Here is a 57,671-nt window from a genome sequence, read left to right on the forward strand (position 1 = left end):
GGCAAGGCAAAAGTTTAAAAACGCGCCCGTAGCTCAGTTGGATAGAGTACCAGGCTACGAACTTGGTGGTCGGGAGTTCGAATCTCTCCGGGCGCGCCATATATGGCAAGACGAGGTGGAAACACCGCGGATTGCACCGCAAGGCAGTGAATCGCCAAGCGGACCGGACGAAGAGTTGAAGTTCGGTGTGCTTTGATACGGATTGACTAGGCTAGGCGTCACCCGTAGCATTTCAAAGCTTCAGCCCGCGGAAGCGGTTGAGGGTTCGAAATCGGGGTATAGCTCAGCCTGGTAGAGCGCCAGCTTTGGGAGCTGGATGTCGGGGGTTCGAATCCCTCTGCCCCGACCAGCAGATGCTATGCACAATGTGCACAAGCGCCTGTAGCTCAACCGGATAGAGCATCGGCCTTCTAAGCCGACGGTTGCAGGTTCGATTCCTGTCGGGCGCGCCAATTCAAGTTTATGGTGGGCGTAGCTCAGTTGGTTAGAGTACCGGATTGTGATTCCGGTTGTCGTGGGTTCGAATCCCATCGTCCACCCCAGTTTCAGGCTTTTACAATTCAGTTTTACGGGCCGTTAGCTCAGCTGGTAGAGCAGTTGACTCTTAATCAATTGGTCCTAGGTTCGAATCCTAGACGGCCCACCAATTATGAAAGGCACTTGGCGCAAGCCAAGTGCCTTTTTCTTTGCGTTGCTCAATGGGCAGCCGGGCCGTTCGAAGTGCAACGCGTAGGCGTTCTTCGTTGACGCAAGGCGGGCGCTCAGGAGTGCACGCGAGCTCGGTTCCTATCTGGCGCTCCGTCTCGTCCTTCTGTTTCGCGCATGCAGTTTGAGCATGCGCAGCGTCAGTTTCTCCAGCGTCGCGCGGCTGCGATGACTTAACCGGTGGGTGGCGCGTTGCAGAGTCCCGCTTTCGCAGGCGTCGAAAATGGCGGGGTGGATATAGGACTGCCGGCAGACGGCGGGTGTATGCCCCAATTGCCTGGCCACCGCCTCGATGCAGGTTTTCATCTGTGCGCGATGGGCGCGTTGGTTGGATGCTTCGGCGAGTTCGATGCATCCGAGTGCGGTCGTGGCGAGGACCGTGGCGCCCCAGGTACGGAAGTCCTTGGCGCTGAAGTCGGCACCGCTGATCTCGCGCAGGTAGTCGTTGACCATGCCTGAATCGACCGGATGCGCGGCGCCGTTGTCGTCCAGGTACTGGAATACGTGTTGCCCTGGAAGCTCCTGCAGGCGATTGACCAATCGCGCCACGACCGGGTCGTGAATGTCGACTTCGCGCTCGATGCCGCTTTTGCCGCGAAAACGCAGCTTCAGCTGCCGGCGCGAGACCCTGACGTGCCGGTTGCGCAAGGTGCTGAGGCCATAGCTGCCGTTGTCCTTGGCGTAGTCTTCGTTGCCGATGCGCAGCAGGGTGGTGTCCAGCAGGCGCACGATGGCGGCGAGTACCCGTGGTGGTGACAGTTCCCTGCGCTTGAGATCCCTCGTGACCTGGCGGCGGATGCGCGGCAGTGCCCGCCCGAAGGCCTGCATGCGATCGAACTTGCCGGTGTCGCGCAGTTGGCGCCAGCGAGGGTGGTAGCGATATTGCTTGCGTCCTTTGGCATCGCGCCCCGTGGCCTGCACGTGCCCGAGCGGATGGCTGCAGATCCATACCCGGGTATATGCCGGGGGAATCGCCAGGCTGCGGATGCGTTCCAGGATGGCGGGTTGCGTCACCCGGCGGCCACGTTCGTCCCGATAGCTGAAACCTTTGCCGGTGCGTTGCCGGTGGAACCCGGGCTGCTCATCGGTGACGTATACGAGGCCCGCCGACCTCGCTTCCTGTTTCGCAACGGCGACCGGATCGCCAGTGTTTCGCGCACTTCGTGCCATGGCCTGCCTGGACCCGCGACGGTCGAGCCATGGGGCCATGGGAAGCGTGCAAGCGGCGTCATGGAAAGCGCAACGGAATGCATCACGATGGCTTTGATGGCGACCCCGCAAGCATGTGCGCGTCGCTACCCGGCGCCGCGATGCGCTCAGGCGTACTGCATCTTGACGGTCATGCCGCCGTCGACCACGAAGTGCTGGCCCGTGACGAAACCCGACCGGGAAGACAGCAGATAGACGGCTAAAGCACCGATGTCTTCGGGCGTACCGACGCGTCCAACGGGATGCTGCGCATGGTCGCGGCGGCTGAGCTTGGGCGCGGAGCGCAGATCGGGCCTGCGCCACGCATCGGTGGCGATCCAGCCGGGAAGAATCGCGTTGACGCGCACGTCGGGTCCAGAGCTGATGGCGAGGGCATGGGTGAACGCCACAAGCCCGCCTTTGCTGGCAGCGTAGGCTTCGGTGTCCGGTTCCGACTGCAGCGCCCGGGTGGAGGCGATGTTCACGATGGCGCCACCGCGCTTGTGCAGTTCCGGCAGGGCGTGCTTGCTGCACAGGAAGGCGCCAGTGAGGTTGGTGGCGAGGTAGCGGTTCCAGTCCGCGAGCGCGAGTTCGGCAAGTGGCGCGGCATGGGGATTGGCGATGCCCGCGTTGTTCACCAGTCCGTCGATGCGTCCGAAGTGCCTCAGCGCGCTCGCCATCCAGCGGCGGACGCTCGCTTCGCGCGCGACATCCAGCACCGTGAAATGAGCGCGCGGGCCGACCTGCCATTCCTCGATGCACGCCTTGCCTGCTTCGGCATCCAGGTCGCCGATACCTACGCGGCCCCCGGCAGCGAGCACGGCCTGTGCTATGCCGCGACCGATGCCTTGTGCGCCGCCGGTGACAAGGATGGTCTTGTCTTTCAGGGGCAGCGGATCGTGGCTCGTGATGGCAGGTGCCTTGGGCATTGCAAGTCCTTGGTGTGGATCGGTGAGCGCTCGCCGTGATTCATCGCATCAACCGGAAGCAGGGGTGTCGCTGGTTTTCCGCGTCATGCACGGGTTCCGGGCGCGGGTTCATCGGCCAAACGGCCTAAAACCCGGCGCTGCCTTGTGGCGGATGGAGGGGCGGCATCGGGCGCGGTGGGCGCCGTCTTTCAGTATCGGCGTGGCCCCATGATCGCCACGTCGAAAGTGCGTCGGGTTTTTTGCAGGAATCCATGTGCGTCAAGGCATAGAACGAATGGTTTTGTCAAGTTTTCTTGGGGCATGGATATACTCCTTGGTGATGCAGTTCACATTTTGTATGCGCAGGGGGCCCCGCCATGAAATGTCTACGTTTGTTGCTTGTGCTGTGCGTTGCCGCGATGTTGACGGCCTGCGCCACGGGACGCGGTTCAACCGAAGCGCCCAAGATCGATCCCCAGGCGCAAGCCGTCGGAACCTACCGGATCGGCGTGGACGACCAGCTGCAGATCACGGTGTGGCAGAACCCCGACCTCAGCGTCAGCGTGCCGGTTCGTCCGGACGGCAAGATCACCGTGCCGCTGATCGGCGACGTGATGGCCGGCGGCAAGACGCCCGAGGAAGTGTCGGCGGAGATCAAGGACAAGCTCCAGTCCTACGTGCGTGACCCGCAGGTCGCCGTGATCCTGACCGCCTTGCGCAGCCATGAATATCTGTCGCGCGTTCGCGTGACCGGGGCCGTCCGCACGCCCGTTTCGCTGCCTTATCGCCAGGGCATGACCGTGCTCGACGCCGTGCTGGCGGCGGGTGGAACCACCGAGTTCGCCGCGCCGGACCGTACCGAACTGTTCCGCGAGGACAGGAACGGCGTGACCACGCCCTACGCCATCCGTCTGGACAAGGTGCTGCAGCAGGGCGATCTCGCCACCAATTATCCGGTGCAACCGGGAGACGTGGTCACGGTACCAATGCGGGCGTTCTGACGCCGCGCCAGGGGAACAAGGAAAGGGAGGTGCAGCCATGAGTGGAGAACTCAGGCCCATGACGAGCCTCGTGCCGTCATTGTTGAACGAGGCACGCCGCCGCCGCCTCGCGCTTGGCGTCGGTTTCGCGCTGATCGCTTTGATTGCGCTTGCCGTGGGCATGGCATGGCCTCGCAAGTATGTCGCCTCGACGACCATCCTCGCGCAGGAGAGCACGATCATCACCCCGCTCATGGAGGGCGCGGCGGCGCCGACGGGCAACAAGAACCGCGCGAACATGGCGCGCGACGTGATCTTCGGCCACAAGGTGATGACCAGGATCCTGGAAGTCGGCGGATGGACGGCGACGCATCCCTCGCCAGTGGAACAGGACCGCATCATCGAGGGGATCAAGTCGCGCACCCTGGTGCAGATCGCCCGCGACAACCTGATCACCATCACCTACAACGACAACAACGCCCGTCGCGCCTACGAGGTGACGCGTGCGTTTGCCCAGCTCTTCATCAGCGAAAGCCTGGCGTCCAAGCAGCGCGAGAGCAGGGAGGCCTACGAGTTCATCAACAGCCAGGTCGAGGCGTACCGCAAGAAGCTCACCGACGCCGAGGACAAGTTGAAGTCCTATCGCGATGCCAATGCCGATGCACGGCCAGGCAGCGAGGCCGATACCGCCGCACGCATCAGCCAGCTGCGCACGCAGATCGAGTCCTCCCGGATGGATCTGATGGAGCGTCGTTCGCAGGAAGCATCGTTGGCCGCCCAGCTCAACGGCGAGTCCGAGGTGAACACCGTGCAGACCGCCGACGGCGCCCTGCGCGCGCAGCTGGGCGAACTGCAGGCGCAGCTGAGCAGGCTGCTGCTCACCTATACCGATTCGTATCCGGACGTGGTGCGTATCCGGCACCAGATGGACGATCTCAAGCGCCAGCTGAGCGCCGCCGAGCAACACCAGCACGCCGCCCAGATGGCCGGTACGCCGACCGCACTGGAAAACAGCGTGACGTTCAACCCGGCCTACCAGCAGATCAAGACGCAGCTGGCCTCCACGCGCGCATCCACCGCGGCGGCGGCGGCCCGCATGAGCGCGAGCGAGTCCATGCTGCAATCGGAGCTGCAGCGAAGCACGCGCATCGCCAATTCGGAGAACGTCACGGCCGAGCTGACGCGCGACTACAACGTCAATCGCGACGTTTACCAGGATCTCCTGAAGCGCCGCGAGAACGCCCGCGTGTCGATGAACCTCGACGCGGAGCAGCGCGGCCTCAATTTCCTGATCCAGAACCCCGCGGTCATGCCGCTGACCCCGTCCGGCCTGCGGTTCATGCATTTCGGCCTCGCCGGGATCGCGCTGTCCATCGCCATTCCACTGGGCCTGCTGGTCGCCTTGGTGTGGTTCGATCCGCGTGTTCGCTCGACCTGGCAGGTCGAGCATGCCATCGGCGTCCCCGTGCTGGCGACGATTCCGTTCTATCCGACGCCACGGGATCGCCGGCGCGACCATCTGCGCAACATGATCGTGACGCTGATCGTCCTTGGCGTGGCGGTCGTCTATCTGATCGCCGTCTGGATGCGGCTGAAGGGATGACCATGAACATCGAAAACGACAAGATATCCGGCATCAGCGAAGTGCTTGAAGCGGCGGCGCACAGCCTGGAGATGCGCAAGTCGTCGAGCCAGTCCATCGCGCGCATGCACGAGCATGGCGGGGCGCTGGCCCCGGTGCAGCTCGAGCAGCGCCGGATGATCCACCGCGAGGAGTCCGTGCGTCCGCAGGCGGACGCCTTTCGCGAGATCCGCACGCGCCTGCTCGCCATGGCCGGGCAACAGAACTTCGTGACGCTGGTGGTGGCGGTGAGCCCGCGCTCCGGCGGCAGTTTCGTGGCGCGCAACCTCGCGGCGGCCTTTGCCTTCGACGAGGCGAAGACCAGCCTGCTGATCGATTGCAACGTGCGCTATCCGAGCCAGCACAAGGCGATGGGCATCGAGGCAACGCGCGGTGGCCTGACCGACCTGATGGATCATCCGGCGATTGGCGTGGAGTCGATCCTCTACCACACCGGCGTGCCGCACCTGCGGTTGATTCCCGCCGGCAGCGCGCGCGAAAGCGGCAGCGAATACTTCACTTCTTTCCGCATGCGCACGGTGATCGACTCGCTGCGTTCGCGCTATGCGGATCGGTATCTGTTTCTCGACGGCCCCGCGATCAAGGGTGCGCCGGACGCGCGAATCCTCGCCGACCTGGCCGATTTCGTGGTGGTGGTGGCCGGTTACGGCAAGGACACGCCGGGGGCGATCAACCAGGCCCTGACGCATTTCGAGCCGAGCAAGCTGGCAGGAGTGGTGTTCAACCAGGCGCAGTAGGGCGGGTAGGGAAGGCGCGCCGGGCCGCGGGTCCGGCGTCATTGGGGACCAGGGTCAGAGGACAGTACATGCCGGCTTTCAGCAAGCTCGCTCGCGCCACCATGCTCGCGCTCGTTGCGGTGCCCGGCATGTCCTTTGCGGGAACCTTCGGCTATGCCTTGTTCGGCAGCATCGAGCACAGCGACAACATCGCGCTGACCACCAGCAACCCGACCAGCACCAACATCATCACGCCGGGCATGAATTTCGCCTACCAGGAGCTGGGCTCCAGCTTCCAGGCCAATGTGGTCGGTACGCTGGAATACCTCCACTACACCAACAGCCAGTACGACAGCCAGACCCGCACGACGCTCACCGGCCAGGCCAACTGGTCGATCATGCCGCAGCGGCTGGACTTCACCATCGAGGACGACGCTGGCATCCAGCCGGTGGACACGCTGGCCAGCAATGCACCGGACAACCAGCAGCAGACCAACGTGCTGTCGCTGGGGCCGGTGCTGCACTTCAACTTCAACGAAGCCACGCGTGGCCAGGCGGAGGTGAAGTACTTCAACAGCTATGCCTCCAAGGTCGATGATTTCGACTCGTCCCGCGGGCTGGCCGCGTTCCGCGTGATTCGCGACGTGAGCCCGACCACGCAGGTATCGCTGAACGCCGAATCCCAGCGGGTGGATTTCCGCAACAACGCCACGGGCCCGGATTACACCCGCAATTCGCTGTACGGGCATTACGTGCATACGTTGCGCGACTTCGACGTGGACGCGCTGCTTGGCTGGACCTACATCGATTTCAACCACGAGCCGAGCGCGTCCAAGCCCATGGCCCGCATTACGCTGGGCTGGCGGCCCAGCCTGAGCAACAGCTTCAGCATCATGGGCGTCTACGAGTACTCCGACGCCGCGCAGGACATGCTGCTGCAGCCCGGCCAGAAAATCGTCGACAGCATGACCAACGTGCCGGCGAACCCGCTCGACCTGATCAATGATCCCACGCGCGGAATCAACACCGGTTCGATGGTGGTCGACTCGCAGGTCTACCTCGACCAGAGCGTGCAGGCGACCTACAGCTATCACATCGAACGTCTGACGCTGACCATCGCGCCGCTCTATCGCAAGCTGTCCTACCTCAACGATCCGACGTTCAACCAGACGGAACGCAATGGCGCCTTCAGCCTGGACTACAAGTTGCGGCCGACCTTGCTGCTGTCGACGTTCCTCAACGTCGACCATACCGATTACCACAGCATCGATCGCACCGACAAGGACTATCGCTTCGGTGCGGCGCTGAGCCATCAGTTCACCGACAAGTGGAGCTGGCGCGTCTCCTATACGCGGCAGCTGCGCAACAGCACCGTGGCCGGCCAGAGCTACCACGAGAACGAATACATGCTGTCCGTGGTGTACCACCGATGAAAGCGCGCATCGAAGCCGACCTGCCGTTCTATTTCGGCCCGGGAAGGGAGCTGTTCGGCTTCTATCATCCCGCGCCGGCCGCCAGCGGCGCGGCGGTGCTGTTGTGTCCGCCGCTGGGTGCCGAGCAGATCCGCTGCCATCGCCTTTACCGGCAGCTGGCTCATGCCCTGGCGGAGGCTGGTTTTCCGGTGCTTCGCTTCGACTATTACGGCACCGGCGATTCGGCCGGCCATGGTCGCGATGTCGATTGGACGCGTTGCCTCGCGGACGTCGCAACGGCAGCCACGGAACTGCGCGCGCGCAGCGGCGCGCAACGCATCCTGGCGTTTGGCACCCGGTTGGGCGCCAATGCCGCGCTCGACGCGACGGATGCGGCGTTGGCCGGCGTGGTGGCGTGGGATGCCATTGCCGATGGCGCCGCGCTGGTTGGTGAACTCGATCGCATGCAGGACGCGTTGAAGGTCGACCTCAACCGCTTCGACCAGGCGCGCCCGGAGCTGGACGTGCGCCTGGAGTGGCAGGGCTTCGAAACCACGGAACACTTGCGGGCCCAGCTTTCCGTCGTAGGCCTGCCGGCACTCGGTCCGCGCACCGCGTGGCTGGTGTCGAAAGGATCCGACGCGGTGTCGGAGCACGCGGACCGGCAGGGAAGAAGCGTCGAGGCGATCGATGTCGCGCCGCGCTGGGACGACATCGACCGGCTGGAAATGGCGATCCTGTCGCATCCCTTGATCGACGCGGCCAGGCGTCGCCTGCGGGAGATGGCGTGATGCACGAGCAGGCGTTCCGTTTCGGCAGTTCGCGCCACCTGGTCGGCATCGTCGGCTTGCCGCCGGTGATCGACCATGGCGTGGGCGTGGTGCTGCTCAATGCCGGCATGGTGTATCGCATCGGCCCGTTCCGCCTGCACGTCGACCTGGCGCGCCGGCTCAATGCGCTGGGTTACCCCACGCTGCGTTTCGACCAGTCGACCATCGGCGACAGCGGGGCAGGCGGGAAATTGCTTGCGCGGCCCGAGCAGGTGGTGGCCGATGTCGGTGAAGCCATGGATCTGCTGCATCAGCAGACGGGTTGCCGGCGTTTCGTGCTCTTCGGGCTTTGCTCGGGTGCGCAGAACGCGCACTCGGTGGCTCATGCCGATCCGCGCGTGGTCGGGGCGTTGTTCCTTGACGGCTATGGCCATCGCACGCTCGGCCAGCGGCTGCGCCATTACCTGCCACGCCTGATGAAGGCATCGGTGTGGAAGCAGTGGATCACGCGCAAGCGCGCTGCGTCGGGCCCGCGCCCGCCGGAGCCGGCATTCGTCGTCGAGCCCCTGCCGGGCAAGGTCGTCGGCGGCCAGCTTGCGGACATGCTTGCGCGCGGGCTGAAGCTCGACTTCGTCTACAGCGGCGGCGTGTCCCGCTACTTCAACCATGTCCGGCAGTTTCGCGAGTGTTTCGGCCGGCTGGCCGACCACGCCGGTGTCAGCGTCAGCTATTTCCAGGAATCCGATCACACCTACGTACTTCGTGGCGACCGGAAGCGACTGCTCGACCATGTCGCGCAATGGATGGGCCGCCACTTTCCCGTCACGCGACCAGGGTAGTGCTTATGCGCAAGGTACTCGTCACCGGCGGAGCCGGTTACATAGGGAGTCATGTCGTGCAGCAGCTGGTGGCACGCGGCGAGTCGGTGGTGGTGATCGACAACCTCAGCACGGGCTTTCGCGAGGCGGTGCAGGATGCGGAGCTGGTGGTGGGCAATGTCGGCGACATCAGCCTGGTGTCGTCGGTGCTGCGTGTCTGCGGCATCGATGCCGTGATGCACTTCGCCGCCCATACCATCGTGCCCGAATCGGTAAGCGACCCGCTCAAGTATTACGGCAACAACACCTGCAACACGCGCAACCTGCTGGCGGCCTGCGCCGATGCCGGCGTAGACAAGTTCATCTTTTCCTCGACCGCGGCGGTCTACGGGCTGACCGAACGGGGCGTGGCGGATGAAAACACGCCCACGCATCCGGTCAATCCCTACGGCATGTCGAAGCTGATGTCGGAAACCATGCTCGCCGACTACTGCGCGACCGGGCTCATGCGCCACGTGATCCTGCGCTATTTCAACGTGGCCGGTTGCGATCCCAAGGGGCGCATCGGGCATTCCGCGCCCACGGCGACCTTGTTGATCAAGGCGGCCTGCGAGCATGCCGTGGGCAAGCGCGACTCCCTGGCGATCTACGGTACGGACTACGACACGCCCGATGGAACCGGCATCCGCGATTACATCCACGTCGACGACCTGGCGGCAGCGCACCTGCGCGCACTGGATCATCTGCGTTCGGGCGGAACGTCGCTTACGCTCAATTGCGGTTACGGCCACGGCTACAGCGTCCGCGAGGTGCTGGACTCGGTGGCGCGGGTCGGTGGGCAACCACTCAACATCGTCGAATTGCCACGGCGCGAGGGCGACCTGGCCAAGCTCATCGCCTGCAGCGACCGGCTCAAGCAAGTGCTCGACTGGCAGCCGCAATACGACGACCTCGATTTCATCGTACGGACAGCCTTGGTGTGGGAGCGCAAGCTCGTAAGCAAACGCATGCCGCTGTCGTCGGTCGCCTGATGGGCAAGGCGCGGCCAGGTTTCCATCTCGTCCGGCCCGCGCCGGTCGATGGGCGCCTGTGGATGAGCTTGCTGGTGCTGCTTGCGTTGCTGGGCATGGCGTCGACGGTCGTGGCCTTGCCGCATCGTCCGCATGCCGCGTCGGGGTCCGCTTCCAAGCCCCGGCAGCAAGCCGAGCCGTCCGCTCCCGCGGACGCGGCGCCTGGACAGCGCATCGTCGTCCATCGCAACGTGGGCGAGGGCAGCGACGTGCGTGTGTCGGTCGGTATCCCGTTTCCGCCGTCCGCGCTGCGCGATGCCGGCCTGGTGCGCATCCTCGACGACAAGGGTGAAGAGGTGCCGTCGCACGTGCAGGTCACGTTGCGGTGGTATGCCAAGGACCACAGCATCCGCGCCGTACGCGCGCAGTTCCATGCCCGGCTGCAGGGAAGCGAAGCAACGTACTACTTCGCGTTGGGCAAACCCCGTGCCCGCGAGGCCGACGGTTGGCCGTATGCGCAGGAGCGCGTGCCGGATGCGCAAGGCGTCCGCGTTGCCGCGGCGTTGGCCACGCTGGAGCCGTCGTGGCTGTGCGCCTCGCTCATTGCCGGACCGCAGGTGCCGGCGGCGCATGACGAGGCATACGCACGCTATGTGTCGACCCAGTTCGACTGGGCGCGCAAGTTGCCGGTGGACGACCATACGGCCTGGTTGTTCGATCGCCCGTCCACGCTGTTCAAGGCCTACGTGCGCACGGGACGCTTCGACTACCTGCAGGCGGCGGACCAGAGCTATCACTTCTACATGCGTTACGTGAAGCGCGAAGGGTTGCCGTTCAGTCCGTTCTGCGCGGGCGGCTGGACGATGGGCAAGGAACCGTGCGACGTGAAGTACGTCTATATCGAGCCCAGCCTGTTGGCGCTGGCGTTGACGGGCGACGACAGCGAATACGATGCGGCCCTCGTCGACAAGATGGTGACGCTGTGGCAGCACGGCGGCTGGTCGGGCACGCCGGGTCCGTACGTCAGCCCCGGCGAGCGCTTCACCGAGCGCCTGGCCGGTCTCGGCCTGCTGGCCACGGTCAATGCCTACGAGCTGACCGGCGACCTCCGCTACCTGCGCTACACGCGCGAGCGGGTCGACTGGTTGTACGAGCACCAGCGCGCCAATCCGGACAAGCTTGGCGACGACGGTTCGTGGCGCAACAGCTGGAACCTGCACGAGGACGACGCATGGAATCCCGAGCGCGACGTGCGCGGGTCGTCGCCCTGGATGAGCGAGAACATCATCGATGGCCTCTGGCACGCCTGGCTGGTGACGGGCGATCAGCGCATTCCCGCCATGATCACGGCGTTCGGGCGCTACATGGAGCGTTACGGCTGGATCGACGTGGCGGAGATCAAATCCAGCCGCGATTGGCGCAATCCCTGCTCGGGGTCGAACGGGCAGATTGCCTGGTACTGGTCGTCCTCGCAGGCCGGCTTCGCCAGGCTGGCCGACATCGAGGACTCGGACGGCTGGTACAGCGACGCCCACAACGTCGAACTGGTCATGCCGGTGGCTGCGGCCTATTACTTCGAGAAGGACCGGGCGCAGAGCGAGGCGCTGAAACGGCGGCTCGACGCGCTGGCATCCTCCTACAGCACCGAGTGCGCCCAGATCAGCGGCACCACGCGGCGCTTCAACTGGAACAACCGTGGCGCCGGCGTGGCGATGTGGTTTCTGCAGCAGCCGGCCGGCAGCGGCGCGGTGTCGTCGATGGCTGGCCATGCCATGCCGTAAGGCATGCAACGAAGAGGACAACAGGATGGTCGGGGGCAGTTGCACATGAGTCGTCGTCTGGCAGCACTTCGCAGCATGGCGCTGGTGTCGGCGTCCACTTATGTGGAATACGGCCTGGGCCTGCTGATCAGCGTGTGGATCGCGCGCACCCTCGGGCCCGCCGATTTCGGCCGTTATGCGTTCACGGTGTGGCTGTGCGGCTGGCTGATGACCTGCAGCAACCATGCGTTGACCACGTCGTCGACCAAGTTCATCGCCGAAGCGTACGGCGCGGGCGCACCGGAGGTCGCCTCGCATCTCTCGGCACGCCTGATGCGCTATCAGTCGCTGAGCTCGGCCATCGTGATCGCACTGTTTGTCGTGGGCGTGGCGATCATCCAGCCGTCCGAATGGCAGGGCCTGACCGTGCCCATCACGGCGCTGGTGTGCGTCGCGGTGGTGGCCAAGGCGAACTACGGGCTGCTGGTGGCCATTTCCAAGGGACAGGAGCACTTCGAGCCGGTATCGATCGCCACCGTGCTTTCCGGCGCGATCACGCTCGCGCTGGTGGCGGTGGCGTCTTGGTTCCGTCTGGGCCTGCTGGCTTTCATCGCGATCTTCGCCATTTCCTGCCTTACGCTGGGGCTGATCAATCGCATTGCCTGTCGTCGTTACTGCCTGCCGTACGAGCCGGGCGACATTCCGCAGGAAATGGACGGCCGCCTTTCGCGACACCTGCGGCTTACCGCGGTGCTCATCCTCATCATCGGCCTGAAGACGAACACGGTGGAGGTGTTCCTGCTCAACACCTACGCGAACTCGACCGCGGTCGGCTTCTTCGCCATCGCGGGCACGCTCACGCGCGGCGCCGTGGAGCTGTTCTCGGTGGGCCTCACCACCACGCTGCTGCCCTATATGGCGCGGGCGTTCGGGCAGAACGGCCAGTCCCAGGCCACGCGGGTGCTGTCGGAAGCCACGCGGTTCTATTGGGCCACGGGCCTGATGATCGCCGGGCTCGGCTTCGTCACCACGCCGGGACTGGTCACGCTGATGTACGGCAACCGCTATGTCGATGCCATCCCGGCCATCGAGGTCACGCTGGTGCTTGCCGGCTTGCTGCTGATCACCAACAGCATCGCCGCGTTCCAGGTAGTGACCGACCGCCAGGGCGACCGGCTGCGCATCTCCACCAGCGCGCTGGTGATCAATGTCGTGCTGGGTTTTTCGCTGATTCCGCACTTCGGGCTGCTCGGCGCCGTGCTCTGCTATGCCGGCACGCGCCTGGCCGAGCTGCTGATCTGCATCTTCTATATCCGCCGCGTCGCGAGTGCGGGACTGCCGGTGGCGCTGATGGCGCGCCTGCTGGTGGTCGGCCTGGCGGCCACCGGCCTCGGCTGGCTCGTGGCGGACGTGACACCCGGGCACATGGCCTTCATCACCGGCGCCATCACCTTCGTGGCGGTGTTTGTTCCGGCGAGTTTCCTGGTGCGTTACTGGAGCGACGAGGATTTCCGCCTGATGGGCATGATCACCGACAAGCTGGGGCCGGCCGGGCGCGTGCTGATGCGCGCGCTGGGCTACCTGCAGGGACCGGTGCCGCGCGTGAGTCCCTGAGGCGACCAGTGCCTGTCAACCGGCCCTAGACCACGCGCTTCATGACCGCTTGCCAGGCGTAGTGGCACATGTGCTGTGAGGACGACAGCCAGCCCAGTTGCGCCACATCGCGGTAGATGCGCCATTGCCAGCGCGCGGCGCGCCACTTGTCCGACGAGACGGAGCCGTCGCGCACAAGGTAGTAGGCGAGCGCGTGATCGCTGGGCACGCAGCTGGCGCCGCCCGCGCGACGCACCATTTCCAGCCAGAACACATAGTCCTCGTGGCCCACCTTGCGGAAGGCGAGGTCCCCCAGGCTGCGGTCGTAGATGCCGGTGAGGTTGCCGATATGGTTGCTGCGAAGCATCCGCTCGTAGGAGACGCTCGCCGGCGGGCGCACGTGCGACAGCAGCCGGCCATCCTCGCCCACGCGATCGTACGGGGTGTAACAGACGCGCGCCCCCGTGTCCTGCATGTGCCGCAGCTGCCATTCCAGCTTGGACGAATGCCAGCCGTCGTCACTGTCCAGGAAGGCGATGTGCGAGCCGCGTGCGGCCGCGATGGCGGTATTGCGCGCGGCGGCCACGCCGGCGTTGGCGGGGGCGTGGATGACGCGGATGCGCTCATCGGCGGCGGCCAGGGAGTCGACCAGCATGGCGGTACCGTCCGTGGAGCAATCGTCCACGATCACCAGCTCCCATGCGGTGTAGCTTTGCGACAGCACCGACAGCACGGCGCTGCGGATGTAGGCCTGCGCGTTGTACGCGGGCATCACCACGCTGACCAGGGTGGGGCTCATGCGGCCGCCGGCACCGCGCGCTTGCGTCCGATGAAATCGATCGAGGTCACGCACAGGCGTTCGGGCGGGATGTGCGCGAACTGCGGGTGCACTTTCATGTTCGCCAGTTCCGCCAGCCGCTTCTCGCGGGCGCACTCGGTATTGAGCACGATGTCGAAGCCGGCCTGCACGGCGCGGTCGACGAACTCGTAGGCACGCATGCGGTTCTGGTAGAGAAACGCATTGTCCCACTGCCGCCACTCGCGGTCGGAATACTGGAGGTAGTTGAGCTGGTTGATGCGGCGGTCGACGTAGGCGTAGTGGTCGCCGCAGTTCACCGAATGGAACATGATGCCGCCGGGCGCAAGGATGCGCATGGCTTCGCGGTAGATGCCGTCGACCGCATCGGGAAACACATGTTCGAGCACGCTGTTGGAGAACACGCAGTCCACCTGCTGGCCGGGCAGGGAGGTGCGCGAGGCATCGGCCGGTGCGTCATAGACCACCACGCCATCGGTGGCGTGGCCCACGTCGTCGCCCTGATGCAGGCGCGCCGCCAGTTGCTGCTGTCGCCGTTGGACATCGCCCTCCGGCACGCCGCAAGCTTCGGCGATCAAACGCGTGTGGCGAGCCAGGTGGTCGGCGCAGTCGCGCACCAGCTCGGGTTTGATGTGCCGGTTGAGGTCGACCGTGATGACCTGACGTGCACCGCCGAGGTAGCACGCGAACGGAAACGTCGGATACCAGCCGCTGCCGATCTCGAACAGCCGCGCGCCCTCGATGGGGCGGCCCGCGGCTTGCAGGTGTCCGGCCATGAGGCGCCAGTCGTCCATCTTGATGTCGAACTCGCGCCTGAAATCGCGCAGGCCGCCGAAGCGGCGCTGCAGCAGGTAGTGCGCCTGTTCGCCGCCCGGCACGTGGCCAAGCACTTTCTGCAACACGCCTTTGGCACGCCAATGCATAGCGGTTACTCCATGTCAGGGGCGCCGGCAAGCGCCTCGGTCCGCTGGGGATCCGGCATGGCCGGAGAGGTCCACCGGGTGACGCCGGGAGGCGGCGGCAGCTCGAAGTCGCGATAGCGCGACGGGTCGCCGGCGAGGCCGGCTTCGGCGGCCTTGATGATGTTGTACGTTTCGCGCGCGGTCACGTAGTGCAATACGTAGCGCTCGCCGTCGTTGTAGTGGCGCTCGAGGTGCGCATGCATGGCATGGGCCGGCGCACCAAGCAGCGTATCCATGTCGCGCTCCTGCGTGCCGTGCGTGTGGATCTTCACGAAGACCCATTCGGGACGGCCTTCGACGTGGATGCCGGTGCGGATCCACGCATCCACGCGATCGGGCGTCGGCGGGCAGCTGTGCCGTACATCGGCGTTCTCGATGCGGGGCATGATGCCCTTGCGGCGGCGTTTCCAGTCCAGGCCCAGGGGACCTTGCACGATCATCAGGTCGCCGCTGGCCTCGCCGCCCGCCTTTACGGGCGTGCCGGTGTCGTGCGACTTCGGGCGGTGCGGATCGTCGGTGGCGTAGTAGATGGCGTTGATCGTGCGCGTCTGCGTTTCGCTGGGTGCAGAAGGCAGGGTGAAGTCCGCATAGCAGCCCAGCTCGCGCAGCAGGATCAGCTCGTTGTTGAGGCCGCACCAGCGTCCGTCGGCGCGGGAGTTGTCCAGCGACCAGTTGCCGTGGATGAAGCCAAACCGCAGCTGTCCCGTACGCGGGTCGCGCGACAGCGCGCCGTGACGCGCATGCAGCAGTTCGTTGAAGCGCGAGATGGTGGCGCGGAAGTTGTCCGGCGTGTCGTTGTCGTGGTGAAGGTGGATCTCGATCTCGCCGTAACCGCTGGCGCAAAGCCCTGCGATCTTGTCGAGGTGCTCGGGCAAGTACTCTTCTTCGGGATAGAAGAAGCTGTGCTGCGGCGGCCGGCCATCCGCGTCGCGGTGTTGCGATGCCATGGCGGGATAGTCGCGGCACCAGCGGTCGACCCGACGGCGCTGCGTTTCGAGGTCGACGCGGCCCCAGGCGGGCTCATAGTGGTCGACGAAACAGAACATCACGTGGATCGGTCCCTTGACCGCCGGGCGCCTGCGGCGGCGCAGGTAGCTGCCCAGCCACACCTGCATGTTGCGCGAGCGTATGGCGAGCCAGGCGACCACGCCGAGCGCAGCGGCCATGACGGCCAGGGCCAGGAGCGCGATGAGAATGGGTTGGATCATGGCCGGTCCCCGTGCTCCTGCGCCGCTCAGGCGGGCAACGCAGGAAAGGTGAAACCGTGCTGCTTCCATTCCGGCAGCAGGGCTTCGAGCATGCGACGCGAACAGTCGCTGTCGTCGTGCATCAGCATCACGTCGCCGGCGCGCGGCGGCTGCGCGCGCAGCCGCGCCGCCAGCTCCTCGGGCTGGCGGTTCTGGTAGTCGAGCGTGTCGTACGACCAGTAGGCGAGATTGCGGCGGTTGAACGCGAAGCGCAGCGCGAGCGCCGGCGGGAACACGCCGCGCGGCGGACGAAAACGATGATGGCGACGGCCGTCGAAACCCCGCAGCACCGTGTCGGTGCGTTGCACCTCCTGCCACTGCTCGCGGTGCGAGAGGGCATGGAAGCGCGGATGCGTGTACGAATGATTGCCCAGGCTGTGGCCATCCTCGACGATGCGCCACACCAGCTCGGGGTGACGCTCCGCCTCGCGGCCGATCAGGAAGAACGTGGCCTTCGCCCCATGACGACGCAGCAGCTCCAGCAGCGCCGGCGTGTGTTCGGGGTTGGGGCCATCGTCGAAGGTGAGATAGATCGCCTTGCCGGAACGCGGCCCGCGGGTGGAGATCACCGCGTCGGGAAACCATTCCAGCATGCGCATCTTCTTGGGACGAAAACTCATGGTGACGGCTCGCGCTTGGGTTCTTGGCGCGACGGATCCATTCCGCTGTTCCCCTGATCCGTCTCCGGACAGCGCATCCAGCAGGCCGTCCTGACATGTCCACTTTCTCCTGTTGCGGCGCCGATATCCATTGGCACATAGGCAATGCCGGCATGCGACCGACAGGCTATGACGAACGGCCGATACGCATGTGACGCGATGCCCATTTCCGTGCCGCGGCGGGCCGTTTCGTGAAGAACCCTCGCAAAGGCCTTGGCAATTCGACGGATGGGCGCGTCACGGTCGTTCCGCTAGGCTGGTTTTGCAAGGAGCGGGGCGGGAAATGCCCGGCATGCCGGCGGGTGTCCCGCGATGCGCGGCCGCTTTCGCTTTTCCGTGATCAACCGGACAGGGGACGAGAACATGGTGGTTGCGCATCGGCCCCCCGCGCGGGAGCGGGCATGCTAGAGCAGTACGGGATCATCTATTTCGGCAACGACTGGTTCGCCGAGAACCGCACCAGCAGCCATCACGTGGCCGTGCGCCTGGCGGCGACGCTGCCGGTGCTCTATGTGGATTCGCCGGGCATGCGCGCGCCGAACGCGAGCGGCCGCGACCTGCGACGGGCATGGCGCAAGTTCACCGAGGCACTGCGTGCGCCGCGCCGTGTCGACGCCAACCTCTGGCATTGCACGGTGCCCCAGCTGCCGTTTCGCCGGATTCCGGGCGTCGGCCTGTTCAACAGGCTGTTCAGCCAATGGGCGCTGCGACGCGCGATGCGCGTGCTTGGCGGGCGCCAACGCATCTCGTGGTTCGTCACGCCGCATCCCGGTTTCCTGGCCAGGCGGCTCGGCGAGACGTTCTGCGTCTACTACTGCATCGATGATTACGCGGCGCATCCCGGCGTGGACGCCGAAGTCATCGCGGCAAGCGACCTCGCGCTGACGCGCAAGGCCGACATGGTGTTCGTGGCGCCGCCCGCCTTGCTTGCAGGCAAGAAGGCGATCAATCCCCATACGCATTTCTCGCCGCATGGCGTGGATGCGAAGCTGTTCGCGCAAGCCTCGCATCCCGCGACCGTGGTTCCGCCGATGGCGCGCGGGCTCACCCATCCCGTGGTGGGCTACTTCGGCTCGATCCACGCTTGGATCGACGTGGAGCTGATTGCCTGGCTGGCGCGTGCGCGGCCGCAATGGACCTTCCTGCTGGTGGGCTATGCGGCGATCAAGCTGCCGGAGCTCGCGGGGTTGCCGAACGTGGTGCTTGCCGGCGCGCAGCCGTATGCGTCGCTGCCGGCGTGGGCGAAGGCGTTCGACGTGGCGATCATTCCCTATCGACGCAATCGCCAGGTGGAGAACGCCAATCCGCTCAAGTTGCGCGAATACCTCGCCACCGGCAAGCCGATCGTGGCCGTGGGCAATCCCGAGATCGCGCGCTTCGCGTCCGTCGTGCGCATCGCCGACGGCCGCGAGGATTTCCTGGCGGGCCTGGAGCAGGCCATCGCCGCGGGTCCGGACCATGGCGCCGCCGAGCGCATGGCTGCCGTGGCCGACCAGACCTGGGATCGCCGCGTGGAAAACGTGTTGGGCGAAGTCGCCGCGTCGATCGCGGCGGCGGACATGACTTTGGCTGATCGTCGGGTATCGGGATGAATGCACCTGTCAGGGGCAAGCTGCGCGTCGGCATCGTGGGTGCCGGCTACGTGGCGCGCTATCACATCGAGGCGCTGCAGCGCCTGGATTTCGTGGAGATCGTGGGTATCTGCGATCTCGACGTGGACGCGGCGCGCAGGCTGGCCGCCCGTTTCAAGCTGGATCTCGCCACCGGCGACCTGGCCGAGCTCGCCGGACGCAAGCCGCATGCGATCCATGTGCTTACCCCGCCGTCCAGTCATTGCGCGCTGACCTTGCGTGCGCTCGACATGGGTTGCCATGTGTTCGTCGAGAAGCCGATGGCCGAATCGGTGGCCGAATGCGACGCGATGATCGCGCGGGCGCAGGAACGCGGGCTGGCGCTGTCGGTCGACCACTCGGACCTGTTCGACCCCGTCGTGATGCGCGCGCGCGAACTCGTGCAGTCGGGCGCGTGCGGCGATGTCGTGGCGGTCGACGTGTGGCGCAGCTCCGACTACGTTCCCTACGGTGGCGGGCCGTTGCCGCCGATGGTGGCGCAGGGCTCCTATCCTTTCCGCGACCTGGGCGTGCATGGCCTGTATACGCTGGAGGCGTTCCTGGGTGAGCTGCGGCAGGTGGACATTCGCCATCGCTCCAGCGGCCGTTCCACGACGCTGAAGTTCGACGAGTGGCAGGCCACGGCCGACGGCGCGCACGCCACGGGGCGGGTGATGCTGTCGTGGAACGCGCGGCCGATGCTCAATCGCCTGGTGGTGCAGGGCACGCGTGGCATGATCGAAGCCGATCGGTTCCTGCAGGTATGCCATGTGCGCCGCGTGCGGCCGGGGCCGAAGTTCATCGGCATCGTGGCCGGTGCGTTCCTTGGCGCGCTGGCCGACGTGTTCCGCGTGCCGTGGAACGTGCTCAGGTTCGCGACCGGCTCGCTGCGGCCATCGCCCGGCATCCAGGCCGGTGCGCAAGCCTTTGCCCGGGCCTTGCATGAAGGCAAGCCGCCGCCGGTGAGCGCGGAAGACGGGCGTCGGCCGATTGCATGGATGGAAGAAGCCTGCCGCCGGGCCGACCTTGAACGCGAGAAGGAGCTGGCCAGTCGCTACGCCGCGCTGGAACCCGTGGACGCACTGGTGACGGGCGCTTCGGGCTTTCTTGGTCGCGCCCTGCTGGCCGCCTTGCGTCGCAGCGGGCAACGCGTGCGTGTACTGGTGCGCCGTGCCGATCCGCGGCTCGCCGCATGGGCCGAGCAGGTGGTGATCGGCGACCTGGGCGATCCGCGCATCGTGGATCATGCCGTGCAGGGCGCACGCACGGTCTATCACGTCGGTGCCGCGATGAGCGGCAGTCCGCGCGAGTTCGAGTCGGGCACGGTATGGGGCACGCGCAACGTGGTCGATGCCTGTCTGCGGCATGGCACGCAGCGGCTGGTGTACGTCAGTTCGATGAGCGTGCTCGATCATGCCGGTCGCGATCCGCTGGTGCAGATCCATGAGAGCTCGCCGCTGGAGCCGTATCCGGAGCGGCGGGGCAGCTACACGCAAACCAAGTTGATCGCCGAGAACCATGTGCGCGATGCGATGCTCGAGCGCGGCTTGCCGGCGGTGGTGATCCGTCCCGGCCAGATCATTGGGCCGGGTTCGGAAACCGTCACGCCCAACGGCACCCTGGCGGTCGCCGGGCGCTGGATCGCCGTCGGCCCGGCGTCACAGACGCTGCCCCTGGTCTATGTGGACGACGTGGTCGACGCGCTGCTGCTGGCCGGTTGTGCCCCCGCGGCGGACGGAAGGCTGGTGCACGTGGTGGACCCGACCATCGTCACCCAGGGCGAATACCTCGCCCGCGTTTCGCGCAAGCGCGGCAAGGCGCTGCGCCTGGTGCGTTGGCCCAAGAGCGTGCTGCTCGCGCTGGCGTCGGGCGTGGAAGCCCTGGGCAAGCTGCTGGGACGCAGCGTGCCGCTTACCCGTTATCGCGTGCATTCGCTACGGCCGCTGGCCAACTTCGATCAGCGCGTCGCCCGCGACGTGCTTGGCTGGGAACCGCGCGTGGGCTTGAAGCGCGGCATGGACATCATGTTCGCCGACGAAGACATCCCGCCCGCCATCATCGTGTCGACCGCGCCGGACAAATAGCCGGAAGCTCAGGACGCCGAATAGTCCACCACGTCCGCGCGCGTCAACGCCGCGGACTGCAGGATGTCGCCCAGCTGCTGGATGTTCTCGTCCCAGCGGAAGCGGCTCGCGTGGGCGGCGATGCGCTGTGCATCCCAGGCTGCCGCGAGCGCCGCGATCAAGGCACCCCGCAGTGCGATGCGATCGTGCGCGGGCACGAGCATGCCGGCGTGGTCGGGCAGCACCTCGGGAATGCCGCCCACGCGCGTGGCGACCACCGGGGTTCCGCAGGCCATGGCTTCGAGTACCACGTTCGGCACGCCCTCGTTGTGGCTGGGCAGGCACAGCAGGTTCGCGGCGCGGAACCAGTCGCCGAGCGCGAAATGCTCGATCGCACCCACCAGCCGCACCCGGTCGGCGCACCCCAAGGCGGCGGCCCGCTGCAGCAGTGCGTCCTTGCAGGGCCCGGTACCGATGAACAGCAGGCGCGTATCCGGGTGGGTCGTCAGCACATGCGGGAAGGTCTCGAGCAGGTCAAGGCAACCCTTGCTGTCCTTGAGGTTGCCCACGTAGAGCAGCAGGCGTTCGTCTTGCGCGAGCCTGAGCCGTTCGCGGGCCTCGCGACGCGAGCCGGGCGAAAACAGGTTCGGTTCCACGCCGTTGTAGATCACGTGCACGCGCGAAGGGTCCACGCCCAGCGCCACCGCCTTGTCGGCCAACGCCTGGCTGACCGCGACGACGGCGTGGGCGCCGCGCAGCGCGTAGCGGATCTGCGGACGCAGCAGCGGCTGGTCAGCCTTCACGTTGAGATCGGTGCCATGCACCTTCACTACATAGGGAACGCCCAACCGCCTGGCGAGCCAGCTGGCGGCAGGCGCGTCGGGGTAGCCCCAGCTCACCAGCATGCAGTCGACCTGGGCCTGCCGCAGCCGGCGCCACTTCTGGCTCAACAGGGACACCAGCCAGCAGCATGCGTGCAGCGAACGGCCGATGAGAGGCGGGTAGAAGAATACGAAGTGATCGGTGCGCAGGCCCGATACCGGCAGCGACGAAGGCTTGCGCGTGTAGCGCTCGCGGAAATCCACCGCGGTGAGCACTTCCACGTCGTGCTGCTTGCCTAGCCGCTCGAACTGCTGGCGATTGAACGGGCTGCGCAGCGGATCCCACGGCGAGGGAAACAGGTTGGTCAGCACGAGGATCTTCAAGCGCATGCGTGTTGCTCCACGTCCTGGTAAAGGCATTGGTAGCGTTCGGCCATGGCTTCCAGCGAACCATGGTGTTCGACCCAGGCGCGCGCGGCGCGCCCGTAGGCGCTGGCGCGTTCCGGGTCGCGCAGCAGTGCGAGCATGCTGTCGGCCAGCGCGTCGGGATTGCCCGATGCGACGAGCAAGCCGGTGTGGCCGCTGCGGATGATCTCGCTGTTGCCGCCGACATCGGTGGCGATGATGGGCAGCGCGACGGCGCAGGCTTCCAGCAAGGCCATGGAATAGCCTTCGCTGACGGAGGACAGCACGAAGAGGTCCAGGCCGCGCAGCAATTCGCGTACGTCGCCGCGATCGCCCAGGAAGTGCACGGCCTCGCGCACGCCTTCGGCCAGTGCGCAGTGTTCCAGCTCGGCGCGCAGTTCGCCATCGCCGATCAATACCAGCGCCGCCTCCGGATAGTGCCGATGCACCTGGCGAAAGGCGCGGATGAGCCCGGCCTGGTCCTTGGTCCAGTTGAGGCGGCCGACATTGCCGACCAGCATCGCGTTGCCGGTGAGCCCCAGCAGCGCGAGCAGGCGCTCGCGCATGTCCATCGAGGCCGGCGAGAAGCGCTCCACCGCGATGCCATTGGGCACCACGCGCGTGATCGACGGCGGCAGCATGCCTTTCTCCACGCCGTTGCGCTTGGCCGCCTCGCACACGGTGACCACCATGTCCGTGCGCGCCAGCGCGCGGCGGTACAGCCATTCCTTGCGGCCGGTGCGTTGCCCCGCACCCATGCCGTGGCGGGTGTTCAGCACGCGCAGCAGATCCAGTCCGCAGGCTGCGAGCACGGTCTGGTAATGCGCCACCGCGTTGTGGGTATGCAGGACGTCGGTGTCGTGCCGGTCGATCGCGCGGCGTGCACGGGCCAGCGCGCGCAGGTCCAATCCGGGCCCCTTGTTGCAGGCCACCACCGGAATGCCCGCCGCATCGAGCTCATGCGCCAGCGCGCCGGCCTCGAACAGGCACACCACCTGGCAATGGTGGCCCTGGCGCTGCTGCAGCTTCACCAGGTCGAGCACCATGCGCTCCATGCCGCCCCGATTGAGGTTCTCGACCACGTGGGTGATGTTCATCAGGCCAGTTCCGACAGCGTGACGCGGCGCTTGCCGCTGCGGGTAAGCGGAATGTCGTCGACGAAGCGGCACTCCAGTGTCACCTGGTGGCCAAGCACCTTCGCCGTCTCGCGATGGATGTAGGCTAGCGAGTCGTCATCGAAGCCCTCGCTCCGCACGATGGAAAGCTCCAGCCGATCGAGCTGGCGCTGCACCAGTTGGAAGCGCGAAAGGCCCTGCACATCCTTGAGCATGTGCGGGAAGAATTCTCCCGGCAGGATGCGTCCGTCGGGCGTGCGTATGGCGTCGAGCACGCGTCCCTCGATGCGATCGAGCAACGGCAACCCGCGTCCGCAAGGACAGCTGTGTTCCGGGGAGGTGCTGGCCAGGTCGCCGTTGACGTAGCGGATGAACGGCATGCCGTGATTGGAAAGGTCGGTGATCGCAACCTCGCCGGTGCCATGCCGCACGGGCTTGCCGTCTTCGCCGAGCAGTTCCACCACGAGGTGATCGGCGTTCACGTGCAACCGGTGGTGATGGTCGCACTCGGAGGCGATCAGCATGAACTCGCGGCATCCGTAGGTGTTGTAGACCGGGCAGCCGAACGCCTGGCTGATAGCCTCGCGCTGGAACGGATGCAGCGCTTCGGCCGCGCCGATCACCGATTCGGGACGATGCACGCGCCGGCCCGTGGCCACCATCCATTGCGCCAGCTGCGCCAATGGCCCGACATAGCCGACGATGATGTCCGGCCGGTAGCGGTCGATCGCATCGGCATAGCCGGCGAGATTCGATTCGGTCATCTCGAAGCTGTTGAGCACGCGACGGGCGAACATCGCGTTGTACAGGCGATCCTTCCACTGGTGCGCGTGGCCCGGCGTGCCCACGCTGCCGGCCCACAGGTAGAGCGTGCGGCGACCCGGGCGCGAACCGGCCCAGCCGTAGCCTCGCCACATGACGGCGATGCGGCGGTCGTAGCTTTCGCGCGTGTAGCCCAGTTCCAACGGTTCGCCGGTGGAGCCGCCGGTGCGCTTGAACAACAGGCGGCCACGCCACGACGAGGCCTGCAGGTCCTGGAAGTTCTCGCGGATATCGGCCTTGGTCAGCGTAGGCAGGCGCGCGTAGTCGTCGGGATTCTGGATGTCGTCCGGCGTGATGCCCAGTTCGCGCCAGCGGCGGCGGTAATAGGGCACCTCGCGATAGCAATGCTCCAGCAGCGTCTTTAGCCGGCGAAACTGCAGCTCCGCGATGGCACCGGGGGACAACCATTGGTCGCCTTCGTACCTGGACAGCCACGACAGCGTGTCCCTGCGGCGCAGGCCGCTTTCATAGGCGGGGTAAAGCACATGGCGGAAAGCCTGTTCGTACCAGCCACTCATGACACGTACTCCCTGTGACAGGCGCATGGACTGCGCGGCGCTGTTGAACGACACGTTGTCATCCCGTCGTCCTCAGCAGGACGGCCACCAGCAGGAACAGGCCGGCAATGCTGCCGATGGCGGCGGGAATCCAGCGTCCGCCGCTTTCGGACATGGCGAGCGAGGGCAGGCCGTCGATACGCTGGCGTGCACCGACGTAGAAACCGGTGACGATGGCCAGTACGAAATACAGCACGATCATGTAGCTGCGGCTCAGGAAGAACGCGCACATGAACATGCCGCAAAGGGACAGCAGCAACGTGAGCGCAAGCGGGCGCTCCGCCTGCCAGCGGGCGTAGCCTTTCGGGTCGGTGACTGCATCGGTCCTGAAACGCAGCACCGCGGCGACCATCCAGAAGCTGTAGCCGATCATGGCCAGCCACAGCAGGTAGCCGATGAAACCCGTCTCGGCCAGTACAAGCACGAACGAGTTGTGTGCCGTGAGGTGGTTGTAGTCAGTGAAGTTGCCCGGCCCCACGCCCAGCAGCGGATGCGAGGTGAACATGTGCAGGCCTTCGTACCACGCATCGACGCGTCCGCTGGCCGACTCTTCGCCGGCATCGAGCTCCTGCATGCGCGAGGACAGCATCTTCATCACGGTGAGGCCGGCGACGCCGAGGATGCCGGCCACGACCAGGCCACGCCGGTACCAGATGTAGGCGCCGACCACGACCAGCACGCCGAGCATCGCGCCGCGCGAGTTGGTGAGATACACGCCGTACAGCAGCAGGCCGATGCAGCCGAGCCAGAACAGTTTGCCCAGCGCACGGGCACGTTGAAGCAGCAGGCAGGCCATCGGGAACACCGACACGAACAACATGCCCAGGTCATTGGGATCGTTGAAGATGCCGACGTACTGGATGCGGCCGTCCTCGCCGATGGGGATGCCGCTCCAGCCCATGCCGGTGCGGGCCTGGCCCACCCCATGCAGCGCGAGGATGGAGGCACAGACCACCATCACCCCCATCAGCACGCGGATGCGCCGGTGCGTGGTGCAGGCGGAGGCGATGATGAAGAACGCGAGCACGATGGGGCCGAACTTGCCCAACTGGTCCTTGATGCCGCCAAACCAGCCATTGGCGACTTCCGACACCATCAGCACCACGAAGAACGCGGGCAGCAGCAGGAATTGCGGCGCGGACTGCAGCCGCGTGCCGGATGCCAGCCACGCGGCGAACGCCAGCGCGAGCACCACCGGCAGCACCGGCACGCCCGCGAGCGAGGCGAAGTATTCCTGCGGCCTGACGATGGCCAGCACCACGTACAGGACGATCAGTGGGAACATGACGGCGCTTCGTCGGGCGTGGCCAGATGGGCCGGCGTGGGATGGTTGATCAGACCCGGCATGGTCAGCATGGCCGCGAACCAGCGCTTGCCGATATAGCGTTCCACCGCCAGGCGATAGAGCGAATAGCGATTCGCCGCAGGTTGCGGGTTGGTGCCGCTGATATAGCTGCAGGCCACGTCGAAACCGGCGTTGCGCGTCACCTCGATCACCTGGCGGTCGAACGCGCGATTGCTGCCCACCGGGTAGGACATCAGCAGCGACATCGGACCCAGTTCGCGCAAGAGCGCGTCGCGCGAGTCGCGCACTTCGCGCTCGAGCTCGTCCAGGGGCAGCTTGGACAGCATCCAGTGATTCACGCCGTGCGAGCCGATCTCCAGCCCCGCGGCGTGCATCTCGCGCAGCTGGTCCCAGGTCATCGGGCGGCAGTCCGCGGGCACGGCGGCGTCGGAGGGCATGCGCCATTCCTTTTCCAGGCGGCGGATCATGCCGGCCTGCGCGAGCGCGCTGATTTCCTTCATGTGGTCGAGCACGCTGGTCGCGAGCGCGCGGCGCGCGGCGCGGCCCACCGGCATCGGCATATCCATGCCAAGCTCCGGCAGCTCCAGCCGCGTGGCGCCGGTCATCAGGATCATGTGCACCAGCCAGTCGTAGGCGTACGGGCGCCCGCTGTCGATATGGCCGGTGGAAACGAAGAACGTCGCCGGAATGCCCAGCTCCTGCAGGATCGGGAAGACGACGTGATAGTTGTCGTCGTAGCCGTCGTCGAAGGTGATCACCACCGTGTCCGGCGGCAGCGCGTGGCCGGCGTCGATCGCCGCGGCCACATCCGAAAGACGCATCGGGCGATAGCGTTCCTTCACCAGCAGCATTTGCTCGCGAAAGCCCTCGGGCGTCGCGCTGATCAGCTCCAGGTCGAAGTCGTAGCTGTCCGGATCGGGCAGCGGCATCACCCGGTGGTAGGCGAGGATGCGCAAGTCCTTGTGCCACCATGAGCGCACGCGCTGGAGCGGGTTCAACAACCCGGCGCTGTAGCAGAACTCCCCCAGCTTCTCGCGAATGCCGGCGGGCTTCACGTCGTGCGGCAACTCACTCACCATGGATGCTCCCCTCGGCTGCGGGCGAAGGCGATCGAGGCCTGGGCCGCGTACAGGTTGAGATAGAAGAACGCCACCATCAGCCGCACCGGCAGCCAGCGTCCGGCGTGCGGCCGAAGCCGCTCCATCGGCACCAGCGCCATGGCCAGCAGCAAGGCGGCCAGAACGGCGGCGTAGGCCTGGTGGTGGCGCGCCAGGAAGGCGGAGGACAACAGCAAGGACAGCAGCAACCAGGGCGCCAGCAGGCGCAGCAGCTTGTGGCTGACGAACTGGAACCACAGCGGATTGCGCGACGGCGACAGCAGCCAGGGCGCGAGGTCCATCAGCTGGAAGCAACCGATGCTGGCGCGCAGGCGGCGCGGCTGCTCGGCCAAGGGATCCTGCGCGGGCTCGCCCCACACCACCGCGCGTGGCTCGAACACCACGCGATGGCCGGCCGCCGCCACGCGCATCGGCAGCAGCACGTCGTCCAGCAGCGTATCGGGCGGCAGGGGCTGGAACAGTTCGCGGCGTACCGCATACAGCGCGGTGCTCGCGCCTACCGCCGAGCCGCCGCGGCTTTCCTGCGTGCGAATGAACTTCTCGTAGCGCCAGTAGGCGCTTACCCCCTGGGCAAAGGCGCTGTGCACGTTCTCCAGGTCGAGGCTGCCGCTGACCACGCCCACGCGAGGGTCGCCGAGATTGCCCACCAGTTCGCGCAACGCCAAAGGCGAGAGCTTGTGCTGCACATCGGTCATCAGCAGCACCTCGCCGCGCGCCGTGGCGACCGCGTCGTTGAGGCACAGCGCCTTGCCGCGCGGCACTGGAAACTCCATCACGCGCGCGCGCGGGTCGTGGCCGTGGCGGACCAGGGCTGCCGTGCGATCGGTGCAGCCATCGCAGGCCACGATGATCTCGAGGTACTCGGGCGGATAGTCCAGCGCGCGCAGGTTCTTCAGTTTCGAACGGATATGGCGCACGCCATCGCGCACCACGATGATCACCGACACGGTGGGCAGGTACGACTGCTTCTGCACCGGCTTCGGCAACAGTCGCGCCCACAGCCACGCGAGCAACGGATAGCCCACGTAGATGTAGAGCAGCGCCCAGAAGCTGCCCCAGCACACGAGGTACGCGATGGTCGTCATGCCGGCTCCCCCGAGGGCATGTCAACGCCGTCCGAACAGTTGGCGCAGGCGTCCGCCCAGCGAAGCCGTCTTGCCCGGCTCCGTGAGATCGCCTTCGGGCAGCGCCGCGGCAAGCGTCGCCAGCGGACTGGTGGCCACGTCCAGCAGATTGAGCTTGACGCCGGTTTCCCGCTTTACGCGCGTGACCATTTCGATCGCCAGCAGCGAGTGGCCGCCGATATCGAAGAAGTTGTCGCTGGCGCGCACATCGTCCGCCCCGACCAGCTCGCACCACACCGCACCCAGGTAACGCTCGCGCGCATCCTCGCTGAGGCTGACGCCCGGCTCCGCTTCGTCGCTGTGCGGCATGGCGTTGAGTGACGGCGCGGGCAGGGCCTTGCGGTCGGTCTTGCCGTTGGGCGTGCGCGGCAGCGCGGACAGCTTCACGAAGTGCTGGGGTTGCATGTAGACGGGCAGGCGGGCGGCGAGCCGGGCGCGCAACCTTGGCCACAGGAGCTCTTCGTCTTCGCTGCAGACGGCGTAGAGCACCAGGCGCTCGTCGTTCGCCCCGATCTCGCGCATCACCACCACGCAATCGGTCACGGCGGGCTCCATGCGGGCGACCGCCTCGATTTCGCCCGGCTCGATGCGGAAGCCACGCAGCTTCACCTGGAAATCCAGTCGGCCCATGTGCTCCAGTGTTCCGTTCGCCAGCCAGCGACCGCGGTCGCCCGTGCGATAGATGCGCGCGCCGGGCGTGTTGCCGAAGGGGTCGATGGGGAAGCGTTCGGCGGTGAGTTCCTCGCGATGCAGATAGCCCAGCGCCACGCCATCGCCGCCGATCCAGATCTCGCCGGGCACGCCGATCGGACAGGGTTGGCCGTGTTCGTCGACGATCCATACGCGGGTGTTGGCGATCGGCGTGCCGATGGAAATGCCGCGGCCGGGGTGTTCCACGCGCCAGCAGGTGGACCACACCGTCGTTTCGGTAGGGCCGTACATGTTCCACACCTCGCAGCCGCGAGCGATCAGCAGGGCCGCCAGGTCCGCCGACAACGGCTCGCCGCCGCACAGCGCGCGGAAACCCGGCGGCGGTTGCCACGGCGTCTGCAGCAGCATGCGCCAGGTGACCGGCGTGGCTTGCATGATGGTCGCGCCATGCCCGGCCAGCAGCTGGTTGAGCGCGTCGCCATCCACGGACTCGTCGCGCGTGGCAAGGACCACCTGCGCACCGACGCTGAGCGGACCAAACAGCTCCAGCACGGCGATGTCGAAGGACAGCGTGGTGACCGCGAGCAGGCGATCGTTGCTCTCAAGTCCCGGACGCGCTGCCATGCCCGTGAGGAAGTTCACTACCGCGCGGTGCGGAATCGCCACGCCCTTGGGGCGGCCGGTGGAACCGGAGGTGTAGATGACATAGGCGGTCGAGTGGCCGTCGAGCGCAGGATCGGCCGGAAGACGCGTCACCGGCGCGGCATCCAGTTCATCGGCGCACTCGTCGAGCAGCAGTTTCGCGCACGGGCTCTCGCTGAAACGGCCCGCCGTGGCGGATTCGGCCACCAGCATGGCCAGGTTGGCGTCCTGGACCATGTAGGCCAGGCGATCCGGCGGAAACTCGGGGTCGAGCGGCACATAGCCCGCGCCGGTCTTCAGCACGGCCAGCAGGGTCGCGACCATGTCGGTACTGCGCGTGAGCGAAACACCGACCAGAGCGCCGTGCGCGACGCCACGCACGCGCAGCGCATGCGCAATGCGGTTGGCGCGGGCATCGAGCTGGCGATAGTCGAGCACGCGGTTGCCGCAGCGGATCGCCGTACGCGACGGCGCGCGGTCGCATTGGGTCTCGATCAACGCATGCAGCGGCAGCGCCGGTACGTCGAGGCGGGTTTCGTTCCACTGTCGCAGCGCGTCCCGCTGTGAGGCCGGCAGCATGTCGAGGCGGGAAACCGATGTGGCGGGATCGGCCAGCGCCGAGGCGAGCAGCGTCTCGTAGCTGTCGCGAAAGCGGGCCGCGGTCGATGCATCGAGGATGTCGGTGTTGTAGGTGATGCCGCCGAGCAGGCCGTGTTCCTGTTCGAGGAACCACAGGCCGATATCGTCCGCCGCACCGCGCTGGAACACCGGCAGGTGTTCGTGCGCGAGATCGCCCCACGAAACGATGCGGCGGCGCGCGTCCTGGAAGGAGAACATCGCCTGGTAGATCGGTGGACGGCTTTCGTCGCGGGCCACGCCGAGCGAGAAGACCAGCTGTTCGAACGGCACGTCGGGATGCGCAAACGCATCCAGCACGACCCGGCGCACCTGCTTCACCACCTCGAGGAACGGCGCCTCGGGGTCCACCGTCAGGCGCAGCGGCAGCGCATTGACGAACAGGCCCATGATGCCTTCCGTTTCCACCCGGTCACGTCCGCGCACCGGTGTGCCGACGACGAGGTCGCGCTGGCCACTCAGGCGATGCAGCAGCACGTAGTAGGTCGCCAGCAACACCATGAACGAGGTCGCCTCGGCGCGTTGCGCGAGCGCGTGTACCGCAGCGGCGCGCTCGGCCGGAATGCGCACCCATTCGGTGGCGCCCGCGCCGGACATGCGCGCGGGACGCGGGCGGTCGGCGGGTAGCTCCAGCGGTTCCAGCGCACCGTCCAGCGTCTTCATCCAATGCGCGAGCTGTTGTTGCACGGTGGCGCGGCGCATGCGGTCGCGATGCCAGGCGGAAAAATCGGCGTATTCCACCGGCAGCGGCGCGAGCGCGGTCGATGCCTCGCCCGCGCAGCGCGCGACATAGGCTTTCGACAGGTCTTCATAGAGCAGGTCGAACGACCAGCCGTCCCAGATGATGTGGTGGGCCATGAAGTACAGCACGTGGTCCTGTTCGCCGAGGCGGAACAGCCGCGCGCGGAACAGCGGTGGTTGGGACAGATCGAAGGGACGGGCGATATCGGCTTCCAGCTCGCGCATCAAGGCGGGCAGGCGGTCGTCGGCGGGCAGGGCCGAGAGATCCTCTACCGGCAGCGCCAGCGCGATGTCCGCGTGGATGCGCTGCATCCCTGCGACCTCGCCGGCTTCGATCGAGGTGCGCAGCACCGGCTGGCGTTGCACCACGTCGCCCATGGCCTGCTGGAATGCGGCGACGTTCATGGGGCCGCGCAGGCGGTGTGCCGACGGCGTGTTGTAGACCACGCGACCCGGATGCAGCTGCTCCAGGTACCACAGGCGTTGTTGCATGGACGACAGCGGCGCCTGCCCGCGTTGGGCGAGACGCGGGATCTCGTCGTTGGCTGCGGGAGCCGACACGCCGCGCTCGCTGTCGATGGCCTCGGCCAATCCTTCGATGGTGGGCGCATCGAACAGCGTGCGGAAGGACAGCGCGATGCCGAACTCGCGGTTCAGCCGCGCGGTGAGCTGCGCGGCCAGCAGCGAGTGGCCGCCGAGGGCGAAGAAGTTGTCGCGCGCATCCAGGTCGGGCAAGGCCAGCACCGCCTCCATGGCGGCGGCGACGCGCTGCTCCGTCCCGGTCTGCGGCGCGCGGCGTTCGCGGCGAGCGGGTGCCGCGGGCTGCGATGGTGCGGGCAGCGACTTGCGGTCGATCTTGCCGTTCGGCAGCAGCGGGATGGCATCCATTGCCACGAAATGCTGCGGGACCATGTAATCGGGCAGGCGCTGGCGCAGGCGGGGACACAGGTCGACCTGTTCGAGATCGATACCTTCGCTGGGCACGACATAGGCCACCAGGCGCACGTCGCCGGGACGATCCTCGCGCGCCATGACCACGGCGCGCGCCACTTCAGGCAGATCCGCCAGGGCCGCTTCGATCTCGCCGAGCTCGATGCGGTAACCGCGGATCTTCACCTGGAAGTCGAGGCGGCCGCGGTGCTCCAGCTCGCCGCTGGCCAGCCAACGGCCACGGTCGCCGGTGCGATAGAAGCGCGCCTGCGAGTCACCCGTGAAGGGATCGGGCAGGAAGCGCTCCACGTTGAGTTCTGGCCGGTTGAGATAGCCGAGCGTGACGCCGTCGCCGCCGATATAGATTTCGCCGGGCATGCCCAGCGGGCAGGGCGCACCGTGCTCGTCCAGGACATGCACGGTGGTGTTGGCGATCGGGTGTCCGATCGTGATGCCGTCACGCGGATCGTGTACGCGCCACAGCGTGGACCACACCGTGGTTTCGGTCGGACCGTAGGCATTCCACAACTCACCGCCACAGGCCAGCAGCGACTCGGCCAGGTCGAGCGGCAGCGGTTCGCCGCCGGCGATGGCCTTGAAGCCCGCTCGCCCCGCCCAGCCCGATTCCAGCAGTACGCGCCAGCCGGCCGGCGTCGCCTGCATCATCGTGGCCCCGCTCTGCTCGACCAGCCGGCGCAGGGCGGTGCCGTCGCGCACCTCGTCATGGGTCGCCAGCACGATGGCGGCGCCGACGCTGAGCGGCAGCATCAGTTCCAGGAACGCGATGTCGAAGGACAGCGTGGTGACCGCGACCAGGCGATCGTCTTCGACGATGCCCGGCTCGCGCTGCATGCTGCTGATGAAATTGGAGGCGGCGCGATGCGGCACGCGCACGCCCTTGGGCTTGCCGGTGGAGCCGGAGGTGTAGATGACATACGCCGGCGACTCCGGCGTGGCGGAGCGTTCGTCGCGCGGCAGGCGCGTTTCGCTGGCGGCATCGATCCGCGCGGCGTCGCGCCCGAGCGAAAGCACCTGGCTTGCCGGGAAGTCGAACACCGACGCGGCCTCGTCATCGACGATGAGCGCGGCCAGGGCGGCGTCCCGCGCCATGAAGCCGAGGCGTTCCGGTGGAAAGCCGGGGTCGAGCGGCACGTAGCCGGCGCCGGACTTCAGCACCGCGAGCAGCGAAGCCAGCATGTCCGTGCTGCGCGCCAGCGAAAGGCCGACCAGGCTGCCCCGGCCCACGCCGCGTTCGCGCAGCACGTGGGCCATGCGGTTCGCGCGTGCCTCCAGCTGCGCATAGGACAACGGCTGCGCGCCGGCCACGGCGGTGCGCGCAGGCGCGCGATCCGCCTGCGCCTCGAAGTATTCATGGGCAAGGCGGTCCGCAGGGTAGGGCGTGCGTTGGGGCTGCAGCGAGTGCAGCGCGGCAAGCGCGCAGTCGGAGACGAGGGCGAGCGTGCCGCCCGCAACCTCCGGTGCTTCCGCCGCGTTTCGCAACAACGTGGCATACGCATCGAGCCAGGCGTGCACCGTGGCGGCGTCGAACAGATCCGCGTTGTATTGGCATTCCAGCCGCAGGCCGTGCGGCAGCTGCACGGCATTCACGAACAGCTCGAAGTTCTCGAATGCGCGCGGCACGCCCGCGAACTCGAACGAAAGCCCGGGAAAGCCGAGCGTGCGCTCATCCAGTGCCTGGTCGAGATTGAACAGCACGCTCGCCAGCGGCAGGCGGCCCGGATCGCGCGGCAGGGCAAGGCGGGCAAGCAGGCTGCCGATGGTGTACTGCTGGTGATCGAAGGCATCGAGCAGATCGCCACGCACCTTGGCGAGGCTTTCGGCAAAGGGGGCCGCCGTGTCGATCGACAGGCGCAGCGGCAGCACGTTGACGCAATGTCCCACCAGGCCATGGTGGCCACCGGCGGCCTGGCCGGCGGATGGAATGCCGATCACGACGTCGTCCTGCCCGCTCAGCCGTTGCAGCAAGAGGCCAAAGGCAGCGAGCAACGTGGCATACAGGCTGGCGCCGCGCTGGGCGCCGGTGCGCTTCACGGCGGCGACCAGCGACGCGTCGAGCAGCAGGTCCTCGCGCCGGGATGCGAACGTGCGCTGGCGGGGGCGCGGGTAATCGGTCGGCAGGTCGAGCGAGGGCGCCGCGTCGGCGAACCGCTTCATCCAATAGGCTTCGGCGTCACGCCCCTCCTGGCTCTGCCCGTGCGCCGCCTCGGCCAATGCGTAGTCGGTGAACGGGTCCGCTGGCGGCAACTCGCCGCCAACGCCCAGCTGTTGCGCATACAGCGCCGCGAGATCCCGCACGATCACGCCGAATGACCAGCCATCGCACACGATGTGATGCGCGGTGAACACCAGCAGGTGCTCGTCGCCCGACAGTCGCAGCAATTGCGTGCGCACCAGCGGGCCGGCTTCCAGGTCGAACGGCTCGGTGACCACGCGCTGCAGCGTCGCGTCGATCTCCTCCTGCTGCTCGTCGGGACCGAGCCAGGAGAGATCGCGCAGCGGGCATTCGAGCGATTGCCGCGCGGCAATGCACAGTTCGCTGCCGTCCTTGCCGAAGGTGGCGCGCAGCGCCTCGTGACGGTCCGTCAACTGCTGCAGTGCCGTCTGCAACGCGGCGGCATTGAGCTCACCGTGCAGGCGCAGCGTGGCCGACTCGTTGTAGGCCAGCGATGCGTGGGGCTCCAGCGTGGACGCAAGCCACACCTCGCGTTGCGGCGCGGTGGCGGGCACCACCCGTTCCAGCGTGGCGCCGGCAAACGGATCGTAATCGACGGCAACCGCCTCGCCGCCGCCGACGGCCGGCTCGTTCGGGTTCATGCGTTGACCCTCATGTACTTGCCGGGTGCGTCGGGGTTTGGCACGAACCACGCGGGATTGCCTTCCTGGTCCTTGCCCAGGCGCGCGCCGACCACCGGTGGGCGGCTGGCGTCGAAGGCAAGCGCTTCGACCTGCTTGTTGCGCGGCAGGAATTCCGCTTCCTGCATTTCCAGCACCGAGTCCTTGAAGGCCTTGGCGATGGCCTGGAAATCCTGCTCGGAGTGCGAGGTGGTGAAGAAGCAGGGGAAGTTGTCCAGCAGGTGGATGCCGCGACTGCGCATCATGGCGAACAGCAGGTCCTGCAGCGGATGGTCTTCGGTGAAGCTGGTCTTCCACACCGAGGAGAAGTGCACCAGCTGGATCGGCGCACCGACGCTGGCGCAGAACGCGTTGAGCTCGTCCATCAGCAGGCTGGTGCGGGCATTCAGGCGCTCCTGCAGGGCCGCGCCATTCGCCTTCAGGTGATTGAGCACGGCATGCGCCGCGGCCAGCGCCAGCGGATGGCGCACGAAGGTGCCGGCGAAATAGGTGACGCCCACGGTGGGAATCGATGCGTCGCCGTACTGCCAGCCGCCGCCGTCCAGCGCGTCCATGTAGCGTCGCTTGCCGGCGATCACGCCGATCGGGAAGCCGCCACCCACCACCTTGCCATAGGAGGCGAGGTCAGCGTCGATGCCGAGCACGTGCTGCGCGCCGCGCGGATGCGAGCGGAAGCCGGTGACGACCTCATCGAAGATCAGCAGCGCGCCGGCATCGGCGGTGATGGCGCGCAGCTCCTTGAGGAAGTCGCGTGGCTGGAAGTCCGGCCGGCGGCTCTGCACCGGTTCCACCAGCACCGCGGCGATGCTGGAGGCGCGCTCGCGGATGATCTGCAGCGATTCGGGCGTGCCGTAGTCCAGCACCAGCACGTTCTCCGACGTGTTGCGCAGGATGCCCGGCGCCGCCGGCACCGAACGCAGCTTCTTGCTGCCGCGCACGATCACTTCGTCGAAAATGCCGTGGTAGGAGCCGGTGAAGATCACCAGCGTGTCGCGGCCCGTCACCGTGCGCGCGATGCGGATGGCGCCCATCACCGCTTCGGAACCCGTGTTGCACAGGCCTGCGCGATCGAAGCCGGTGAGCTCGCAGACCTGTTCGGCAACCTCGCCGGCCAATGGATGCTGCGGGCCGATCTCGTAACCGGCATCGAGCTGGCGGCGCACGGCGTCGAGCACGAAATCCGGCTGCCAGCCGAACAGGTTCATGCCGAAGCCATTGAGCGCATCGACGTACTCGTTGCCGTCCAGGTCCCAGACCTTGGAACCCTTCGAGCGGTTCACCACGACCTGGTAGATCATTTCCTTCAGCAGCGGACGGAAGCCGTTCACCACGCGCGGATCGGCGAGATGGTCGCGATGACGCGCGGTGTATTCCTTGGATGCACGCGTACGGTCGATGTAGCGGCGCATGAACGCTTCCAGGCGCGCGCGCTGGCGATCGGTCAGTTCCGTCTGCGTGGAATGAATGCGCGCGATGGCGCCGAAGGCCTTCTTCACGTCGTAGGTGGTGTGCGCGAGCGCAGCCTCTTCGTCTGGCTGGCTGGTCGCTGCCGGCGACGCGGGAGCGGCGGCGGGCACTGGCTGCATCTGTGCGGCCGGCGCGGATTGGGCCGGCGCGGCGACGGCGGGCGCGACGCCCATCGACGATGCCGCGAGCAGCGCCAATTGCTGCTGCATGATCTGCATCTGCTGCTGGATCAGGTCCTGCACCACGTTGCCGGTCGCAGCGATGGCCATGGCCGGCATGGCGGTGGCTTGCACCGTGGCGGCGGCGGTGGCGACGGCCGGGGCAGGCGCAGCCGGTGCGGCCTCCGGCGGAAGCATCTGGTCGATGTGCATGGCAAGGCGCTCGAAGGAGGAGAACGACTCCATCAGTTCGCGGAAGGTGATCTTCAGCGAGAAGGTCTTCTGCAGTTGCAGCGCGACCTGGGTGAGGGCGAGCGAGTCGAGGCCCAGCTCGACGAAGCCGGAGGTGGGATCCATGCCCTGCAACTCGGTGCCCGAGACATCCTCGAACAGTTCGACGAGTTGGTTGACCAGGCGGGCCTGGCGGGCCGAGCCGGCATTGGCTCCGGTAACGTTGGCTTCCATGACGGGCTCCACGACTGGTGCGGAAGAAGAGGCAAAAAGAGGTACGACGTTGTCAGGCGCGCTGTTCGCCGCGGGGGCTGCCACGCCGGCCGGCGCGGCGGCCTCGACCCAGTGGCGCTTGCGTTCGAACGGATAGGTGGGAAGGCGCACGCGGCGACGGCGCTGGCGGCGATCCAGTGAACACACGGCCACGGGCAGGCCCGCGCACCACAGCTGGCCCATCGCCGCGATCCACGCGGCACGCTCCGCAGCCGGTGCGTCGGCAACGCTGGCGACGACCAGGTGCGGACGACTGCCCGCATGCTGGCGAGCCAGCGTGGTGAGTGCGTTGCGTGGACCCACTTCGAGGAAGATGTGCGTGGGTTGGTCGAGCAGCCGCTGCAGGGCCGGCGAGAAGCGCACCGTGCCGCGGAGATGGCGCGTCCAGTAATCGGGCGAGATGGCCTCTTCGTCGCGCAGCGGTTCGCCGGTCAACGTGGAGACGATGGGAATGGCCGGTGCCGACAACGCCACGCGCAGCACTTCCTCGCGGAACGGTTCGAGCACCGGATCCATCATCGCGGAGTGGAACGCATGCGAGGTCTGCAGCAGGCGGCAGGCAACGCCTTCAGCCTCGAGCTGCGTGCGGAACGCCTCGACGTGGCCGATCTCACCGCTGACCACGCTCGCCGTCGGGCTGTTTTCCGCGGCGAGCTGCAGATGGCCGGGAAGGCGCGGCAGCAGCTGCTCGGCGGCAAGGCGGACGGACAGCATCGCGCCGGCCGGCATGGCCTGCATCAGGCGGCCGCGACGCGCCACCAGGCGGGCGCCGTCGGCGAGGCTCATCACGCCGGCGATCACCGCCGCCACGAATTCGCCGACGCTGTGGCCGACCATCGCCACCGGCGGCACGTCCATCGCCATCCATAGTTTCGCCAGGGCGTACTCGATGGCGAACGTGGCCGGCTGGGTGAGCGAGGTCTCGCGAAGGGCCTCGGCATCGCCGGCAAACAGCCGCTCGCGCAGGTCGAAACCCAGCTCGCCGCGCAAGACCTCGGCGCAATCGTCGATGGCGGCCTGGAACACCGGCTCGCTGTCGTACAACGCCTTGCCCATGCCGGCGTACTGCGAACCCTGGCCGGGAAACAGGAACACCACGCCGGGCCCCGGTTTCTTCGCTTCGCGCACCGAGGCGGCTGTCAGTTCGCGCAGTCGCGCGATGGCCTCGTCCACACCGGCGGCCACCACCTGGCTGCGCTGCATGAAGGCCTTGCGTCCGTGCAGCAGCGTGCTGCCGACGTCGGCGAGGTTGATGCCCGGATGCGCCGCAAGGTGATCGGCGAGGCGGCCCGCCGCGGCGAGCGTCGCGGCGGGGGTTCGACCCGACAGCACCAGCAATTGCGGGCCTTCGGCGGCATCGGAGGGTTCCGGCAGCGGTGCCCGCTCCATGATCACATGCGCGTTGGTGCCACCCACGCCGAATGAACTGACGCCTGCGCGCAATGGTTGGCCCTCCGTGGTCCACGGGCGAAGCGTGTCATTGACGACGAAGGGCGAATTGGCGAAATCGATCTTGGGATTGCTGGCCTGCACGTGCAGTGACGGCGGCAGCAGTTGTTCATGCAGCGACAGCGCGGTCTTGATCACGCTGGTGGCGCCAGCGGCGATCACCGTGTGGCCGATGTTGCTCTTCACCGAGCCGACGGCGCAGAAGCCGCGATCGTCGGTGTGACGGCGAAAGGCGGTGGTGAGGCCCTCGATCTCGATCGGATCACCCAGCGGCGTGGCCGTGCCGTGGGCTTCGACGTAGGAAATCGAACGCGCATCAACGCCGGCATCATCGAGCGCCATGGCGATCACGGCAGCCTGGCCGTCGCTGCTCGGCGCGGTATAGCTGGCCTTGCCGCCGCCGTCGTTGTTGACGCCGATGCCACGGATCAGCGCGAGCACGTCGTCCCCGTCACGCTGGGCATCGGACCAGCGCTTGAGCAGCACCACGGCGGCGCCATCGCTGAACACGGTGCCCTGTGCGTTCGCGTCGAAGGTGCGCGTATGGCCGTCGGGCGACAGCATCGAACCTTCCTGCGAGAGATAGCCGCTGCGTGGCGGGCAGGTGATCGATGCGCCACCGGCAAGCGCCATTTCGCACTGGCCGGCGCGCAGCGCCGCCACGGCCTGGCAGATCGCCACCAGCGACGTGGAGCAGGCGGAGTTGACGCTGAGCGCGGGGCCGGTGAGGTTGAGCTTGTGCGACACGCGCGTGGCGATGAAATCCTTCTCGTTGGCGAGCGACACCTGGAAGGCGCCGAGCTTGTCGATGAGGTCCGGCCGCTGCGCCAGGTGATGCTGGAAGTAGGTCGCGTGGTACATGCCGCCGAACACGCCTACCGGCACGTCGTGCCTGTCCGGGGTATAGCCGCCGCGCTCCAGGCATTCCCAGCACAGCTCCAGGAAGATGCGCTGCTGCGGATCCATCAGCTCCGCTTCGCGTGGCGACATGCCGAAGAACGCGGCGTCGAAATCCTCCACGCCATCGACAATGCCCCGCGCGGCCACGTAGTCGGGGTTGTCGCGCAGCGACGCCGGAATCGAGGCATCCAGCTCATCGGCCGAGAACCGCGTGATCGTTTCGCGGCCTTCGCACAGGTTCGTCCAGAACGCCTCCACATCGGCCGCACCGGGAAAGCGGCCGGACACCGCCACGATCGCGATCGGTTCGGATGGATCACCCTGGCGCCCGCGCGACAGGCGCGGAGACAGCGCGGAATGCTTGTTGCGCCCTTCGATCAGCGCGGCGAGCGCGGCGGGCGTGGGTTCGGCGAAGAAGGCGGGAATGGTCGGGGAGGCGGATACGCTTGCATGGATGCGCTCCATCAGCCGCACCGCGAGCAGCGAATTGCCACCGAGGTCGAAGAAGTGGTCGAGGCGGCCGACCTGGTCGATCTCCAGCACGTCGCTGAACAGTGCGCAGAGCGTCTGCTCGAGCTCGCCCACGGGCGGCACGTAGTGGTCCGCGAGTTCGGGGCGGCGACGGCCGGGAGCGGGCAGGGCGCGGCGATCGAGCTTGCCGTTTGTCGTGACCGGCAGGCTGTCCAGCCGCAGGTAGGCCACCGGCACCATGTATTCGGGCAGGCTCCGGGCCAGTTGCGCGCGCAACGAACGGGCCGTCACCGCATCGTCTTCGGCCACGAAGTAGGCGACCAGTCGCTTCTGTCCCGGCTGGTCCTCGCGCGCGAGCACCGCGGCCGAGCGCACGCCGGGAAGAGCCTGCAGGGCTGCTTCGATCTCGCCGATCTCGATGCGGAAGCCGCGGATCTTCACCTGCGTATCGGCACGGCCGACGAACTCGATCACGCCCTCCGGCAGCCAGCGCACGAGGTCGCCGGTGCGATAGAGCTGCGGGCTTTCGGCGCCGAAGCGGTTGGGTACGAAGCGCGCCGCGGTCAGCTCGGGGCGCTTCAGGTAGCCGCGCGCGACGCCCTGGCCGCCGATGAAGAGTTCGCCGATCACGCCGATGGGTACCTGCTCGCCGCGCGCATTGAGCACGTACAGCGTGGTGTCGGCGATCGGCCGCCCGATCGGGATCGAACGGGCCGACGCATCCTGGTTCTGCGGAATGCTGAACGTGGTGGCGAAGGTGGTGCATTCGGTGGGGCCGTAGCCATTGATCAACCGCGTGCCGGGCAGCAAGGATTGCGCCTTGCGCACATGGGCCACCGAGAGCGCTTCGCCACCGGTGAGCAGCTGTTCCAGTCCACGCAGCTGCGTGCCGTCCTGGTCGACGATGGCGTTGAACAGGGCCGCGGTCAGCCATGCGATACGCGCGTCGTGACCGGCGATGGTCGCCGCCAGGCCGGCGCCACTGGGCACGTGTTCTTCGTGGACGATGCAGGTGCCGCCATTGAGCAGGGCGCCCCAGATTTCGAAAGTGGCCGCGTCGAAGCCGAGTGGCGCCGCGTGCAGCACGCGGGGGCTGTCGCCGAAGCTTACGTAGTCGACCTCGCGCACCAGGCGGATGATCGAGCGATGACGGATTTCCACGCCCTTGGGCGTGCCCGTCGAGCCGGACGTATACATGACATAGGCCAGCGCTTCCCCGTCGACCGAGGGAAGTGATGGCATGGCGGGCGTGGCCGCCAGTTGTTCGCACGAGAGCCACGACGCCGGTACGCCGGTCAGCGGCTGCGTATCCCGCGGGGCCACGACAATCGACACGTCGGCGTCGTTGAGCGCAAAGGCGAGGCGCTCGGCCGGGTAGCTGCGATCGAGCGGAAGGTAAGCCGCGCCGGCCTTGAGGATGCCAAGCATGACCACGACCGCATCGAGCGAGCGGTCGAGCAGCATGCCCACCATGGCGCCGGGCAACACGCCGGCCCGCACGAGGCCAGCGGCGATGCGATCGCTGTGTTCGTCCAGCGCGCGATAGCTCATGCGCCCATGCGCGCCCTCCAGGGCGGGCGCATCGGGGCGGGCGGCGGCGACGGTGCGGAACAGTCCATGCACGGTGTCCAGTGGACGCCGCGCGACGGCGGTGTCGTTCCACTTGTCGAGCACCGTCTGCTGCGATGCCGCGTCGAAGGCGAGCACGTCTTCCAGGCGATCGGCGCATGCGAGGCCATGGCACACATGCATCATGCCCTTGCCGAGCGTCAGCAGCATGGCTTCGTCGAATACGCTCGCATCGGCGTCGAGCGCGAGGTGCTTTCCATCCGCGCACAACGACCAGGACAGCGGCGATGTCGAGGCCGGCGAAGCGAGCAGGGTTTCCTGCCACGCGCCGATCGCGCTGGGCGTGGCTTCGCCGGCGGGCGTGACGACAGGGCGCGCGGCGAGCCATGCATCAATGGAACCCTGCAGCGGAACATCATGCCTCGCGACGGCACTGCCGGCCATCAGCGCGACGCTGGCGCTTCCGGTCAGGCGCGACTCGAGCAGGGCAAGCGCGGCCGTAAGCACCGCATGCAACGGCAGGCCCGCCTGCTGGGCGCGATGTGTGAGGGCGGCCAGCACGTTCTGGTCCAGCGCCATTTCCAGGCGCTCGCGTCCCGGCGCGGCGGCCGGTGAAGCGTGCCGCACCAACACGTCCAGCAAGGAAAGCGTCTCGGTGGCCGATGCCGCTTGTGCGTTGTCTGATTGCGTCATGGGAATCCCCTGCGCCCGCGAGGGCGGCTACTGCTCAGGCGACGGCGTAGGCCGCGCGATCCGTGCTTGGCTGCTTGCCCAACGTGCGGCGCAGCCACTCGCGCGAATCGATGCCGGATCGAAAGCCGGCATGCAAAAGCGCGTCGAGCATCGGGCTCCTGCCCACGGCCGGCGGCGTGACGCCCCAGTGGCGCAGCCGCTCGTGGGCGGCATGCAGCAGGCTGTCGCGCCGGGTGGAGTCCGTGTAATAGGTGAAGCTGATGGTCACCGAGGCGTTGTCGCCGTTCTCCACCATGTGTGGGCTGGTGGAGGGCATGTAGGCGCCCTGGCCAGGTTCGAGATGGAAGACGGTGGCGCGTTCGCGCAGGCTCTCGTCCCAATGCAGGCGATCGCGTTCATGGCAGGCGTGGAAACGGTCGCGCGCTTCTTCGCTGGCGGCGACGGTGTCACGGTGGTCCCACACATAGAGCGTCTTGCGACCGCTCACCTGCATGATGAAGTTGTGTTCCTTGTCGAAATGGAACGGCGTGACCGCGTTCGGCGAAGTGATGAAGATCCACCCGCCGCGATAGCTCATGCCGGGGTCCACGCGGTCGATGGCGGGGCGGATGCCGTCGAGCACCTCGTCCACCAGCGTGCGATAGGTGTCGTCGGTCTGCACGTTGAGCAGCGACATCCAGGCTTTGGCCTGCTCGATATCCTGCAGCGTACTCGCGGCCGACTTCACGTTGGGATGCAGGCGCGGCGCGTTGTTGAACGGCGTGCCGGGCGTGGCGTCGTCGCTGTGCGTGCGCACGCGGCCGCGCGCTTCCAGGCGCTTGCCCAGTTCCACCAGTTGCGGCAGTTGCAGGAGGGGATGTTCGGCGAGGCGGTGGCGTGCGTGCTGGATGCGCCAGGGATCGAAGTGGTCCCAATCCAGATCGATGAGCCGAGCGACATCGGCGTTCATGATTTCTCCCCCTGAACAATCGTGGTTCGCACTGCCGCGATGTCCTCTGCCGATCCCTGGCTGGCGTTCGATGCGGGGCGGTACGAACCATGGATGGTCCCGCCGCGTGTCAAAGACACCTTCCCCCGAAGCCGCGTCCCTTGAGATCGGTGCGGATGCCGCGCAACGCAGGTCATGCACCGGAACACCTGTAGTCTCGGACGCCAGGTTTTTCGTGTGAATACGCCCTAAGCAGCAGGAAGCTGCGACGTGCGATACACGACCGTTCCGACGGAATAGGCTGTTAGGGGTAGCTGCCTTGGACGGCCGCCACGCACGTGGCGACGCGCCGACGCAGCGGCGACGGCGTCACCGGGGAGAAGTGATACACGGCTGTTACAGGTGCGATGCGCCGTTCGCCCTCAGGGCGCGGCCTGGAACGCGAACAACCACAGGATGGCGCCTTGCGCGGGCGTGCCGTGCCAGGTGATGGAGTAGGTGCCAGCAGCATCCACCTCGCGCACCGCGACGGCCGCCTGCACGCCGCTGCTGGGTGGCAGGTTGAGGTAGCTGTCGATCACCTTGAAGCCGTCGCCGGGAATGGCCGTCATCGAATAGACGTAGGCATCGCCCAGCCATACGGCGACGAGGGTGGCGGGGCCGGTGGTGGTGACCGTGCCGCTGGTCAGCGCGGAACTGGTGGAATCGGGTTCGCCCTTGAAACCCTGCCATGCGCGCATGAGCCGATTGGTCGCGCGGGCGGCGACGCCTGGCGTAGGGTAGTTCTGCGCGACGTCCTGCAGCTTGCCGGCATGTGCGATCTCGATGAAGGGAATGGTGATTTCGCCGGCGGGCGAACCCTCCTTCACGACCTGCACGGTGTGCCCCTTGCCGCCATGTGCGGCGATGGCCAGGAAGGCGCGCGCGTTGAAGCGTTCGTCGTAGCCGTTGTAGACCACCGGCTCGCCCACCGGCTTCCACAGGTTGCCGTAGCTGTCCGTCGGGGCGCCCGGGTTGTCGGCATGGCCGGCGACCAGCACCAGCAGCGAGCTGCCGTTTTCCTGCGTGTTCAACGACGACGTCACCGCGGGCGTGCTGCCTTCGCCCTCCGGCTGCGTGAGCATGGTGTGGGCGCCGAGCTTGGGTGCTTTGGGCATGGAGGGCGGCACGATGTCATCGAGGGTGCTGGCCATGACGACCGGCGTGACGGTCAGCAGGCACAGAAGCAGCCAGGGCGCGAGTGCGCGGGTGGTACGGACAGCAAGCTGGGAGGTGATGCGTCGCATACACGTCTTTCCCTGTCACGTTGGTTCGATATTGTGATCGGCATCACGTCGTGTCAAGCTCGACATGAGCGCCGTATGGACGGCCAAACCGAACGGAGTCGGTGCGCGTTCCTCTTTCGCGGTGCCAGCGACACGCAGGCTTCCAGCCAGGTTACAACGCCACGGTACGGGGGATGGCGGTGACGCACGAGACCGATTTTCTCGACCTCTACCGCCAACTGGGATTGAACCCGGGCTGCGAGCTCGCGGAGCTCAAGCAGGCCTACCGACGCCGGGTTGCGATGCTGCATCCCGACCGCCGGGCGGATCGCCCGGCCGACGTCCGCGCGTCGGCCCGGCTGCAACGTCTCACCGCACAGTACGGCGCGGCGATGGAATTCCATCGCCGCCATGGAAGGCTGCCGGGCTCGCCCGCGCCTGTTCGAGGGTCGCAGCCCAGCCGGGCCCCTTTGCGCGTTGACGTCATCGCGGACCCGTTCGCCGCTTCGGCAATGCCACGCGAGGCGTCTGCATCCCATCACGTCACGCACGTCATCGCGCCGAAGCGCCGTCCGCGCGGGCGCCTCGCGATGCTCCTGGCGCTGGTTGCCATGGGCGCGCTCGTCTGGAGCGTGTACTCGATCTACGGCCAACAGGCGTCGGCCGATGCGTCCGACGAGGCGTCGGCGCCGATGCAGGCCCGCGCCGGCGACGACGGCCACTCGGCCGACGCGCCCGCGCTCCGGCTGGGCATGTCGGCTGACGAGGTGAGGGCGGTCGAGGGTGACCCGGTATCGATGCATGGCGACCTCTGGGAGTACGGGCCGTCCTGGGTCCGCTTCGATCAAGACCGGGTGGTGGACTGGCACAGTTCTCCACTGCGTGCCTTGCACACGGGTGAGAAGCCGGTACAAGGCAGTCGCTGATTGCTTCACCGGCCGCAGTGGTCGCCAGGCGGCTGCCGTGCACGGTCCGTTGGCCTCGCGGATCGCATTGCACGCCCCCACCACCCGGCGGCCACTGCGGCCGGCGGCGCTCAGCGAGCGCCCCGTCCGAACAACACCACTTCCACCGTCTGGATCAGGATCAACAGATCCAGCAGCAGGTTGTGGTTTTTCACGTAGAACAGGTCGTACTTCAGTTTCTCGGCAGCCTCTTCGACGGTGGCGCCGTAGGGATAGCTGAGTTGGGCCCAGCCGGCCAGGCCCGGCTTGAGGCAGTGGCGAAGGTTGTAATAGCGAATCTTCGTGTCGAGATCGGCAACGAACTGCGGACGTTCCGGGCGTGGCCCGACGATGCTCATGTCGCCCTTCAGCACGTTCCAAAGCTGCGGCAGCTCGTCGATGCGCAGCTTGCGGCTGATGCGGCCGACGCGCGTCACGCGGTCGTCGTTCTTGCTGGCCCAGCGGGCAATGCCGTCGCGCTCGGCATCGGTGCGCATGCTGCGGAACTTCAGCAACTTGAAGGTGCTTCCATGGGCGCCGACGCGCTCCTGGCGATACAGGATCGGCTGGCCGGCGCCGGATTCGATCCGGATCGCCAGCACCTCGACCAGCATCAACGGCCAGCACAGCAACAGCAGCAGGGAAGCCGCCACCAGATCGAAGCAACGCTTGCTCAGCTGGCGCAGCGGCGTGCCGTTGAAGCCACCGGAAAACACCAGCCAGGACGGATCGAGGAAGCTCAGCTGCAGCCGCCCAGACTCGCGTTCGAAGAACGAGGTGAGATCGGTGATGGTGATGCCCATCTGCCGGCACTCCAGCAGGTCATCCATGGGCAAGTGGCCGCGGCGGTCATCCACGCCCACCACCACTTCGTCGATCTGGTCGCGCGCGACGATCTCGCACAGCGAGAGGGACGTGCGGATGAGCTGCTCCTCCGGCACGGCCACCGTTTCGCGCGCATGCGGCACATAGCCCACCACGCAAAAGCCACGGCGATCGGTGCGGCGGCGCATCTGGTTGTGGATCTGCGATGCGCGCGTGCCGGCGCCAAGAATCAGCACGCGCCGCTTGAGCGCCTCGACCTCGACCAGCTGCAGGAACACGATGCGTATGCCGAGCACGAAGATGAAACCCAGCGTCAACGCGATGGCCAGCACGCCACGGCCCACGTAGGCCTGCGGCAGCACGTAGTAACCGATCACCAGCAACACGCCGCCAAGCACGAAAGCCACGGCCTGGCGGGCCATCAGGCCGAAACGGGTCATGCGCATGTGTGACTGGTACTGGCCCAACGCCACCATGCCGAACACGATGGCGGCAGCGAACACCAGCGCGCGTTCGGGCAGGTGCACGGTGAACTCGGCGAGTTCATCCGCGTTGTGCCCGTAACGAAGGTACGTGGCGGTCGCCAGCGACATGGCGAGCAACAGCAGCTCGCACAGGCCAAGCAACATCAGCCAGCGCACCGATTGCCGACGCAGGAAACGAAGCATCCGAATCCCCCTTGCCCCCAAAGCCGAGTCCATTTAGCGCGGCGAAAGGCTAACGTGAAACTTTCAACGACGTCGATGCAACTTTGGGCAGATCGCCATGGCAGCCGTTCGGCTGTCTCAGGGGTGTTACATCACTGGCCGATCTTCAGATGCATCACGCGCGCCGGTCATGATGTGCGTCGGCAGCCATTGCATGCGCACGCGGGTGATGGCTCGTGGCGCGGCCAGTGCGCCTGTCCAACCCGCGGGCAGCGCGAGCTGGCGCACGATGCACGCGGGCGATCCCGCGGCGATCGCGGGTGGCGATATCGATACGCCGGCGTCAGCACCGATGCTTGATGGCGCCACGAGAAGGCCCACGCCGAACGCCTTGAGCAAGGCTTCCTTGCGTGTCCACAGTGCAAGCATCGCATCGTCGCGCATGGCCTCGGGAAGCGACCGCAGTGCTTCGGCCTCTTCGGCGGTGCATACGACTTTGAGCAGATCCTGCATGCCCATGCGTGGCGGCGATTGTTCGATGTCGACGCCGATGCACCCGCCACGCGCGACGGCCACGGCGATCTTTCCGCCGCTGTGGCTGATGCTGGTCGCGTGGCCGGTTCCCGGCAGGCAGGGTTGTCCATGCGATGTGCTCGCTAATGAAACGTCCCGGGGCGACACATCGAGCACTTCGGCAAGCACGAGGCGCCACATCGCGTGCGCCAGCACGTACTCATCGCGGTGTTGCGGCTGGCGAAAGCGGTGCGAACGTTCGCGCTCGGGCATCGACAACACGTCCATGGCCTCGTCGCGACAGGCCACGCAGTGCGCGCTGTCGAACAGCACGACCAGTGCTTCGTGTTCGCCGAGGCTCCACGAGCCGTCGTCGACAAGCATGCGCAGCGATGGAGGATCGCTCATGGCATGTCCGGTCGCCGCTGCCATGCAGGCCCGCGCCTACAGCAAGCCGGAGCTCGCGCAGGTGGCCAGCAGGCAACGCAGTTCGTCGGCCAGGCGCATGCTCAACGCCACGATGGTGAAGGTGGGGAACGCCCAGCCACCGGTGGGAAAGACCGAGCTTCCGGCGATATGCAGGTTGTCCATGCCATGCACCTTGCACCTGGCGTCCACCACGCCCGTGCCCGGGTGGTCGGACATTCGCGTGGTGCCCATGTGGTGCGCCGTGCCGTGCACCTGCGGCCTGGCGTTGCCCTGTTCCTCCAGCCACGGCTCGAGCTCGAAATGGCCTTTGCCGGCGCTCGCGATTTCTTCGCCGAACACGCGTGCCGACGAACGATAGGTTTCGTGGTCGAGCGCGGTCAGCCGCCAGTCGACCTTCACCTTGCGCTGGCCGAACGCATCCACGTCCTGGCCCAAGGTGATGCGGCTGTCGGGATTGGGGGCTTGCTCGAAGTAACCGACCAGGTCCACATGGCTGTTGGCCACGGTAGGGCGGTCGGTGAGCTTGTGCACGCAGGCGCGCGCGAGATCGCCTACGCCGAGGCCCAGTTTCAATGCCGTGAGGCCGAGGTTGTCCGGCGCGGTGATGACATGGCCCACCGGAGCATTGCGCAGCGCCTCGGACAGACGCGCCTCGAGCAGCGCATTCTCGTCCGGCACGGTGTTGCGCAGGGCCGTCTTCAGTTCGCGCAGCGCGCGTATGCCCCGCGGCAGCGGGCCTTCCACGCCGAAGGGGTGCACGCGGCCATTGAGTACGCGATGCCTCCGCTGGAACTGCGGTGAAAGCGCGATCTCGGGAAAGGCTGGCGGCGCGCCCTTGATGCGCCGCCGTTCATAGGGGCGCGTGATGCGATGCGGTGCTTTCGCGGTCAACGTGCCGAGCTTGCCGCTGGGATGGTCCATGAAATAACGGCCGACCACGTCGTGCTGGTTGCCCAGGCCCTCAGGCATGACGGAATTGGACAGCAACAACAGGCGCGCATTCTCGATACCGCCGCAGGCGAGTACGTAGTGGCGCGCGCGCACGACGCATCGCGCACCGCTGAGGGCGCCGATATGCGCCTCGCGCACGCGCCTGCCGTCTGCACTGGCCTTCAGCTCAAGCAAGTTGCCGTGCAGGAGCACCGTGATGTTGCCCGCGCGCTCAAGCTCGGTCCGGTACGCATCGCCGAACAGGATGGGGCTGCGCGCGAAGAACTGGTTGACCAGCTTGTCCTCGTCGAACCGAAGCGAGGCGTGGAACGGCGGTTCGGCAAAGGAACCATCGGCCAGGTCGAGGGCGCCGATCCGGCAGTATTCGCGTGCCCGCCGGTAGAACGGTTCCAGTTCGGCATAGTCGATGGGCCAACCGCTGTGCGGCACCCATTCGCGCCGCTCCAGGTCCTGCCGGCCGAGCGGAATGCAACCGCCGCCCCACAGGTTGCAACTGCCGCCGAACACCCGCATGCGCGACGTGCCCGGATCGAACTCCAGATCGCCGGCAGAGCTGCCTTCGTACAACGCCTGGTTGCGGTCTTCTCCGCCCAGTCCGCCGCTTTCGATGAGGCAGACGTTGAAGCGCGTACCGAGGAAGGCGCGGGCAATGGCGATGCCGGCGGCACCGCCGCCGACAATGCACAAGTCCGCGTCCACGTCGACGGGGTGCCCCCCGTGCAGGTAGTCGATGATCACGCCACTCCCCTAGCAATCCACGTAGGCCAACGTCCTGTCGCGACGTGGATCGGGTCGGTGGCGTTTCGGTCAGTCGGTCCGGACCAACGCTTGGCCTGTGCCAATCACACGCGGTAGTACTCTCGGTACCAGCGTACAAAGTTGGCCACGCCCGTTTCTACCGACACCTGCGGCCTATAGCCAACGGCCTGTATCAGGTCGGTTACATCGGCTTCGGTATCCGGCACGTCGCCGGCCTGCAGGGGAAGCAGCTCCATCGTGGCCTTGCGCCCCAGGCACTGCTCGAGCACCTCGATGTACCGCAGCAGTTCCACCGGCCGCTCGTTGCCGATGTTGAAAAGCCGGAACGGCGCGACGCCGCTCACCGCCGGATCGGGCGCATTGCTGTCCCACGTCGTGTCGATCGATGGCACCTTGTCCAGCGTGCGGATCACGCCCTCGACGATGTCGTCCACGTAGGTAAAGCTGCGCTTGTGCTTGCCGTGGTTGAACACGCGGATCGGTTCGCCGGCGAGGATCGCCTTGGTGAACAGGAACAGCGCCATGTCCGGGCGGCCCCACGGACCATATACCGTGAAGAAGCGCAGGCCGGTGCAGGGAATGCCATACAGGTGCGCGTAGCTGTGCGCCATCTGCTCGTTGGCCTTCTTCGTCGCGGCATACAGCGTGAGCGGATGCTCCGCCGACCGGTGCTCGGAAAACGGCATCGCCGTGTTCGCGCCATATACCGAGCTGGTGGAAGCGAACACGAGATGCTCGACGCCGTGGTGGCGGCAGCCTTCGAGTACGTGCAGGAAGCCCGTCACGTTGCTGCTGGTGTAGACGTGCGGATTCTCCGCGGCATAACGCACGCCCGCCTGCGCGGCCAGGTTCACCACGCGCTGCGGGCGATGTTCCGCGAACGCGCGCTCCATCGCGGCGCGGTCGGCAAGGTCCGCGTGGATGTGGGTATAGCCGGGGCGATCCGCGAAGCGCGCCAGGCGCGCCTTCTTCAGGTTGACGTCGTAGTAATCGTTGAGGTTGTCGAGTCCGACAACTTCGTCGCCGCGCGCCAGCAGGCGTTCGGCGACGTGGGAGCCGATGAATCCGGCGGTACCGGTAACCAACACTTTCATGGCGTGTCCCTGGAGTTCAAAGTCGACCGTCGACGGCGTCGCGCGGCAGCACGTATTTTACGTCGTACACCACCGAGTCCGGCTTGCCGTAGCCACGGATGCCGTCGACGCCAAGTTCGATGAACTGCCGGTGGCCCACGGCCACGATCACGGCGTCATAATCGCCGGGAACAGGGGACGCGACCGGCGAGAGCGCGTACTCGTGCTCGGCCTCGTCGGCATTGATCCACGGGTCATGCACGTCCACCTGTGCGTTGTACGCGTGCAGCGCATGCACGATGTCCACCACGCGGGTGTTGCGCAGGTCGGGGCAGTTTTCCTTGAAGGCGAGGCCCAGCACCAGCACGCGCGCGCGCACCGGGTTGATGCCCTTGCGCACCATCAGGCGGATCACTTCGTTGGCGACGTAGACACCCATGCCGTCATTGGTGCGCCGGCCCGCCAGGATGACGTCGGGGTGGTGCCCCACCTCCTGCGCCTTGTGGGTCAGGTAGTAGGGATCCACGCCGATGCAGTGGCCGCCGACCAGGCCCGGGCGAAAGGGCAGGAAGTTCCACTTGGTGCCGGCCGCCTGCAGCACTTCCAGCGTATCGATGCCGAGCTTGTTGAACAGGATCGAGAGATCGTTCACCAGCGCGATGTTGAGGTCGCGCTGCGTGTTTTCGATGACCTTGGCCGCCTCGGCCACCTTCAGCGAGCTGGCCTTGTGCGTGCCGGCCGTAATGATCGAGCCGTAGAGGCGGTCGACGAAATCGGCGGCCTCGGGCGTGGAGCCGGACGTGACCTTGAGGATGCTGGTGACGCGATGCTGCTTGTCGCCCGGGTTGATGCGCTCGGGGCTGTATCCGGCGAAGAAATCGCGGTTGAACACCAGGCCCGAACCCTTTTCCAGGATGGGCACGCAGACTTCTTCCGTGCAGCCCGGATACACCGTCGATTCGTACACCACGGTGTCGCCGCGCTTGAGCACTTTGGACAGTGCCTCGCTCGCGCGGACCAGCGGCGTGAGGTCGGGGCGCTTGGCCGAGTCGATCGGCGTGGGCACCGTGACGATATAGACATTTCGGTCGGCGAGATCCGCCAGTTCACTGCTGAAGCGCAATCGGCCGGCCTCGGCCAGCTCCTCGCTGTTGACCTCAAGGGTACTGTCGCGCCCCCCGCGCAGTTCATCGATGCGTGCCCGGTTGATGTCGAAACCGACGGTGTCATAGCGCTTGCCAAACTCGACGGCCAGAGGAAGGCCGACGTAACCGAGGCCGATGATGGCGAGCTTGGTGTCTTCCAGATGCTGCATGCGGGGTTCCTGCTGTCTGGTGTGAAGAGGCACAGAGCCGGCCGGCAGGCTATCCGATGGATTGCCCGATTTGGATGACGAAAACTCCGTGCCCCTGCGCTTCACAGGCTTCATTGCCTGTCGAAGAAGCCCACGCGAGTGAAGTGCGCGGGCAACGCAAGGCTAGCAGGGTCGTCTTCCTTTTCAGCTAGGCCAGAGGTTGCTTACCCAATGGAGGATGCCGGTCAAAAGGCGTGTTGGGATGAACGGGGCCTGCATGCGGTGGCTTCGACGCGATCACCGCAGTCGGATCAGTTCGCTCGGGTGGATGGGAAAAAGCGGTTGGGCGCCGTTTTACCCACGCATGGGGCAGGCTTGTTGTTGAGAATTGTTCTCACTAAAACTATCTTGTTCGGGCTACATGGCATCCCGTCCCGACGAATCGATCAGAACCCATGCTCCCGCACAACCCTGGAGTCCTCGACGCCGATGCGTGGGCGTCGCAGCCAGCAGCTCAGGCAGGCGCCGCGATCCGATGTGGCGACGGCATGCGCTCGGCGGCGCGATGGCAGGCGGTGCGGATGCCCGCCGCGGACAACCTGGGGTACGCGTGGCCGGCAACGTGATTTGCGCGCCGGTTGCGGGACGCACCGACGAATGCCTCCAGTTGCTGAGGACCGATCCTGTACGCCTGCACGCCACCCTGTTGACCCAGGCGCTGGCCGGTGATGCCGGCTCGCAGTTGGGCGTGGCGCAGATGTACCTGGAGGGCATTGGTTGCGAGCGCAACACGGGCGAGGCGCTGTACTGGTTCCAACGTGCGGCCCACCAGGGCGACGCCATGTCGATGAACATGCTGGGACGCATCCACGAGAACGGCCGCGGCGTAGCGGTCAACCATGAGCTGGCGGCCGTGTGGTATCGCGAAGCCGCCGAGCATGGATCGGACTGGGGCATGTACAACTTCGCCCATGTGCTGGCCAACGGTCGTGGCGTGAAAGCCAACCGCGCCGAGGCATTCCGCTGGTTTGGGCAGGCGGCCGAAGCGGGGCATGCGCGCGCGATGCATTGCCTTGGGCAGTACTACGAATACGGCTGGGAAACCGCGCCGGACATCGAGCGCGCGCATGCGCTCTATCGCGCCTCGGCGGAGAAGGGCGATTACCGTGGCAAATGCAGTTGGGCCTTGGTGCTGACCGAGCGCGGGCATATCGGGCAGGCATGCGCGCTGTTGCGATCCGCCATGGAGGCAGCGCCCGCCTATTTCGTTGAAGCCCTGCGCAACGACCTGCGCCAGTCGCCCCATTTGCCGCTGCGCGCCCTGGCCGGGCACGCCGCGTGAGAGCGCACCCGGTACGCGACCGGGGGCGCGCGTGCTTCATCGCCTGGTTCGACGGGAAACTTCAGGACCAATCGCTGTCGTCGAAGCCACCGTCGCTGTTGTCGTTGAAATCGTCCGTCGAGGCAAAGTCGCGATCGTCGCGGCCCGACGATCGATCGTGGTCGTCGTCGTAGTAGTTGTTGTTCTCGGTGATGTTCTCGATGACGGTCTGTTGTCCGCCGCCCAGGAAGCCTCCACCGTGATGGCCTCCCATCAGGCTTTCGATACCCTCGAACAGGAACATGCCGCCGGCCACGCCCGCGGCGGTGGTGGCAGCCTGCGAAAGGAAGCTTGGTGCGGCTGGCGGTTGCGCCGGGGCGCCGCCGAACAGGCGCTCGCGCCAACCGGGTGCCGCGGCGGGCGCCTGGGGCGGGTAGGGCGTCGTCGTCGCGCCCCAGGCCGGCTGCTGGCTCCCGAGGAAGCTGCCGCCACCCTGCTGCGAGCCCACCTGTGACTGCAGCTGTGCGATCTGCGCCTTGGCGTTTTCCAACGCCTGTTGCTGCAACAGGCTGCGCTGCACCAGCAGGTAGAGCGCATCGGGCTGGCCGGCAAGCCGCTGTCGGATCAAGGCGTCGGCCTGCGGATCCTTCGCCACGCCGCCGGCGCTGACCAGGCGCTGGAGAAAATCTTCAAGTAGTTGTTGTTCCTGCGGTGTCATGACTTGCGAAATCTCCGGCATGGATGAGGAGCCCACCTTCGCGCGCGATGCGCAAGGCGTGCAGTGCCGGAAGTGTGCCCATGTGGGGTGACATCAAGGGCGCAGGGTTTTTCGTTTGCCTGGCAGTCAGCCAGTTCTCACGGCCGATGCTTCAAGGTTTCAAAACGTAGCGATTCTTGCCGCGCTGCTTGGCTTCATACAGACCCTGGTCCGCGAGACGAACGGTGTCCCCGAGGTCGGTCGACGCCTCCAGGCGCGCCATGCCGATGCTGATGGTCACGACATGCCCCGCGATGCGCAGCGAGGCGACGTGTTCGCGGATGCGTTCCGCAAAGGCTTGCGCCGCGTCCGCCCTGCCGTTGAACACCACGCCGAATTCTTCGCCACCGAGCCGCCCGTGCGGATAGCCTTCCGCATGTCGACCGATGACGGACGCCACTTCGATCAGCACGCGATCACCGACATCGTGTCCCGAGGTGTCGTTGATCTTCTTGAAGTCGTCGATATCGATCAGCAGGAAATAGAAATCGCCGGCGGATGCGATCGCATGGATGTCCTGCAGCGTTTCCATCAATCCACGGCGGTTGTTGATGCCGGTCAGCGCGTCCTTGAAGGACAGGCGGATGAGCTCGCGCTGCACGAGGAAGGTCTTTTTCCGCTCCGCCACGAACAGCCGGTTGAGCAGAATGCCGAGGCCAAACCCGGACACCGTCATCAGCACGATCCAGTTGGCGTCGTCCATGCGGAGCATGGCGTTCACCTGGCCCCAGGACACCACCAGCCAGACGGCCACCGAGCTCGCGATGTAGCTGAAGCCGTCGGCGAACACCGGCGCCATGCCTACGGTGATGACCAACCCCGCCGGAATCACCCAGAACTCGGGTTGTTGCGTGCCGCCGATGTTGCTGTGGATGCACAGCGCGATCGCCACGGCTCAGAGCCCGCCGCCTGTCATGGTCATCACGATGCTGCGGGCGGTATAGGTCATGGCCATCCCGCAGATCGCGCCGGCCACGCCCGCACCGGTCAGCCATGGATCAAACACGGCTCCCGGATGGGCGAGCAGACGCGACAGCATCCAGGCCATGAGACCAAAGGCCTGCAGGCTGAGCGCCTGGTGGCGTAGGCTGGCGATGGAGGTTTTCCAGAACAGCTGGCGTTCCGCACGATCGCTGAAGGCCGACCCGCGTTCGACGTTGGCGATTTTGCGATGGAACCTCATGGCAAGCCCCATGTCCGCTGGAATACCGCGTCAGACCGGCTTGGCGCTTCGGGAAAACCGGCGCTCCAGGCAGCGGAAGTATAGGCAGGCGCGGCACGGGTGGCCTGCTGCGCGCATCACAAGGGCGATGGTGTGGGCCGCGCCGAGCGGCATGCCGCGACGGCGGCCCATAACAAAACAGCGCTTGATGCCAAAGGCAACAAGCGCTGTCAGGAATCAAGTGGTGGAGCCAGGGAGGATCGAACTCCCGACCTCGTCATTGCGAACGACGCGCTCTCCCAGCTGAGCTATGGCCCCACAAGAGCGGGTCATGTTAGCAGGCCGTTTCGGTTTTCGCCAAGCCCCCGCGTGTCGTTCACGGCAGCAGGCGACTCAGCTCTTCATGGAGCACGCCGCGCCGCCAGCCTTCCAGAAAATCAGGCCATTGCGCGGTGACCACGTACTCTTCCAACACCTTGCGTGGGCAGAGCAGGCCCGCGGGCAGGTCGAGGTTCGCGGCGCGCTTGTCGACGCAGTCCTTCATGGCGGACAGCGCGCGTTTCGCCTCGCCCTGGGGCGATTCGGGGATCTCGGCGGTGGCCACCACTTCCTCCGCTTCGACGGGACGCAGCAAGGTTTCCAGCAACTCCCGCTGTTGCGGCGAGCGCAACGCCCGCTGGCCGCGCACGCGCTGTTCCAAGTCGCCGGCACTGGTCGGGCGCTGCTGCACCAGGTTCATCACCAGCGCATCCTCGAGCAGCCAGGGGCGGGGGCGATCCAGCGTGCGTGCGGTCTGGTCGCGCCACAGCAGGATGCGGCGGAGCAGGGCGCGCTGCTCGGGGCGCCATTCGGCGGCGCTGCGGAATGCGCGCTGCGGTTGCGGATCGCCTCCGCGATGGCACGAGCGCAGCTTCAGGCGCTCGCAATCCTCCGCATGCCACGCAACCCGGTCGTGCTGCGCGAGGCGTTCGGCAAGCTGCTCGTGCACGGGCTTCAGGTAGACGACATCCAGCGTGGCGTAGCTGCGTTGCGAGTCGGTCAGCGGCCGTTGCAGCCAGTCGGAACGGGTTTCGCCCTTGTCCAGCTCGGCACCGGCCAGCTCGGCAACCAGCGCGCGATAGCTGATGCCCAGGCCCATGCCCACGAACGCCGCGGCGATCTGCGTATCGAACAGGCGGCGCGGGCCGTGCGGCAGCAGCGGTGAAAGCGCTTCGAGGTCTTCGCTCGCGCTGTGCATCACGGTGACGGCATCGCTGTCGCCGACCAGCGGCTGCAGCGCATCGCCTATCTCGAAGGCCACCGGGTCGACGAGCGCGTAGCGACCGTTCCAGCCGAGCTGGATCAAGGCCAGCTGCGGATAGAACGTATTGCGCCGCATGAATTCCGTATCGAAGCCGAGCGCGGCGTCATGGGGCACCGTGGCCAGCCATGCGTGCAGCGCCTCGGGACTGTCGATCCAGGCGGCGTCGGGGGTAAGGGATGAGTCAGGCTGCATGCGTCTTCCTGGCGACACAGGACGCGCACCCGCGCATTGTCCTGACATCGGTTTGTGCCTATGGTTAAGCGCTGCACGATAACAGGCTGCCCCGGACCCAAGCCATGCCGAGCAAGGAAACCGTACGACGACAACGCGCACTCGGTGGAGGCGTCGGCGTGGTCGTGCTTGGCCTTGCGCTGGTTTATCACTTCTTTCCAAGGGTGTTTCACGTCGAGCCGTCCTCGATCGCCGCGCATCGGGCCATGAACCTGGGCCCGGCACCGTCGGCGGCGCCCGCCCCCGTTGCACCGGTGCAAGGCGTGGGGGAAGTGGATGCAGGACCGCCGGTGACCCTGGCGCCTACCGACGTCATCGTGGCGCGGATGAGCAACAAGAACACCCATCTTCCGCAGCAGCTGAGCGCCGACACCCCCGAAGTGGAGGCCCTGCTCGCGCGCGCCGACAAGGCCTTGCATGCCGGCCAGCTCGCCGGCGACGACACCAGCGCCGCCGCGTTGTTCGAGCAGGCATTGAAGCTGAAGACAGACAGCCGTCGCGCCGCCCAGGGCTTGTTCGAAGTGAGGGCGCGCCTGGTGGCGGAGATCAACCAGGACCTGGTGGTCGGCGACGCGGATTCGGTGGGCGACCTGCTCGATACACTAAAGAAGATTCCCGATTCCGGGGACGATGTCAGCCAGATCCAGGCCAAGCTGAAGACCCTTGGCCAGGTGCGTCCGCTCCTGGCCAAGGCCGCGACCCTGGTGCAACAGGGGCACGCGGACCAGCCCGCGGGCGACAACGCGCTCGAACTCTATCGCCGTGTACAGCAGCTCGATCCGGAGAATGCAGTCGCCGCGCAGGGCATCCTGCAGGTGCAGCGCGTCGTGCTCGATCGTGCACTCGCGGCGGTGGCCCAGAATGACTTCAAGTCCGCGGACCAGGCGCTGGCCGAAGCGGCGCAGGTGGCGCCCGATTCGCCCGCACTGGGCGACGTGCGCACGCGCGTGGACAACATGCGTCAGGCGCGCGCCAGCGGCCTGCTGGGCCAGGCCCGTTCAGCCCTCGACGGGGGCAACCTGGGCCTGGCCCAGCAACTGGCTGACCAGGCCAAGGCCATCAGTCCCGATCTGGCGGGGCTGGCCGAATTCGGCGAACGCCTGACCAACGCGCGGCTTTATGCGAGCTATAAGCCGGGCCAGGTGTTCGCCGATCGCTTCGTCGACATCCCCGGGGAGGCCCCGTCGATGGTGGTCGTGCCCACGGGCAGTTTCCGCATGGGAGCACCCGACAACGAGGAAGGACGGCAGGACGCCGAAACGCCGCAACACGACGTGACCATCGCCAAGGGCTTCGCCCTGGCGCGCTCGGCGATCACCGTTGGCCAGTTTCGCGAGTTCGTGAGGGCGAGCGGCTATCAGCCCGATTCCTCCAAGCTCGGTGGCGCCAGTGTCTATGACGAAGGCACCGGCGCGATGCGTGATGACCCGAACGCGGGCTGGCAGGACGACTACGT

At 66.7% G+C, this 57,671-nt stretch carries 39 protein-coding genes and 6 tRNA genes (1 of these 45 running past the window's edge); 19 read left to right on the plus strand and 26 right to left on the minus strand.

From position 1 onward, the window contains the following. Positions 1–22: 22 nt before the first annotated feature. The 5 genes from JMF82_RS07655 (at position 23) to JMF82_RS07675 (ending at position 646) form a co-directional block, all read left to right on the plus strand. Positions 23–99: transfer RNA gene (locus JMF82_RS07655), tRNA-Arg, on the plus strand. Positions 100–272: 173 nt separating this feature from the next. Then, positions 273–349 (plus strand) — tRNA-Pro (locus JMF82_RS07660). Positions 350–375: 26 nt separating this feature from the next. Next, positions 376–452 (plus strand) — tRNA-Arg (locus JMF82_RS07665). 13 nt (positions 453–465) lie between these two features. Continuing rightward, positions 466–542, plus strand: a tRNA-His gene (locus JMF82_RS07670). A gap of 28 nt (positions 543–570) precedes the next feature. Further along, a tRNA-Lys gene (locus JMF82_RS07675) sits at positions 571–646 on the plus strand. A 140-nt stretch (positions 647–786) separates the two neighbouring features. Here JMF82_RS07675 and JMF82_RS07680 read toward each other — a convergent pair. Next, entirely contained in the window at positions 787–1,875 is a 1,089-nt protein-coding gene (locus JMF82_RS07680; RefSeq protein WP_201313945.1) for a DNA topoisomerase IB, read from the minus strand. Positions 1,876–2,021: 146 nt separating this feature from the next. Next, on the minus strand, positions 2,022–2,822 hold the full coding sequence (locus JMF82_RS07685; RefSeq protein WP_201313946.1) for an SDR family oxidoreductase: 801 nt from the start codon (positions 2,820–2,822) through the stop codon (positions 2,022–2,024). A 356-nt stretch (positions 2,823–3,178) separates the two neighbouring features. Here JMF82_RS07685 and JMF82_RS07690 point away from each other — a divergent pair, with 356 nt between their 5' ends. From JMF82_RS07690 to JMF82_RS07730, 9 genes are all read left to right on the plus strand, one after another. Continuing rightward, positions 3,179–3,802 (plus strand): XrtA/PEP-CTERM system exopolysaccharide export protein, encoded by a 624-nt coding sequence (locus JMF82_RS07690; RefSeq protein WP_201313947.1) that lies wholly within the window; start codon positions 3,179–3,181, stop codon positions 3,800–3,802. A gap of 58 nt (positions 3,803–3,860) precedes the next feature. Beyond that, positions 3,861–5,384: an XrtA system polysaccharide chain length determinant gene (locus tag JMF82_RS07695; protein ID WP_201313948.1), complete on the plus strand. Its 1,524-nt coding sequence runs from the start codon at positions 3,861–3,863 to the stop codon at positions 5,382–5,384. Positions 5,385–5,386: 2 nt separating this feature from the next. Continuing rightward, positions 5,387–6,160 carry a polysaccharide biosynthesis protein gene (locus tag JMF82_RS07700; RefSeq protein WP_236585350.1) on the plus strand — a complete coding sequence of 258 codons (774 nt, stop codon included), beginning with the start codon at positions 5,387–5,389 and terminating at the stop codon, positions 6,158–6,160. Between the two features lie 68 nt (positions 6,161–6,228). Beyond that, positions 6,229–7,572: an outer membrane beta-barrel protein gene (locus tag JMF82_RS07705; RefSeq protein ID WP_201313950.1), complete on the plus strand. Its 1,344-nt coding sequence runs from the start codon at positions 6,229–6,231 to the stop codon at positions 7,570–7,572. Then, complete coding sequence (locus JMF82_RS07710) at positions 7,569–8,342, plus strand: alpha/beta hydrolase (protein WP_201313951.1); 774 nt, start codon at positions 7,569–7,571, stop codon at positions 8,340–8,342. The genes JMF82_RS07705 and JMF82_RS07710 overlap by 4 nt, the downstream gene beginning before the upstream one ends. Continuing rightward, positions 8,342–9,160 carry an alpha/beta hydrolase gene (locus JMF82_RS07715; protein ID WP_201313990.1) on the plus strand — a complete coding sequence of 273 codons (819 nt, stop codon included), beginning with the start codon at positions 8,342–8,344 and terminating at the stop codon, positions 9,158–9,160. The genes JMF82_RS07710 and JMF82_RS07715 overlap by 1 nt, the downstream gene beginning before the upstream one ends. Positions 9,161–9,165: 5 nt before the next feature. Further along, complete coding sequence (gene galE / locus JMF82_RS07720) at positions 9,166–10,170, plus strand: UDP-glucose 4-epimerase GalE (protein WP_236585351.1); 1,005 nt, start codon at positions 9,166–9,168, stop codon at positions 10,168–10,170. A 62-nt stretch (positions 10,171–10,232) separates the two neighbouring features. Further along, complete coding sequence (locus JMF82_RS07725) at positions 10,233–11,930, plus strand: hypothetical protein (RefSeq protein WP_236585352.1); 1,698 nt, start codon at positions 10,233–10,235, stop codon at positions 11,928–11,930. A 45-nt stretch (positions 11,931–11,975) separates the two neighbouring features. Then, the gene (locus JMF82_RS07730; RefSeq protein WP_201313953.1) at positions 11,976–13,523 is read left to right on the plus strand and encodes an oligosaccharide flippase family protein; all 1,548 of its coding nucleotides are present in this window, start codon (positions 11,976–11,978) and stop codon (positions 13,521–13,523) included. 25 nt (positions 13,524–13,548) lie between these two features. On the opposite strand, the gene JMF82_RS07735 is transcribed toward JMF82_RS07730, so the two are convergent. Genes JMF82_RS07735 through JMF82_RS07750 form a run of 4 tightly spaced genes read right to left on the minus strand, consistent with a single transcriptional unit; the run spans position 13,549 to position 17,148 of the window. Next, positions 13,549–14,301, minus strand: a complete 753-nt coding sequence (locus JMF82_RS07735; RefSeq protein ID WP_201313954.1) for a glycosyltransferase family 2 protein — start codon at positions 14,299–14,301, stop codon at positions 13,549–13,551. Further along, positions 14,298–15,242 (minus strand): class I SAM-dependent methyltransferase, encoded by a 945-nt coding sequence (locus JMF82_RS07740; protein ID WP_201313955.1) that lies wholly within the window; start codon positions 15,240–15,242, stop codon positions 14,298–14,300. The genes JMF82_RS07735 and JMF82_RS07740 overlap by 4 nt, the downstream gene beginning before the upstream one ends. A 5-nt stretch (positions 15,243–15,247) precedes the next feature. Further along, positions 15,248–16,489 carry a hypothetical protein gene (locus JMF82_RS07745; RefSeq protein ID WP_201313956.1) on the minus strand — a complete coding sequence of 414 codons (1,242 nt, stop codon included), beginning with the start codon at positions 16,487–16,489 and terminating at the stop codon, positions 15,248–15,250. A gap of 26 nt (positions 16,490–16,515) precedes the next feature. Then, a complete protein-coding gene (locus JMF82_RS07750; protein WP_201313957.1) occupies positions 16,516–17,148 on the minus strand; it encodes a polysaccharide deacetylase family protein in 633 nt (210 codons plus the stop codon). Between the two features lie 440 nt (positions 17,149–17,588). Between JMF82_RS07750 and JMF82_RS07755 the strand changes: the two genes are divergently transcribed. Together JMF82_RS07755 and JMF82_RS07760 are read left to right on the plus strand one after the other, a co-directional pair. After that, a complete protein-coding gene (locus JMF82_RS07755; protein ID WP_201313958.1) occupies positions 17,589–18,779 on the plus strand; it encodes a glycosyltransferase in 1,191 nt (396 codons plus the stop codon). Beyond that, the gene (locus JMF82_RS07760) at positions 18,776–20,881 is read left to right on the plus strand and encodes an NAD-dependent epimerase/dehydratase family protein (protein WP_201313959.1); all 2,106 of its coding nucleotides are present in this window, start codon (positions 18,776–18,778) and stop codon (positions 20,879–20,881) included. Before JMF82_RS07755 ends, JMF82_RS07760 begins: the two co-directional genes overlap by 4 nt. 8 nt (positions 20,882–20,889) lie before the next feature. On the opposite strand, the gene JMF82_RS07765 is transcribed toward JMF82_RS07760, so the two are convergent. From JMF82_RS07765 to JMF82_RS07810, 10 genes are all read right to left on the minus strand, one after another. Then, positions 20,890–22,071, minus strand: a complete 1,182-nt coding sequence (locus JMF82_RS07765) for a glycosyltransferase (RefSeq protein WP_201313960.1) — start codon at positions 22,069–22,071, stop codon at positions 20,890–20,892. After that, positions 22,062–23,183: a GT4 family glycosyltransferase PelF gene (pelF, locus tag JMF82_RS07770; RefSeq protein WP_201313961.1), complete on the minus strand. Its 1,122-nt coding sequence runs from the start codon at positions 23,181–23,183 to the stop codon at positions 22,062–22,064. The genes JMF82_RS07765 and pelF overlap by 10 nt, the downstream gene beginning before the upstream one ends. Further along, positions 23,183–24,541, minus strand: a complete 1,359-nt coding sequence (locus tag JMF82_RS07775) for a phenylacetate--CoA ligase family protein (RefSeq protein ID WP_201313962.1) — start codon at positions 24,539–24,541, stop codon at positions 23,183–23,185. The genes pelF and JMF82_RS07775 overlap by 1 nt, the downstream gene beginning before the upstream one ends. Before the next feature lie 58 nt (positions 24,542–24,599). Then, a complete protein-coding gene (locus JMF82_RS07780) occupies positions 24,600–25,865 on the minus strand; it encodes an O-antigen ligase family protein (protein ID WP_201313963.1) in 1,266 nt (421 codons plus the stop codon). Next, positions 25,853–26,965 (minus strand): polysaccharide deacetylase family protein, encoded by a 1,113-nt coding sequence (locus JMF82_RS07785; protein ID WP_201313964.1) that lies wholly within the window; start codon positions 26,963–26,965, stop codon positions 25,853–25,855. The genes JMF82_RS07780 and JMF82_RS07785 overlap by 13 nt, the downstream gene beginning before the upstream one ends. Next, positions 26,959–28,089, minus strand: a complete 1,131-nt coding sequence (locus tag JMF82_RS07790; RefSeq protein ID WP_236585353.1) for a glycosyltransferase family 2 protein — start codon at positions 28,087–28,089, stop codon at positions 26,959–26,961. The genes JMF82_RS07785 and JMF82_RS07790 overlap by 7 nt, the downstream gene beginning before the upstream one ends. Positions 28,090–28,110: 21 nt before the next feature. After that, positions 28,111–34,563, minus strand: coding sequence for a non-ribosomal peptide synthetase (locus tag JMF82_RS07795; RefSeq protein WP_201313965.1), 6,453 nt, complete (start codon positions 34,561–34,563; stop codon positions 28,111–28,113). After that, positions 34,560–41,813 (minus strand): polyketide synthase, encoded by a 7,254-nt coding sequence (locus tag JMF82_RS07800; RefSeq protein WP_201313966.1) that lies wholly within the window; start codon positions 41,811–41,813, stop codon positions 34,560–34,562. The genes JMF82_RS07795 and JMF82_RS07800 overlap by 4 nt, the downstream gene beginning before the upstream one ends. Positions 41,814–41,847: 34 nt before the next feature. Beyond that, positions 41,848–42,762: a cupin-like domain-containing protein gene (locus JMF82_RS07805; RefSeq protein ID WP_201313967.1), complete on the minus strand. Its 915-nt coding sequence runs from the start codon at positions 42,760–42,762 to the stop codon at positions 41,848–41,850. A 401-nt stretch (positions 42,763–43,163) separates the two neighbouring features. Next, on the minus strand, positions 43,164–44,027 hold the full coding sequence (locus JMF82_RS07810; protein ID WP_201313968.1) for a hypothetical protein: 864 nt from the start codon (positions 44,025–44,027) through the stop codon (positions 43,164–43,166). 173 nt (positions 44,028–44,200) lie between these two features. Here JMF82_RS07810 and JMF82_RS07815 point away from each other — a divergent pair, with 173 nt between their 5' ends. Further along, complete coding sequence (locus JMF82_RS07815) at positions 44,201–44,932, plus strand: J domain-containing protein (protein ID WP_201313969.1); 732 nt, start codon at positions 44,201–44,203, stop codon at positions 44,930–44,932. Positions 44,933–45,042: 110 nt separating this feature from the next. Here the strand turns inward: JMF82_RS07815 and JMF82_RS07820 are convergent, their stop codons facing one another. The 5 genes from JMF82_RS07820 to tviB all read right to left on the minus strand — a co-directional run bounded on the left by JMF82_RS07820 (position 45,043) and on the right by tviB (position 51,462). Beyond that, the gene (locus JMF82_RS07820) at positions 45,043–46,443 is read right to left on the minus strand and encodes a TIGR03013 family XrtA/PEP-CTERM system glycosyltransferase (protein WP_201313970.1); all 1,401 of its coding nucleotides are present in this window, start codon (positions 46,441–46,443) and stop codon (positions 45,043–45,045) included. A 126-nt stretch (positions 46,444–46,569) separates the two neighbouring features. After that, entirely contained in the window at positions 46,570–47,343 is a 774-nt protein-coding gene (locus JMF82_RS07825) for a 4'-phosphopantetheinyl transferase superfamily protein (protein ID WP_201313971.1), read from the minus strand. Positions 47,344–47,379: 36 nt separating this feature from the next. Then, positions 47,380–49,053 carry a GMC oxidoreductase gene (locus JMF82_RS07830; protein WP_201313972.1) on the minus strand — a complete coding sequence of 558 codons (1,674 nt, stop codon included), beginning with the start codon at positions 49,051–49,053 and terminating at the stop codon, positions 47,380–47,382. A 104-nt stretch (positions 49,054–49,157) separates the two neighbouring features. Further along, positions 49,158–50,168 carry an NAD-dependent epimerase gene (locus JMF82_RS07835; RefSeq protein ID WP_201313973.1) on the minus strand — a complete coding sequence of 337 codons (1,011 nt, stop codon included), beginning with the start codon at positions 50,166–50,168 and terminating at the stop codon, positions 49,158–49,160. A gap of 16 nt (positions 50,169–50,184) precedes the next feature. Further along, positions 50,185–51,462: a Vi polysaccharide biosynthesis UDP-N-acetylglucosamine C-6 dehydrogenase TviB gene (gene tviB / locus JMF82_RS07840; protein ID WP_201313974.1), complete on the minus strand. Its 1,278-nt coding sequence runs from the start codon at positions 51,460–51,462 to the stop codon at positions 50,185–50,187. A gap of 514 nt (positions 51,463–51,976) precedes the next feature. Here tviB and JMF82_RS07845 point away from each other — a divergent pair. Beyond that, a complete protein-coding gene (locus JMF82_RS07845) occupies positions 51,977–52,783 on the plus strand; it encodes a tetratricopeptide repeat protein (protein WP_236585354.1) in 807 nt (268 codons plus the stop codon). Positions 52,784–52,844: 61 nt separating this feature from the next. On the opposite strand, the gene JMF82_RS07850 is transcribed toward JMF82_RS07845, so the two are convergent. The 5 genes from JMF82_RS07850 to JMF82_RS07870 form a co-directional block, all read right to left on the minus strand. After that, positions 52,845–53,480 (minus strand): DUF2076 domain-containing protein, encoded by a 636-nt coding sequence (locus tag JMF82_RS07850; RefSeq protein WP_201313975.1) that lies wholly within the window; start codon positions 53,478–53,480, stop codon positions 52,845–52,847. A gap of 151 nt (positions 53,481–53,631) precedes the next feature. Next, on the minus strand, positions 53,632–54,411 hold the full coding sequence (locus JMF82_RS07855; RefSeq protein WP_201313976.1) for a GGDEF domain-containing protein: 780 nt from the start codon (positions 54,409–54,411) through the stop codon (positions 53,632–53,634). 3 nt (positions 54,412–54,414) lie between these two features. Next, a complete protein-coding gene (locus JMF82_RS07860) occupies positions 54,415–54,714 on the minus strand; it encodes a hypothetical protein (protein WP_201313977.1) in 300 nt (99 codons plus the stop codon). Between the two features lie 209 nt (positions 54,715–54,923). After that, a tRNA-Ala gene (locus JMF82_RS07865) sits at positions 54,924–54,999 on the minus strand. A gap of 58 nt (positions 55,000–55,057) precedes the next feature. Next, positions 55,058–56,176 (minus strand): HRDC domain-containing protein, encoded by a 1,119-nt coding sequence (locus JMF82_RS07870; protein ID WP_201313978.1) that lies wholly within the window; start codon positions 56,174–56,176, stop codon positions 55,058–55,060. A gap of 104 nt (positions 56,177–56,280) precedes the next feature. Between JMF82_RS07870 and JMF82_RS07875 the strand changes: the two genes are divergently transcribed. Then, positions 56,281–57,671 carry the 5' portion of a formylglycine-generating enzyme family protein gene (locus JMF82_RS07875; protein ID WP_201313979.1) on the plus strand. It continues 553 nt past the right edge of the window, so the window shows 1,391 of its 1,944 coding nt (coding positions 1–1,391); its start codon is at positions 56,281–56,283; its stop codon lies off the right edge, out of view.

It is taken from the genome of Dyella sp. EPa41 (assembly GCF_016586165.1).
GTDB lineage: Bacteria > Pseudomonadota > Gammaproteobacteria > Xanthomonadales > Rhodanobacteraceae > Dyella.

What these genes read in the sequence shown, in the direction of transcription:
- tviB (WP_201313974.1), bottom strand. Translation starts at nt 51,462, where the DNA reads ATGCAGCATCTGGAAGACACCAAGCTCGCCATCATCGGCCTCGGTTAC.
- JMF82_RS07680 (WP_201313945.1), bottom strand. Translation starts at nt 1,875, where the DNA reads ATGGCACGAAGTGCGCGAAACACTGGCGATCCGGTCGCCGTTGCGAAA.
- JMF82_RS07735 (WP_201313954.1), bottom strand. Translation starts at nt 14,301, where the DNA reads ATGAGCCCCACCCTGGTCAGCGTGGTGATGCCCGCGTACAACGCGCAG.
- galE (WP_236585351.1), top strand. Translation starts at nt 9,166, where the DNA reads ATGCGCAAGGTACTCGTCACCGGCGGAGCCGGTTACATAGGGAGTCAT.
- JMF82_RS07785 (WP_201313964.1), bottom strand. Translation starts at nt 26,965, where the DNA reads ATGGTGAGTGAGTTGCCGCACGACGTGAAGCCCGCCGGCATTCGCGAG.
- JMF82_RS07790 (WP_236585353.1), bottom strand. Translation starts at nt 28,089, where the DNA reads ATGACGACCATCGCGTACCTCGTGTGCTGGGGCAGCTTCTGGGCGCTG.
- JMF82_RS07825 (WP_201313971.1), bottom strand. Translation starts at nt 47,343, where the DNA reads ATGAGCGATCCTCCATCGCTGCGCATGCTTGTCGACGACGGCTCGTGG.
- JMF82_RS07795 (WP_201313965.1), bottom strand. Translation starts at nt 34,563, where the DNA reads ATGAACCCGAACGAGCCGGCCGTCGGCGGCGGCGAGGCGGTTGCCGTC.
- JMF82_RS07755 (WP_201313958.1), top strand. Translation starts at nt 17,589, where the DNA reads ATGCTAGAGCAGTACGGGATCATCTATTTCGGCAACGACTGGTTCGCC.
- JMF82_RS07820 (WP_201313970.1), bottom strand. Translation starts at nt 46,443, where the DNA reads ATGCTTCGTTTCCTGCGTCGGCAATCGGTGCGCTGGCTGATGTTGCTT.
- JMF82_RS07705 (WP_201313950.1), top strand. Translation starts at nt 6,229, where the DNA reads ATGCCGGCTTTCAGCAAGCTCGCTCGCGCCACCATGCTCGCGCTCGTT.
- JMF82_RS07685 (WP_201313946.1), bottom strand. Translation starts at nt 2,822, where the DNA reads ATGCCCAAGGCACCTGCCATCACGAGCCACGATCCGCTGCCCCTGAAA.
- JMF82_RS07715 (WP_201313990.1), top strand. Translation starts at nt 8,342, where the DNA reads ATGCACGAGCAGGCGTTCCGTTTCGGCAGTTCGCGCCACCTGGTCGGC.
- JMF82_RS07815 (WP_201313969.1), top strand. Translation starts at nt 44,201, where the DNA reads ATGGCGGTGACGCACGAGACCGATTTTCTCGACCTCTACCGCCAACTG.
- JMF82_RS07850 (WP_201313975.1), bottom strand. Translation starts at nt 53,480, where the DNA reads ATGACACCGCAGGAACAACAACTACTTGAAGATTTTCTCCAGCGCCTG.
- JMF82_RS07800 (WP_201313966.1), bottom strand. Translation starts at nt 41,813, where the DNA reads ATGACGCAATCAGACAACGCACAAGCGGCATCGGCCACCGAGACGCTT.
- JMF82_RS07700 (WP_236585350.1), top strand. Translation starts at nt 5,387, where the DNA reads ATGAACATCGAAAACGACAAGATATCCGGCATCAGCGAAGTGCTTGAA.
- JMF82_RS07750 (WP_201313957.1), bottom strand. Translation starts at nt 17,148, where the DNA reads ATGAGTTTTCGTCCCAAGAAGATGCGCATGCTGGAATGGTTTCCCGAC.
- JMF82_RS07725 (WP_236585352.1), top strand. Translation starts at nt 10,233, where the DNA reads ATGAGCTTGCTGGTGCTGCTTGCGTTGCTGGGCATGGCGTCGACGGTC.
- JMF82_RS07870 (WP_201313978.1), bottom strand. Translation starts at nt 56,176, where the DNA reads ATGCAGCCTGACTCATCCCTTACCCCCGACGCCGCCTGGATCGACAGT.
- JMF82_RS07745 (WP_201313956.1), bottom strand. Translation starts at nt 16,489, where the DNA reads ATGATCCAACCCATTCTCATCGCGCTCCTGGCCCTGGCCGTCATGGCC.
- JMF82_RS07730 (WP_201313953.1), top strand. Translation starts at nt 11,976, where the DNA reads ATGAGTCGTCGTCTGGCAGCACTTCGCAGCATGGCGCTGGTGTCGGCG.
- JMF82_RS07710 (WP_201313951.1), top strand. Translation starts at nt 7,569, where the DNA reads ATGAAAGCGCGCATCGAAGCCGACCTGCCGTTCTATTTCGGCCCGGGA.
- JMF82_RS07835 (WP_201313973.1), bottom strand. Translation starts at nt 50,168, where the DNA reads ATGAAAGTGTTGGTTACCGGTACCGCCGGATTCATCGGCTCCCACGTC.
- JMF82_RS07810 (WP_201313968.1), bottom strand. Translation starts at nt 44,027, where the DNA reads ATGCGACGCATCACCTCCCAGCTTGCTGTCCGTACCACCCGCGCACTC.
- JMF82_RS07765 (WP_201313960.1), bottom strand. Translation starts at nt 22,071, where the DNA reads ATGCGCTTGAAGATCCTCGTGCTGACCAACCTGTTTCCCTCGCCGTGG.
- JMF82_RS07690 (WP_201313947.1), top strand. Translation starts at nt 3,179, where the DNA reads ATGAAATGTCTACGTTTGTTGCTTGTGCTGTGCGTTGCCGCGATGTTG.
- JMF82_RS07695 (WP_201313948.1), top strand. Translation starts at nt 3,861, where the DNA reads ATGACGAGCCTCGTGCCGTCATTGTTGAACGAGGCACGCCGCCGCCGC.
- JMF82_RS07845 (WP_236585354.1), top strand. Translation starts at nt 51,977, where the DNA reads ATGTGGCGACGGCATGCGCTCGGCGGCGCGATGGCAGGCGGTGCGGAT.
- JMF82_RS07860 (WP_201313977.1), bottom strand. Translation starts at nt 54,714, where the DNA reads ATGGGGCTTGCCATGAGGTTCCATCGCAAAATCGCCAACGTCGAACGC.
- JMF82_RS07740 (WP_201313955.1), bottom strand. Translation starts at nt 15,242, where the DNA reads ATGCATTGGCGTGCCAAAGGCGTGTTGCAGAAAGTGCTTGGCCACGTG.
- JMF82_RS07775 (WP_201313962.1), bottom strand. Translation starts at nt 24,541, where the DNA reads ATGAGTGGCTGGTACGAACAGGCTTTCCGCCATGTGCTTTACCCCGCC.
- JMF82_RS07780 (WP_201313963.1), bottom strand. Translation starts at nt 25,865, where the DNA reads ATGTTCCCACTGATCGTCCTGTACGTGGTGCTGGCCATCGTCAGGCCG.
- JMF82_RS07760 (WP_201313959.1), top strand. Translation starts at nt 18,776, where the DNA reads ATGAATGCACCTGTCAGGGGCAAGCTGCGCGTCGGCATCGTGGGTGCC.
- pelF (WP_201313961.1), bottom strand. Translation starts at nt 23,183, where the DNA reads ATGAACATCACCCACGTGGTCGAGAACCTCAATCGGGGCGGCATGGAG.
- JMF82_RS07805 (WP_201313967.1), bottom strand. Translation starts at nt 42,762, where the DNA reads ATGAACGCCGATGTCGCTCGGCTCATCGATCTGGATTGGGACCACTTC.